The sequence below is a fragment of the Dinoroseobacter sp. PD6 genome (assembly GCF_028807315.1).
Taxonomy (GTDB): Bacteria; Pseudomonadota; Alphaproteobacteria; order Rhodobacterales; family Rhodobacteraceae; genus Dinoroseobacter; species Dinoroseobacter shibae.
In genome coordinates this window covers 230,687-286,663 of record NZ_JARAMN010000001.1, presented here as the reverse complement: position 1 = coordinate 286,663, position 55,977 = coordinate 230,687, and the positions used below count along the sequence as shown (strand labels likewise).

The following is a 55,977-nucleotide window of genomic DNA, read 5'->3' as shown; positions in this document are numbered from 1 at the left end:
ACCTGCATATTGGCGGGGCGCGCACGGCGTTGTTCAACTGGCTCTATGCGCGCGGCCGCGGCGGCAAGTTCCTCTTGCGGATCGAGGATACGGACAAGGCCCGCTCGACGGCGGAGGCGACGGAGGCGATCTTCGCCGGGCTGCGCTGGCTCGGGCTCGACTGGGACGGCGACGCGGTCAGCCAGGCCGAGGGCGCCGCGCGTCATGCGGAGGTCGCCCGGGCGCTGCTGGAGGCGGGCAAGGCCTACAAGTGCTTCGCCACCCAGGACGAGATTGCGGCGTTTCGCGAGGCCGCCCGCGCCGAGGGCCGGTCGACCCTCTTTCGCTCGCCCTGGCGCGACGCGGACCCCGCCAGCCATCCGGACGCGCCCTATGTCATCCGGATCAAGGCCCCGCAGGAGGGCACAACGGTGATCGCCGACCAGGTGCAGGGGGATGTGCGCATCCGCAACGACCAGCTCGACGACATGATCCTGCTGCGCTCCGACGGCTCGCCGGTCTACATGCTGGCGGTGGTGGTGGACGATCACGACATGGGGGTGACCCACGTGATCCGGGGCGACGACCATCTCAACAACGCCGCGCGCCAGATGATGATCTACGACGCGATGGGCTGGGACATGCCGGTCTTCGCCCATATCCCGCTGATCCACGGGCCCGACGGCAAGAAGCTCAGCAAGCGCCACGGCGCGCTGGGGGTCGAGGAATACCAGGCGATGGGCTATCCGGCGCAAGCCATGCGCAACTACCTCGCCCGGCTCGGCTGGTCCCATGGCGACGACGAGTTTTTCGACGACGGCCAGGCGCAGGCCTGGTTCGACCTGGATGGAATCGGTAAATCGCCGGCGCGGCTGGACCTGAAAAAGCTCGACAACCTGTCCGGGCAACACCTGGGCGTCATGGCGGATGAGGCGATTGTCGCAGGTGCACAAGGATACCTCGCCGCCACCGGGGCACCGCCCCTCACCGAAGCCCAGGAGACGGGTTTGTCGCGTGCGATGTATTGCCTCAAGGACCGGGCCAAGAAATTTCCCGACCTGCTTGAAAAGGCTCACTTTATCCTGGCGTCGCGACCAATCGACCCGGACCCGAAAGCCGCGAAATCCCTCGACACTGTATCCCGTGGTATACTGGCTGAATTGACGCCGCAGCTGCAAAATGCTAGCTGGACGCGCGACACGCTTGAAGGCGTTGTGGGCGGTCTGGCAGAGGCCCATGGGTTGGGCCTGGGCAAGCTCGCTGCCCCGTTGCGCGCTGCTCTGGCCGGGCGTTCCGCGACGCCCAGCGTTTTTGACATGATGCTCGTTCTGGGCCGCGACGAGACGCTCGCGCGCCTGTCCGACGCCACATCCGCGTGAGGGGGACGCCGGTCGACCGGCCCCCCGACACGCCAAGACACAACCGGTCACAAGACCGACCATGCCAAGATCGCCGCATCCCCCCGGGGCGAGGGCGTTACAAAAAGGGACAGACATGGCCGAACAGAAAACCGCGACCCTGCACATAGGCGACAAGTCCATCGAGTTGCCGATCTACTCGCCCACGGCGGGGCCGGACGTGCTGGATATCCGCAAACTCTACGCCCAGGGCAACGTGTTCACCTACGATCCGGGCTTCACCTCCACCGCCTCCTGCGACAGCACGATCACCTTCATCGACGGGGACAAGGGCGAGCTGCTGCATCGCGGCTATCCGATCGACCAGCTGGCGGAGAAGTCCCACTACCTGGAGGTCTGCTACCTGCTGCTCTATGGCGAGCTGCCGACGGCCGCGGAGCTGGAGGATTTCGAGAGCCGTGTGACCAACCACACGATGCTGCACGAGCAGATGATGAACTTCTTCCGGGGCTTCCGTCGGGACGCGCACCCGATGGCGGTCATGGTGGGCGTGGTCGGCGCGATGTCGGCCTTCTACCACGACAGCACCGACATCGCCGATCCGTGGCAGCGCGAGGTCGCCTCGATCCGGCTGATCGCCAAGATGCCGACCATCGCCGCCTGGGCATTCAAGTATTCCATCGGCCAGCCCTTCGTCTATCCGCGCAACGATCTGGACTACGCGTCCAACTTCCTGCGCATGTGCTTTGCCGTGCCGACCGAGGATTACGTGGTCGACCCGATCCTGAGCCGCGCGATGGACCGGATCTTCACCCTGCACGCGGATCACGAGCAGAACGCCTCGACATCGACCGTGCGGCTGGCCTCGTCCTCGGGCGCCAACCCGTTTGCCTGCATCGCCGCCGGCATCGCCTGCCTCTGGGGTCCGGCCCATGGCGGCGCGAACCAGGCGTGCCTGGAGATGCTGCAAGAGATCGGCAGCGTCGACCGCATCCCCGAGTATATCGCCCGCGCCAAGGACAAGGACGACCCCTTCCGCCTGATGGGGTTCGGCCACCGGGTCTACAAGAACTTCGATCCGCGCGCCAAGGTGATGAAGCAATCGGCCGACGAGGTTCTCGAACTGCTGGGGGTCGAGAACAACCCGATCCTGCAGGTCGCCAAGGAGCTGGAGGCCGCCGCACTGGCCGACCCCTATTTCGCCGACAAGAAGCTCTTCCCGAACGTGGATTTCTACTCGGGCATCATCCTCGAGGCGATGGGCTTCCCCACGGCGATGTTCACCCCGATCTTCGCGGTGTCGCGGACCGTGGGCTGGATCAGCCAGTGGAAAGAACAGCTGGAGGATCCGAATCTGAAAATCGGGCGTCCGCGGCAGCTCTACCAGGGCGTGACCCTGCGCGACTACGTGGATGTAGAGAAGCGCTGAGCACCCCACACCCCCTGCCCCCACATCAAGGGCCGTCCTTCGGGGCGGCCTTTTTCTTTGAGCAGAACACCCTCTGCTGTGCATCTGCGCAGAAATTCGACCATAACCTTCGGTTTTGGTGCTACAATGGAAAAGGTCTGCTGCTCTGCGCGGATTTGCGCGGCACTGCGTGACCCAGGCTCCGGTCCCGGCCGGGGTGGACGACACAGGCGGGTTTGTCCCGTCTCAGGCCCCCAAGAGCACAAGAAACGGAGATTTAGGGATTAACCATGACAAGCAAAATCGTTGTCGGATTGGACGGCAGCCAATCCGGGGAGCGCGCGCTGACCTACGCACAAGGGTTGGCGCAGCGTCTTGAAAGTTGTGAAATCATCGTCGCGTTCATCATCGAATGGTCGCCATACACCTTCCAGACCGCCGAAGAGAACGCACAGCGCCACAAGCGCCGCGAGGAAGAGATCTCAACCGCCCGCGCGCGGGTGGTGGACCCGGCGGTCAAGGCCCTGAGCGCGGCGGGATTTGCCGCCACGGGCGTGGTGCGCCACGGGGATGTGGCCGATCTTCTGGACAAGATCGCCAAGAAGGACGGCGCGGAACAGATTGTCGTGGCCCGAAGTTCCGAGGGCGGTTTCGTCAACCGCGTCTTCGGCACCTCGACCGTCAATCTCGTGCTGCATGCCAGCGTCCCCGTCACCGTCGTCCCGTGAGGAACCCCGATATGAAAACCCCGATCTCTGCCGCGCTCGCCCTCGCGCTGAGCGCGACGGCCTTGCGTGCCCAGGAAGCCCGCACCATCGACCAGGCCGTCAACGAAACCTTCGCCGCCGTGACCGGGCCCTTCGTCGGCCTGATCTTCGCGCCCCTGCCGGGCACGTCCTTTCCGTGGATCGTGCTTTGGCTGGTGGTCGCCGCCAGTATCTTCACGGTCTATTTCGGTTTCATCCAGCTGCGCGGCTTCGTGCACTCGATCAAGCTGGTCAAGGGCGACTATGCCGACCCGGATGACGCCGGCGAGGTCAGCCATTTCCAGGCGCTGGCCACCGCGCTCTCGGGCACCGTGGGGCTTGGCAACATCGCCGGGGTCGCGGTCGCCGTGGGCATCGGCGGGCCCGGCGCGACCTTCTGGATGATCTTCGCGGGTCTTCTGGGCATGGCGTCGAAATTCACCGAATGCACGCTCGGCGTGAAATACCGAAACGAGTATCCGGACGGCACCGTCTCGGGCGGCCCGATGTACTACATCTCCAAGGGTTTCGCCGAGAAGGGCATGCCCGGCGGCAAGTTCATGGCGGTGCTGTTCTCGATCTTCTGTATCCTCGGGGCGCTGGGGGGCGGGAACATGTTCCAGGCCAACCAGGCCCATGCGCAGATCTCGGGCATCGTCGGGGACTATCCCGGCTGGATCACGGGCATCATCTTCGCGGCGGTCGTCTTCGCGGTGATCGTGGGCGGGATCAAATCCATCGCCAAGGTCACCGAGAAGGTCGTGCCCTTCATGGGCATCCTCTATGTCGCGGCGGCGCTGGTCATCCTGCTGGTCAATATCGACCAGATCGGCTGGGCCTTCGGGCAGATCTTCGAAGGGGCCTTCACTGGGCTCGGCGTGGCGGGCGGTTTCGTCGGCGCGCTGATCCAGGGCTTCAAGCGGGCTGCGTTCTCCAACGAGGCGGGCGTCGGCTCGGCGGCCATCGCCCACTCGGCGGTCAAGACCAAGGAGCCGGTGACCGAAGGCTATGTCTCGCTGCTCGAGCCGTTCATCGACACGGTGGTGATCTGCACCATGACCGCGCTGGTGATCACCATCTCGGGCCAGCTGATGATCAACCCCGATACCGGCCTCTACATGGTCGAGAACGGCGCGATCATGACCGTGGACGGCAATTCCGGCGTGGCGCTGACCTCGGCGGCCTTCGCGACCGGGTTCTCCTGGTTTCCCTACGTGCTCGCCATCGCGGTGGTGCTCTTCGCCTTCTCGACCATGATCTCTTGGTCTTATTACGGGCTGAAGGCCTGGACCTACCTCTTCGGGGAGGGCAGGACCAAGGAGCTGGTCTTCAAGGTCATCTTCTGCGTTTTCGTGGTGATCGGCGCGGCCGCCAGCCTCGGCCCGGTGATCGACTTCTCCGACGCGGCGATCTTCGCCATGGCGGTGGTCAACATCGCGGCCCTCTACGTGCTGATGCCCGTGGTCAAGGCGGAGCTTGCCTCCTACCGCGCAAGGCTGGACTCCGGCGAGATCCGCGAGTTCAAGGAATAATCGCACCGGGGCCGCCTGTCCGGGCGGCCCCGCCCCGTCTTCTTTTGTGCCGAAATACTCCGGGGGAGTCGCCCACAGGGCGACGGGGGCAGCGCCCCCCTTCTCTGCAAAAGACATGCGCCGTCAGGCGCACCTTTCCGCAACCGCGGGTGACGCGCCCTATTCCGCCGCCACCCGCTTGGCGCCCGCGAGCATGGGCTTGAGGTAGCGGCCCGTGTGGCTTTCGGCGACCTCGGCCACCTGCTCCGGCGTGCCGGTTGCGACCAGCGTGCCGCCCCCGTCCCCGCCTTCGGGGCCGATATCGATCAGCCAGTCGGCGGTCTTGATGACGTCGAGATTGTGCTCGATCACCACCACGGTGTTGCCCTGCTCCACCAACTCGTGCAGCACCTCCAGCAGCTTGCGCACATCCTCGAAATGCAGCCCCGTGGTCGGCTCGTCCAGGATATAGAGCGTCCGGCCCGTGGACCGCTTGGCCAACTCCTTGCTGAGCTTGACGCGCTGCGCCTCGCCGCCCGAGAGGGTCGTCGCCTGCTGACCCACCTTGATATAGCCGAGCCCCACCCGCATCAGCGCATCCATCTTCTCGCGGATCGACGGGACCGCCTTGAAGAACTCCTGCGCGTCCTCGACCGTCATGTCCAGCACATCGGCGATGGACTTGCCCTTGAACGTCACCTCCAGGGTCTCGCGGTTGTACCGCTTGCCCTTGCAGGTCTCGCATTCGACATAGACATCCGGCAAAAAGTGCATCTCGATCTTGATGACCCCGTCGCCCTGGCACGCCTCGCAGCGTCCGCCCTTCACGTTGAAGGAAAACCGCCCCGGCTTGTAGCCGCGCGTCCTGGCCTCGGGGAGCCCGGCAAACCAGTCGCGGATCGGCGTGAACGCGCCCGTGTAGGTCGCCGGGTTCGACCGCGGCGTGCGCCCGATGGGCCGCTGGTCGATGTCGATGACCTTGTCGAGATGCTCCAACCCCTTGATGGTCTCGCAGGGTGCCGGCGTCTGGCGCGCCCCGTTCAGCCGCATGGACGCGGTCTTGAACAGGGTCTCGATGGTCAGGGTGGACTTGCCGCCCCCCGACACGCCGGTCACGCAGACGAATGTGCCCAGGGGGAAATCCACCGTCAGGTCCTGCAGGTTGTTGCCCGTGGCTTTGCGCACCGTGACCTTTTTCTTGTTGCCCTTGCGCCGTGTCGCGGGCACCGGGATCTCGCGCCGCCCGGCGAGGTAATCGCCGGTGATCGAGGCCGGGTTGGCCATGATCTGGGCCGGCGTGCCATGGGCCACCACCTGGCCGCCATGCACCCCCGCGCCGGGGCCGATGTCGAAAACGTAATCGGCCTCCCGCACGGCCTCCTCGTCATGCTCGACCACGATCACCGTGTTGCCCTGGTCGCGCAGGTTCTTCAGCGTCGTGAGCAGCCGGTCATTGTCGCGCTGATGCAGCCCGATGGACGGCTCGTCGAGCACGTAGAGCACCCCGGTCAGCCCCGATCCGATCTGGCTCGCCAGCCGGATCCGCTGGCTTTCACCGCCCGAGAGCGTGCCGGCATTGCGGCTGAGCGTGAGGTATTCGAGACCCACATTGTTGAGAAAGCCGAGCCGTTCGCGGATCTCCTTGAGGATAGCGCGGGCGATCTCGTTCTTCTGCACGCTCAGGTGCTCCGGCACGGTCCGGCACCAGTCATGCGCCTCCCGGATCGACATCTGCACCACCTCGCCCACATGGAGCCCGGCGATCTTCACCGCCAGCGCCTCGGCCCGCAGGCGGTAACCACCGCAGGTCCCGCAGGAGCGGTTGTTCTGATAGCGCTCGAATTCCTCCCGGATCCAGCTGCTGTCGGTCTCGCGGTAGCGTCGCTCCATGTTGGGGATCACCCCCTCGAAGGCGCGGCTGACCTGGTAGACCCGGCCGCCCTCGTCGTAGCGGAAGGTGATCTCTTCCTCGCCGGAGCCGCGCAGGAACACCTCCTGCACCTTTTCGGGCAGGGCCTTCCACGGGGTCTTGGGGTCGAATTCGTAATGCTTGGCGATGGCGTTGATGGTCTGCAGGAAATAGGGCGACTTGCCCTTGCGCCAGGGCGCCAGCGCCCCGTTGGCCAGCGTCAGCGTGGCATCCGGCACCACGAGGCGCTCGTCGAAGAACAGCTCGACGCCCAACCCGTCGCAGGCCGGACAGGCCCCGAAGGGCGCGTTGAACGAAAACAACCGCGGCTCGATTTCCGGAATGGTGAAGCCCGACACCGGGCAGGCGAATTTTTCCGAGAACGTGTGCCGCTCCGGCTCCCCCTCCGTCGGGGCGGTCTCCAGGATCGCGATCCCGTCGGCGAGGTCGAGTGCGGTGCGGAAGCTGTCGGCCAGCCGGGTCTCGATCCCCTCCTTCACAACGATCCGGTCCACCACCACGTCGATATCGTGGCGGAATTTCTTGTCCAGCGTGGGCGGGCTGTCGAGGTCGTGGAATGCGCCGTCGACCTTCACCCGCTGGAACCCCTGCTTGCGCAGCTCCAGGAATTCCTTGCGGTATTCGCCCTTGCGGTCGCGGATGATCGGGGCCAGCAGGTAGGCGCGCGTCCCCTCCTCCATCGCCATCACCCGGTCCACCATGTCCTGCACCTGCTGTGCTTCGATGGGCAGACCGGTGGCGGGGCTGTAGGGCGTGCCGACCCGCGCGAAGAGCAGCCGCATGTAGTCGTAGATTTCCGTCACCGTACCGACGGTGGAGCGCGGGTTCTTCGAGGTCGTCTTCTGCTCGATCGAGATCGCCGGGCTCAGGCCCGAGATGTGATCCACATCGGGCTTCTGCATCATGTCGAGGAACTGGCGCGCATAGGCGCTGAGACTCTCGACATAGCGGCGCTGGCCCTCGGCATAGATCGTGTCGAAGGCAAGCGACGACTTGCCCGAGCCCGACAGCCCGGTGATCACCACCAGCTGGTCGCGGGGAATGTCCACGTCGATGGATTTGAGGTTGTGCTCGCGCGCGCCGCGCACCTCGATCTTCTTCAACTCCGGCATGGGGGCCTCATGTTAACGGTTCCCTCACACATAGGGGTTGGCGTGCGAGTCTCCAATCGAAAAACGCGAACGAAGGGGGAACGGACGCACAGCGCTGCGCCTCAGGCGGCGCGTCGCGCCAGGTGCAGCCCCCAATGGGCCGCCGCCCCCGCCAGCAACAGCGCGCAGAGCGTCGCCATCATCACCCCGTGCCCGCCCAGGCTCGCCAGCGCGAACAGGACCGGCGTGCCCAGCGTGTTGCCGATATTGCCGGTCTGGGCCATGGCCCCATTGGCCAGCGCGCGGTCCTGCGCCCCGGGGTTCAGGTCCGGCACGGCGGCAAAGCTCGCCCCCTGCACCAGCCCGAGCGCGGCCGCGAACGCAAGGCAGATCGCGGGCGATCCGGGCAAGGCCAGCAGGGCCAGCGCGCAAGCTGCCGAGGCCAGGAACCCGATCTGTATCACCGCGATGGACGACATCCGCCGCAGCATCCACACCCCCAGGGTCATCGAGGTGGCAATGCTCAGCAGCGGCATCGCCCCGATCAGGAAGGCGCGCTGGCCCGGGTCCAGGTAAGGCGGCAGCAGCGTCAGCAGCGACACGAAACAGAAGGTATAGAACAGCCACCCCGCCGCCGGGGCCGACAGCCGCGGGGAGCGGTAGATCGCCAAATGCTGCCGCGCCAGCGCGCCCAGTCCCGGCAGGGGCGGCACCGGCCCGGTGGGCACCTCCGGCAAGGACCGCGACAGCGCCAGCGCGGCAGCGGACATGAACAGCGCATGGGCCAGAAACAGCGCGGGCGCCCCGGCCCGGTCCACCAGTGGCAGGCCCGCCCAGCTGAGAATGGCAAAGGCCACGCCGAAAAACGTCCCCCACAGGGTCAGGGTCAGCCCCCGGTCGCGCTCCGCGCTGAGGCTGGCGATCAGGGTCGGAGCCGCGACCACGATCGCCAGATGCGACGCCCCCTCCACCAGGCGCGAGGCGAGAAACAGCCACAGCGGCGGCGCCAGCCCCTGCAGCAGCGACATCGCCGCCCCAAGCCACAGCGCCCAGATCAGCGCGCGCCGCAGGGTCAGGCGCGCCACAACGATCCCCGCGGTGATGCCCAGCACGATCCCCACCCCGCCGACCAGCGAGACCGCCCAACCCAGAAGCGCCCCGGCCTCCGGGTAAAGCGCGGGCAGGCGGTCGAAGATCACCGACACCTTGCCGTATTGCGCCGCCGCCCCCAGCCCCGCGCCCCACAGAAGGAGAACGCGCGGCCAGTCGGTCACGGAGGGGACGGCATGGGTCATGGCTCTGCGCTAGCGCGCCCGGCGGGGCCGCGCAAGGGCGCACCATGCGCGATCCGCGAGGCGATCAGAAATGCAGGGCGCGGCCGTAGGCGTCGAGCACCGACTCGTGCATCATCTCGCTGAGCGTGGGGTGCGGGAAGACCGTGTTCATCAGGTCCTCCTCGGTGGTCTCCAGCTGCCGACCCACCACATAGCCCTGGATCAGCTCGGTGACTTCGGCGCCCACCATATGCGCGCCCAGCAACTCGCCCGTGCCCGCGTCGAACACGGTCTTGATCATGCCCTCCGGCTCGCCCAGGGCGATGGCCTTGCCGTTGCCGATGAACGGAAAGCGGCCGACCTTGATCTTGTGCCCGGCCTCTTTCGCCTGGGCCTCGGTCATGCCGACGCTGGCGATCTGGGGCTGGCAATAGGTGCAGCCCGCAATGCTGTCCGGGGTGACCGGATGCACGTCGTTCCTGCCGGCGATCAGTTCGGCCACCATCACGCCCTCGTGGCTGGCCTTGTGTGCCAGCCAGGGCGCACCGGCCAGATCGCCGATGGCATAGAGCCCCTCGACGCCCGTCCGGCAATAGGCATCCGTGACCACATGGGTTTTCTCGACCCGCACGCCGAGCGCCTCCAGCCCCAGCCCTTCGGTATTGCCGACGATCCCCACGGCGGAAATCACGGTGTCGAATGTCTCGGCGGTGGTCTTGCCGCCCTGCTCGATCTGCGCGGTCACCGTGCCCTTGCCGCGCTCGAGGCTCTTGACCATGGCCTTCTCGCGGATGGTCATGCCCTGCTTCTCGAACTGCTTCTTGGCAAAGCCGCTGATCTCGGCATCCTCGACCGGCAGGATCCGGTCCATCACCTCGACCACGGTCGTCTCGGTCCCCAAGGTATTGTAGAAGCTGGCGAATTCGATCCCGATGGCCCCCGATCCGATCACCAGCAGCTTCTTCGGCATCCGCTTGGGCGTCAGCGCGTGCTTGTAGGTCCAGACCAGATCGCCATCGGCCTCCAGCCCCGGCAGCTCGCGGGCCCGCGCGCCGGTGGCCAGCACCACATGGGGCGCGCGCAGGGTCTCGGTGCCCTTGTCGGTCTTGACGGCAACCGTGCCCTTGGCGGGCAGACTGGCCTCGCCCATGACCACGGTGACCTTGTTCTTCTTCATCAGGTGCGAGACACCGGAATTGAGCTGCTTGGCAATCGCCCGGCTGCGCGCGACCACGGCGTCGAGGTCGTAGTCGACCCCGTCCGCCTTCAGCCCGAACTCCTTGGCGCGGTGCATCAGGTGAAACACCTCGGAGCTGCGCAGCATCGCCTTGGTCGGAATGCAGCCCCAGTTGAGGCAGATCCCGCCCATATGCTCGCGCTCGACGATCGCGACCTTGAGCCCGAGCTGGGCCGCCCGGATCGCGGCCACGTAGCCGCCCGGCCCGGCCCCGACCACCACCACGTCAAAGGATGTCTCAGCCATTTTCGGTCCTCCCGATCACCTGCGCGGCCATGCCCTAAATTGGTTTAGCCTTAAACCAAATCGCTCAAGCCCGCAAGGAAGCGTCCTCGGCCTCGATCGCGCGGACCACCGCGCCGTATCCGCCGCCGTCGAGAAACCGGGCCTCCTTCGGGGTCGTGTCCCGCCCCAGGGCGGTGTTGCGATGGGGAAAGCGGCCGAATTGCCGGATCACCCGGCGATGGGCCCGGGCATGGAGCAGATTGGACGCCCCGGTCTCGGGCATCCGCTCGGCGATCAGGCGCACGCAGCGTTCCTGGTCCGGCAGGGATTCGGCATGCATCATCGGCAGGTAGAAGAACTGCCGCTCCGGCTCGGCCACGCGCAGGTCCCAGCCGCGCTCCACCGCCTTCTTGGCCGCATGGACCGCGATCCCGTCGGTGGCAAAGGCCCGCCCGTCCTCGCGGAACATGTTGCGCGGGAACTGGTCGGTCAGGATCAGGTAGGCCAGCGTGCCCCGCGGGGTGACGCACCAGTCGGTCAGGGCCCCGCCCGCGGCGCGCTGCCACAGGTTGAGATACCGCTTGCGGATATCCGCATCGACGGACGCGTCCTGTTTGTACCACCCGGCCTCGCCCACCGTGTGAAGCCAGAAATCGAGAACTCCCTTGGGCGTGTGCATGCCAACCTCCCTGCGCCGCGCTCGCCCCATACTTGCGGGCAAAGCGGGCGCTGTTCAACACGGGAGTGACCGATCAGGCTGCGGTTTGTGTCCCGCTCGCCTCCTCGGCCGCCTCTTCGGCGGCCTCCTCGGCGGCTTCGACGGCGGCCTCCTGGGCCACGGCGACAGAAACCGGCGAGGCGCCCGGCGTGATCGGCTGGTAGGCGCCGCTGTCTTCGACCGAGACACTCGCCCGCCGCGTCATCCGGTAGAGCGCATAGGCGCACAGGCTCGCCATCAATCCGAAGACGAAGAGGAAAAAGCCCGCAGGCCCCACCTGCGACATCAGCCAGCCGGTAAAGACCGGCCCGGCCACGGCCCCCAGCCCGTTGGAGAACACCAGCCGCCCGGCGGCCGCGGACATGTCCGACGGTTCGAGATAGTCGTTGGTATAGGCGATCAGAAGACCATAGAGCGGGTTCGCCGCCCCGCCGATCAGGAAGCTGCTCGCGATCAGGCCGGGATACCCGCCCAGGCCGAACCCCGCCAGGATCGCCCCCACCGCCCCCATCCCCGCCAGTAGGCAGATCAGCAGGCGCCGGTCCATCCGGTCCGAGATCCAGCCCACGGGAAACTGCAGCACCAGCCCCCCGAGATAGAGCGTGGCGATGAAGGTCGACAGCTGCCCGATGCTCAGCCCGACCTCGGTGCCATAGACCGACGCCATCCCGAACAGCGCCGAGTAGACGCCCCCCATCAGGGTCATCCCCACCAGCCCCAGCGGCGAGACGTTGAACACCTGCCGGAAGCTCATGGGCGCCCCCGCCTCGTAGGGCGGTGCCGGGCTGATCGACAGCAGGATCGGCGCAAAGGAGATCGAGATCAGGATCGACGGCAGGATGAACATGATGTAGCCGGACGCGTCGCCCTGGCTGACCATCCACTGGGCGACCACGATCCCGCCGGTCAGAACCACGCCGTAGATCGCCATGGCGCTGCCGCGGTTCTCGTTGGTCGACGCGTTGTTGAGCCAGCTTTCGGCGGTGACGTAGACCCCTGCGAAACAGAAGCCCACGAGGATCCGCAACAGGCTCCAGATATAGGGGTCGGTGAAGACCGGAAACAGGATCAGCGCCGCCGAGATGAACGAACCGAGCGCCGCGAAGACCCGCACATGGCCGACCCGGCGGATCATCTCCGGCGCGGCACTGGACCCGCCCAGGAAACCCACGAAATAGCCGGTCATCACCAGCGACATCTCGAAGGTCGAGAACCCCTCGATCGCGCCGCGCACCCCGAGGATGGTGGCCAGAATGCCGTTGCCCGTCATCAGCAGCAGCACGCCGAGAAGCAGGGCCCAGGAGGAGCGGAAAACAGACAGCATACCAGTACCCTAGCGACGTATCGTGAGACCGTGTCAGAGCGGCCATGGCGGTGCAAGTCCATGACCGACGTGCCATGTCGAAAACGGGACATGACGCAAGCGGCTGAACTCGGGGGAAAAAATGGCGCGGTTGACGGGGCTCGAACCCGCGACCCCCGGCGTGACAGGCCGGTACTCTAACCAACTGAGCTACAACCGCGCGTGGGGGGCGGGATAGGCCAAGCGCCAGGGCGCGTCAATCGTAAAAACACGCGAAACGGTAACCCGGGTGTTTCCGGGGATCCGGCAAGTATGGCAGGGAAAAATGGCGCGGTTGACGGGGCTCGAACCCGCGACCCCCGGCGTGACAGGCCGGTACTCTAACCAACTGAGCTACAACCGCGCGTGGAGGGTGGATTAGGGGGTTTGGCGCGCAGCGTCAATCACAAAACGACGAAATGCGCGCGGAATTCGCCCCCCGACCCGGGGCGCGGAACGGGCCGGAATACCGCGTCGGATCGCCGTCGGGCCGGCGTCGGACATCTGTCGGGCAAGTGTCGGGCACCTCCGCGCGCAGGCAACGCCGAAACCGCAACGCTTGCCGCCCCGCCCGGTGGAGCGGCTTGCCCGGCCCTGCGAAGGCCTTGGTTGACTTGGCCGCGCCGGAAAGGTTAACGGAGAAGCGCGAGCACGCGCCAGCATTCCCCAAAATCAGATATCTCAATACCCTATGGAGGTGACCTCATGGGCAAATCGACTTTGGCGGTTCTGGCCGCCACAACAGCGCTCGCAACCCCGATACACGCTGCGACCTTCAAGGCCCTGTTTTCGGATCAGACCACAGACCAGGTGGTGTTTGCGGCGGACCTGAACAATGATGGCGATGCCAATGACGCCGGAGAGACCAGGGTCTTTTTCGACGCGACCAATGCCAGTGGACTTGCCGCACCGACGGGAAATGTCTTCCAACTGACGCAGTCACAAAACGGCGATGTTTTCGTCGGCGACGGCGACACCGACACGGTCTACCGGCTGCGGGATCTCAACGGAAATGACACCGCCCAGGACGCGGGCGAAGCCTCGGTGTGGTTCTCGTCGCACAACGCGAACGGCTTCGCCTTGCAGACGGCCAATGGCGTGGCCGTGGGCGGGGACGGCGCGATCTATATCGTCGAGGCCGACACGCTGGGCAATCCGGCCGGAGACGTGGTCTACCGCACCGAGGACCTCAATGGCGACGGCGATGCCAACGATATCGGCGAAAGCGCGATCTGGCTGGATCTGGGCGCGCTTGACCCGTCATCCTCGCCCTTCGAGATCACCTTCGACGGCAACGCGGCGTTCATAGCCGACACGGCGGGCGGCACCCCGCGCATCTACCGCGCCGAAGACAGCGATGGCAGCGGCAGTGTCGACATGACGGAAGTCGTCGAATACGTGCCGCAAGGCGATGCGCCTTTTGCGCTGGCCCTGTCGGCGAGCGACGGCGATCTGTTCGCACAGGACCTGTTTACCGACGGATTGATCAAGTTCACCGACCTCGACGGCAACGGTCTGATCGACGTCACGAGCGAAGCCTTCGACATCTGGAGCCCGGTCGGCATTCTGGATGGCGCGATTTTCGATTTCGTCATCGATGGGGATCGCGGGCTCGTGCCCAGCAACGAGTTCAATGACAACGATCAGATCGTGGCGCTTTTCGACCTGAACGGCGATGGCGATTTCTTCGACGCGGGCGAAACCCAAACATTCCTGTCCTTTGCCGACCAGGGCACGTTTCCACAGCGGCCGCGGTCGGTGACCTTCTATAGCAGCGTGGCCCCCATTCCCCTGCCCGCATCCGCCCTGTTGTTGATCGGGGCGTTGGGCGGCCTCGGCGTCTGGCGCAAGCGGTCCGGGGTCTGAGGCGCGCATCGCTTCGGCCCGCACCCCGGACCGCGGCAGACGGGCGGCGGCACCCGGCCCTTGAACATGTATCCGCCGCTAGGGGTCGGCGCGGCGGCAGCGCTTCGCCGACCGCCGACGCCCGGAAGACATGAAGCACCGCTCGGCTTGACCGCCGAGCGGTGCGGTAGGTGAAAGACATGCTTGCGCATCTGTTCGCGCCGAGGCGGCTTTGATCGCGGGCCACGGAGAGGGGCGGTGACCGAGGGCTGTCGCGGCCTCGGGGCGGGCAGGTGTCGCCCGGAGGGGTTGCCCTCGGGTCGGGACGGGTAGCGGAGATGGGGGGCGAGGCCCCCGGACCGGTGCGTGCCCGGCCCGGACGCGGGGGGGCGCGCGCTGCCCCGTGCTCAGTCGCCCACGGTGGACATGGCCGGCACCAGGCCGAGGTTGATCGCCTTGAGGATGGCGGCGGTGCGGTCGAAGACCTCCAGCTTGCGGAAGATCCGCCGCACCAGCGTGTCGACGGTATGGGGCGAGAGGCCGAGGATGTCGGCGATCACGGTCTTGCTCTTGCCGCGGGCCATCCAGCCGAGCACTTCGGTCTCCCGCGCGCTCAGGGCGATCTCGCTGCGGTTGCGCTCTTCGATCAGGCGGCAGGCGCGCAGGTGCATCAGTTGCGAGACCAGCTGGTACTCGGCCAGTTGCGGCGCGGTCACGTCGCGCGGCCGGTCGCCGAAGCCCATCCCGACATAGCCGTGGCGCATGTTGGGCCCGAAGACCTGGATCGCCACCCCGTCGCCCACCCGCGCCGGCATGGAGCGTTCGAGGAAGGCCGCCTGTTCCTCGGCCAGCCGGGTCAGCTCGGCGATCTCGCTCCACAGGAAGGGGACGGCGCGGCGCTGGGCGAGGGCCGGGATCGGGTCGATCTCGTAGAGGTGGTCATCGACATAGATATCCACCCATTCCCTGGGAAACCCGTGGGCGATGATGTGAAACCGCGGCGTGGCCGAGACGATCACGTCGTCCATCGCGCGGCGCAGGGTGGTCGGGTTGGCCGCCGCCGCGCCCCATTTCTCGTCGAAGCCGTGGTGGTGGTAGCTGACACGGGCGATCCGCTGGGTCTCGGCATAGTCCAGCATCAGCGTCCACAGCTCGGAGACCTGTGTCGCGCTGGTGGCTGCCGCCAGGAGTTCGTCCTTCGTCATGCACGCGTCCTTTCGGGTTGCGCGCACTAGAGCAAAGCTGCGGCCCCGTGGCAATCGCCCCGCGGGCCTGTCGGTGCCTGGCCGGGCTCAGGGCGGGGTGTCGAGGCGGACCGGGCCGCGCAGGGTGACGTCGCGCTGGGGGAAGGGCACCTCGATGCCGTGGGCCTGGAATTTCTCCCAGATCAGCAGGAGCACGTCGGAGGTGACGTTGGCCACGCCGTTTTCGGGATCGTTGATCCAGAAGCGCAGCTCCAGGTCGATGGCACTGTCGCCGAAGCCGCGCATCAGGCAGCGCGGCTCGGGATGGGCCAGCACCCGCAGGACCTCGCCCGCGGCCTCGACGCAGAGCCGTTGGGCGAGCGGGATGTCGGCGGAATAGGCGACCCCGACGGGAACGCGGCGTCGGATCGGCTTGGCGGTGTGGGACCAGTTGGTGAGCGGGCTGGACATCAGCAGCTCGTTGGGGATCAGGGTCTCGGTCCCGTCGCGGGTCATCACCGCCACGTAGCGGGTCGTCATCTTGCGCACCTGGCCGTAGGTCGGGCCGCTGACGGTTTCGATCTCGATCACGTCGCCGGGCTTGATCGACTCGTCGGCCAGCAGGGAGTAGCTGGCGATCAGGTTCTCGAAGGTGCGGCGCAGGGCGAGGCCGACGCCGACACCCAGCGCCCCCGAGAAGATCGCGAAGGCGGTCAGGTCGATCCCCACGGCGGCGATGGCCACGATCACCGCGAGCGTCAGCAGCACCAGCCGCAAGAGCCGCACCACCAGCAGGCGCAGGGCCGAGCTCATCTTGCCGGTATGCTCAAGGCGCCGCTCCACCGTGCCGGTAACCGCGTTCGCCCCCCACAGCAGGAGCGCGGCGAGGATCAGGGCCTTGACGATGCTCCAGGCGCTGATCTCGACCGCGCCCACGGTCAGGGCGGTGGCCTGGAGCCACTCGATCACCACGTCGAGCAGGCCGACCGCGTTCAGCGCCGCCGCCCCCCAGGCGACCCAGGAGAACACCCGGCTCCAATAGGTCGAGGCGATGAAGATCGAGATGATGTTGATGACGATGAAGGCCAGAAGCAGGCTGGAGACCAGCCGCAGGAAGGGAATCGGCATGCCCGCGCTCTCGAACCCGGTGCGCGCGAGCGCCAGGAAGATCACCCAGACCACGGGCATCGAGATCGACGCGACGGTGCGCAGCAGGCGCTGCACCGCGGGGGCGAGCTTGCGCCCCTGGCCGAGCTCCTGCAGCAGGCGCTTGAACCGGCTGTGCAGCAGCCAGGCCAGCGCCAGCGTGACGGCGATCGCCACCAGCTGGTAAGCCGAGGCGAGGGTCAGCAGGTTGGCGTCGAACCAGGCCACCACCTGTTGCAGCCGCAGCCATGCGGCCTGGGCAAAACTCTCGAACTCCTGCTCGATGATCGTCTGTTCGGTGCCGTCCATGGGCCTCCGGTCCCAAAGCTCGCCCAAGCTTTGATCGCAGATGCGCGAAAGTCCACCGCTATCGCCGCGAGCCCCCCGCAGGCAGCGGCGGGCACGCCCCCCTCTTCATTTGTGTGAAAATACTCCGGGGGGCGCGCCGCAGGCGCGTGGGGGCAGCGCCCCCCTTCCCGGCATCGGCCCGGCACGGGCCGCGGGCATGCGCGCGCAGCGCGCGCCGCTGGATCACCGCTCGGGGGCGGGGATGAACTCCTGGTCGTCGCCGGGCGGCAGCTGGAAGCGGCCGTGTTCCCAGTCGCCCGCGCGCCAGGCCTCCTTGGCCTCCTCGATCCGCTCCTTCGACGACGCCACGAAGTTCCACCAGATATAGCGCGACCCCTCCAGGGTCTCGCCGCCCAGCAGCATCAGCCGCGCGCCCTGCCCGCCCGCGGTCACCGAGATCCGGTCGCCGGGGCGGAAGACCATCATCCGGCCCGCCGCGTAGGTCTCGCCCGCCACTGCGATCGACCCTTCGACCACGTAGATGCCGCGATCCTCGTGATCGTCCGGCAGGGGCAGTTTCGCGCCCGGCTGCAGCACCGCATCGGCATAGAACATCTCCGAGGCGGTCTTGACCGGGGCGCGCTCGCCATAGGCATTCCCGAGGATCAGGCGGACCTGCTTGCCCTCGCCTTCCATGAAGGGGAGCGCCTCTGCGGGCGCGTGCTGGAATTCGGGGGCGCGATCCTCGTGATCCTTGGGCAGCGCGACCCAGGTCTGGATGCCGAAAAACGGCATCGGCTCGGATTGGGTTTCGTCATCGGTGCGCTCGGAATGGGTGATGCCGTGGCCCGCCACCATCCAGTTCACCGCCCCCGGTTCGATCCAGGCATCGGTGCCGAGGCTGTCGCGGTGGTGCATCCGGCCGCGGTAGAGATAACTGATGGTCGCGAGCCCGATATGGGGGTGCGGGCGCACGTCGAGCCCCTTGGTGGGCAGGAACTCCGCCGGGCCCATCTGGTCGAAGAAGATGAACGGGCCGACCATCTGGCGCTTGGGCGCGGGCAGCGCACGGCGCACCTCCAGCGCGCCGAGATCGCGGGCGCGGGGAATGATCAGGGTGTCGATGGCGTCCACCTCGTCGCCGAGGGGGCAATGGGGGTCGAGGGCGGGGTTCCAGCTCATGGTGGCCTCCTGGCATCTGCGGTGTACCAGATCTAGCCGCCCGCGCGGCGCGGCGCATCCCCCATGGAGCCTCAGCCTTTGTGCATTTGCGCACCGATCTCCATGGATTCCCGGCGGTTGCGCTCGGATATGCAGCCGGCGCGCAGTTCTTCGGCGGCGACCAGCAGGCGCAGGCTTGTCTGCGGGTCGAGAGACCGCGCGAGACTGCGATGGGCCATTTCCGCCAGCGAGGCGGCGACTTCCAACGCGATCTCGGCCCGTTCGCTCTCGCTCAGCAGGCCCAGCGCGTCAAGAGAGGCGTCGATATGGAAGCGCACGAGGTCGCGCGTTGTTTGTTTCTTCATGGTTAACAGTCCTGAAAACTCGTTAGCATCGTCGATACGAGTGGCGTGCTTGCCATAGCATATCAGGCGGTGCTGTCACGGGATTACGGGACAAACCGGTTTACGTAGCGTAATTTCCGGGCTGTATCAGGCCTGCGCCGATACCGCGGATCGCCGCCGTGGTCCGGTCGGCCACCTCGAGCTTGCCGTATATCCGGCGCACCAGCGTGTCGACAGTGTGCGGGGAGACCCCGAGGATCTCGGCGATCACGGAGTTGCTCTTGCCCCGGGCGATCCAGCCCAGCACCTCGCGCTCGCGCGGGGTCAGCGCCTCGGGGGTCGCCACGGGTACCAGGGTGCAGTAGCGCAGGTGTGCAGCCTGGGCGGCGGCCTGCAATTCGCGGATATCGCCGCCCGACAGGTCCGGGTCGGAACTGGCGAACCCGACGCCCACATAGCCGTTGCGCATGTTCGGTCCAAAGACCTGCAGGGCGAGCCCGTCGCCCAGACCCTGCTGCAACAGCCGCTTGAGAAAATCGGTCTCGGGCGCGGTCAGGGGGGTGAGCTTGGCGATATCGCTCCAGCGGAAGGGTTCGGTGGCATGGGCGGCGTAGGCGGGGATCGGATCGACCTCGTAAAGCCGTTCGTTGACATAGTCGCACAGCCAGGATTCCGGGAAGCCACGGGCGAAGACCGCGGTTTCGGACCCGGGCACGGCCCCGAAAGCCGGGGTGTTGTGGTAGCTGACCTTGTCGATCCCGAAGCTGTGCGCGAAGGGCAGAACGGCATCCCAGATCTGCGCCGGCGTTTCCGCGCGCGACACGCCATCCATGAATGTCTCGAGACGTGTCACTGGCAGACCCTGTCAAAAACGAAATCAAACGAGATGAAGCTATGACGGCATGCAACCCGATAGGTGACGCTGGGTCAACCCGTAGCGGAACGCGGTTGGACGACCCGGGGCCGATACGATGCGCGCGACGCGGCGCGCAGGGCTGTTGGCGGAGGACTTGGTGGGTGATGAGAGACTCGAACTCCCGACATCTTCGGTGTAAGCGAAGCGCTCTACCAACTGAGCTAATCACCCGGTGGCGGGGTCGTATCCCAGATGCCGGGGCCATGGCAAGAGGGGCTGTGCGGCGGGCCGGGCCGCTTGGCAGCGTCCGGTGCACGCGCTAGGCAAGGGCATGAGCGCTGCGCCCTCCTTGCTGGTTTTCACCGATCTCGATGGCACCTTGCTGGACCATGACAGCTATGGCTACGGGCCTGCCCTGCCCGCGCTGGACGCGCTGAAGGCGCGGGGGATCCCCCTGGTGCTGGCCAGCTCCAAGACCGCCGCGGAAATCGCACCCTTGCGGGCGAAGCTGGGCCGAGAGGACTGCCCGGCGATTGTCGAGAACGGGGCCGGGATCCTGCCGGCCCATGCCGCGCCGGAGGCGGGGGCGGCGGATTACGCCCGGCTGCGCGCGGTGCTGGATGGGTTGGCGTCCGGGATGCGGGCGCGGTTTTGCGGCTTCGGGGACATGGATGCCGCCGGGGTGGCGGCGATCACCGGGCTGCCCGACGCGCAGGCGGCCCTGGCCCGGCGGCGCGCGTTTTCCGAGCCGGGGGTCTGGGACGGCACGCCCGCGCAGGAGGCGGATTTTGTCGCCGCCCTGGCCGCGCGGGGCGTGCAGGCCCGGCGGGGGGGGCGGTTTCTGACCCTGTCCTTCGGCGGCACCAAGGCCGACCGGATGGCCGAGATCGTCGCGCAGTACCGGCCCCGGCGGACGCTGGCGTTAGGGGATGCGCCCAACGATATCGAGATGCTGGAGGCCGCGGACCGGGGCGTGATCGTGGCCAACCCCCATGGCACGCCACTGCCCCCCCTGCCCGGAGAGGCGGACGGGCGTATCCGCCGCACCGAAAAACCCGGGCCGGACGGTTGGAACGCCGCCGTGTGCGCCGTACTGTCGGGGCTGGGTGCATGAAGCAGGAGCGACCGGCGTGGCGGATTTTCATCAGAACGGGAACATCACGACGCTGCACAATCTGCGGACGCGTTCGGTCGAGGAGCTGACGCAGGAGCTCAAGGCCTATTCCGTCAGCCGCAAGATCAGCCTGATCCTGCCCTCGCTCTACTCGGAGTTGGAAGGGCCCGCCCTGCCCCGGATCCTGGATGAGCTGAGCGAGGTGCCCTATCTGCACCGGATCATCATCGGGCTCGACCGGGCCGACGAGGCCCAGTACCGCCATGCGCGCGACTTCTTCGGGCGGCTGCCGCAGGACCATATCGTCATCTGGAACGACAGCCCCCGGATGACGGGGCTGGGCCGGCGGCTGGAGACCATGGGGCTGGCGCCGCAGGAGGCCGGCAAGGGCAAGAACGTCTGGTCCTGCCTGGGCTACCTGATGGCGTGTCAGGACAGCGCGGTCATGGCGATCCACGATTGCGATATCCTGACCTATGACCGGGACATGCTGGCGCGGCTGGTCTATCCGGTGGTGAACCCGAACTTCCCCTACCAGGTCGCCAAGGGCTACTACCCGCGGATCGGCGAGAACAGGATCAACGGGCGGGTCACGCGGCTGCTGGTCAGCCCGCTGCTGATCGCGCTGAAACGGGTGATCGGGGATCGCGACTATATCGATTACCTGCGCAGCTTCCGCTATCCCCTGTCGGGGGAGTTCGCCATGCGCACGGGCATCCTGCCGGACCTGCGCATCCCGTCGGACTGGGGGCTGGAGATCGGGGTTCTGTCGGAGGCCTGGCGCAACCTCGCGCCCAAGGCGGTCTGCCAGGTGGAGATCAGCGACGCCTACGACCACAAGCACCAGGATCTGAGCGAGGATGACGCCTCGGCGGGGCTGAGCCGGATGTCCACGGATATCTGCAAGTCGATCTTCCGCAAGCTGGCGATGGATGGCACGGTGTTCACCACCCATGTGTTCCGCACCCTGAAGGCGACCTATTACCGCTCGGCGCTCGACCTTTTGGAGGCGTATTACTCGGACGCGATGATGAACGGGCTGGCCATCGACCGGCACCGGGAGGAGCAGTCGATCGAGCTCTTTGCGGAGAACATCATGCGGGCGGGACAGATCTTCCTCGACAACCCGTCGGAGACGCCGTTCATCCCGACCTGGAACCGGGTGCATGCGGCGGATCCGGATTTCCTGAGCGATTTCCGCAGGGCCGCCGCCGAGGACGTGGCGGAATACGGGGCGGGCTGAGCTCATGGGGCGGTTCGAGCGGTATCTGTCGGTCTGGGTGGCGCTGGCCATCGGCGCGGGGCTGGTTTTGGGCAGCGTGGTGCCGGGGGTGTTCGCGGGGCTTGCGGCGCTGGAGGTGGCGTCGGTCAACCTGCCGGTGGCTGTGCTGATCTGGGCAATGGTGTTCCCGATGATGGTGGGCGTGGATTTCGGCGCGCTCGGGGGCGTGGCGACCCGGCCCAAGGGGCTGGTGATCACGCTGGTGGTGAACTGGCTGGTCAAGCCGTTCACCATGGCCGCGTTGGGCGTGCTGTTTTTCAACCACGTCTTCGCGCCCTTCATCCCGCCGGAGGATGCGCAGATGTACCTGGCGGGCGTGATCCTGCTGGGGGCCGCGCCCTGCACGGCGATGGTGTTCGTGTGGTCGAACATGACCAAGGGCGATCCGAATTACACGCTGGTGCAGGTGAGCGTGAACGACGTGGTGCTGGTCTTTGCCTTCGCGCCCATCGTGGCGCTCTTGCTGGGGGTGACGGATATCGTGGTGCCGTGGGAGACGCTGCTGTTGTCCGTGGCGCTTTACGTGGTGATCCCGCTGGCCGTGGGCGTGGTGGTGCGCAAACGGCTGCTGGACGGCGGAGGGGCGGAGGCGCTGGCCGCGTTCCAGGCGCGGGTAAAGCCCGCCTCGGTAGCGGGGCTTTTGCTGACCGTGGTGCTCCTGTTCGGGTTCCAGGGGCGCGTGATCCTGGAGACGCCTTTGGTGATCGCGATGATCGCCGTGCCGCTGCTGATCCAGAGCTACGGGGTGTTCTTCGTGGCCTATTACGCCGCCAAGGCCTGGCGCGTGCCGCACGAGGTCGCCGCCCCCTGCGCCCTGATCGGGACGTCGAATTTCTTCGAGCTAGCCGTGGCGGTGGCAATCAGCGTGTTCGGCCTCGGCTCCGGCGCGGCGCTGGCCACGGTGGTCGGCGTGCTGGTGGAGGTGCCGGTGATGCTGTCGCTGGTGGCGTTCGCCAACCGGACGCGGGGGTGGTTTCCTAAGTCCACGTGATTACGCCATCGCCGGACTTCCAAGGCGCACGTGATTATCGCCACGGAGACTTGTTCTCAAGACAAAAGGGCGTTTGCAGTGCAGAGAAGGTCTAGTTCGAGCCCAACTTGCTCTTTGTTCAGAGTGCAGCGAACGACCGCTCACCATTGACTTAGGGGTTTTCCTTACTGTCTTGATCGGACCTGCCACTTTTGTTACTTAGGTATATGTCTAAGTATTATCTGAACCTCGATCTCTGCTTTTCAGCCCTTGGTGATCCGACACGGCGTATGATCCTTCAACGTCTTGCTTGGGGCGAGGCAACCGTGAGCGAATTGGCCCAGCACCATGACATGGCGCTACCGTCGTTCATGGAGCATCTGAAGAAGCTAGAAGCTGCCAACCTCGTCAAATCGAAGAAGGAAGGGCGGACGCGGATATGCGAGTTGGCTCCGGATGCCTTCACGCCCGCAAAAGACTGGTTGAGCGAGCAGAGTGCGATCTGGGAAGGACGGCTCGACCGCTCTGACGATTACATCAAGAACCTCATGCAGGAGCGTAGCAAATGAAACTCGACCCCGAAACCGACCTGACTTTCACCCGCACGATCAATGCTCCGCGCGCCCTGCTCTGGGAATGCTGGACCACGCCGAAACACATCAAGCATTTCTTTGTGCCCAAACCCCATGGCATCGACGCCTGCGAAATTGACCTTCGGGTCGGCGGCAAGTTCAACACGGTGATGAACGTTGAAGGCAACCTCATGGACAACGAAGGTGTGTACCTCGAAGTCGTGGATGGCGAAAGATTGGTGTTCACCGACACCTACAGCGAAGGATGGAAGCCTGCCGCTGATCCCTTCATGACGGCGATCATCGAGTTTGCCGATGATAGAAACGGTGGCACGACGTACACCGTGACGGCGAGACATCGTTCGCCCGAAGCCCGTCAAAGCCATGAAGAGATGGGGTTCTATGATGGTTGGGGCAAGGTCGCTACCCAGCTTGAGGAATACGCGCAATCACTTAAATAAACGGAAAGCGGACATTACGCCGACGTCGGCTTCGACCGCATAGCTGACTTTCGGCTGGTCCAACTAAGAAGCTGGCCGGGTCGAACGCGACTTCGGCGCCGAAACATGAACAAGCCGACACGTCAGCCCCGGTTCGAGATCCAGCGGCACTGGTAGGGGGCGAGCACGATTTCGGCGCCGCCGTTGCGGATCGCTTCACCGCTCAGCAGGTCGCGCCAGCCCTCGCCTTCGATCAGGTTGATCGCGGCGGGGGAGACCACGACGGTCTCGTCGCTGACATTGTGCAGGGCGAAGATGGATTGTGCGCGGTCGAGGCTCTGGCGCCAGACACCGAAGATGCGCGGGTCCAGTTGCAGGGTGAATTGCGTGGCGTTGGGGTGGAAGGCCGATTGGCGCGCCCGCAGCCGCAGCCGGTCCGACAGCGCGCCCAGCACTTGCGCGTGGACCGTGTCGGGATCGTGCAGCAGCGCCTTGAGCGACGGGTAGTCCCAGTTGTGCCGGTTGATCGCCCGGTTCATGCCGCGCCGCGTGACCTGATCGTGGTCGTTGGGCGTGGCCAGCATCGAATGGATGTAGAAGGCCGGGATGCCTTCGAGGGACATCACGATGGTCTGGGAGCACAGGAAGCGCGCGACCTGGTAGTCGTCGCGGCCCTTGTAGGTGGCGCCCATCGCCTCGAAGAAGGTGATGTTGAGCTCGTAAGGGCTCTCGCCGCCGCCCGGCAGCGCGCGCATGGACACCAGCCCGCCGAGATCGCGCACGGTGTCGATCACGCGGGCCTTCTCGTCCTCGGGCAGCACGCCCTCGGCCGGGCGCATCCCGATCCCGTCATGGGAGGCGGTAAAGTTCAGATAGGCACAGCCCAGCTGCGCGGGCGGCATTCCCGTGCTCCAGCGGTTGAGATAGGTCGCCGTGCCCGACATCATCGCATGCAGCACCAGGGGCGGCAGGGTGAAGTTGTAGACCGCGTGCGCCTCGTTGCGGTTGCCGAAATAGCTCAGGTTCTCGGCATTGGGCACGTTGGTCTCAGTGAGCAGGATCACCGGCTCCTGGGCGAAGTCGCACAGCAGGCGCATCAGCCGGACGATGGCATGGGTTTGCGGCAGGTGGATCGAGGGGGTGCCGATCACCTTCCAGATGAAGGCCACCGCGTCGAGCCGGATGATCCGCACGCCATTGTCGATATGCAGCCGCATGATGCGCAGGAATTCCAGCAGCACCTCGGGGTTGCGGAAATCCAGGTCGATCTGGTCATGGCTGAAGGTGCACCAGACATGGCGCGGGCCGTTGGCGGTCTCGACCTGTTGCAGCAGCGGCGTGGTGCGCGGACGGACCACGTCCGACAGGTCGTCCTCGGGCGAGGCTTCGAAGAAGAACCGGTCATAGGGCGCGTGCCCCTGGCGGTAGGCGTTGAACCATGCCCCCTGGCTGGAGACATGATTCAGCACCAGGTCCGACATCAGCAGGAATTCGTCGGCGATGCGGTTGATGTCGGGCCAGTCCCCGAGCGTCGGGTTGACCGCGCGGTAGTCGGTGACCGCGAACCCGTCATCGGAAGTGAACGGGAAGAACGGCAGGATATGCACGCCGTTGACCACGCCCTTGAGGTACTCCACCAGGAAGTCGTGCAGCAGGTCGAGCGGCTTGTGCACCCCGTCCATCAGCGAGTTGCCATAGGTGATCAGCACCGCGTCGTGTTCCGACCACAGGTTGTTTCCCGGCGTGCGCGCCCGTTTGCGCCGCCCGGTGCCTTCGGGGAAGAAGGCGTCGAGCACCTGGCTGCTCAGGATATCGGTGTTCAGGTCCGGGTAGATCTGCCGGAGCAGTGCGGAAAGACGGACGCTGAGGGTCTGGGTCGGTTTGCGGAGCGGCTTCAATTCGGTCATGGGCGGTCGTACTGCTGGAACTGGGGCAAAGGGGCGACCCCATCGGGATACGAAGGCCGCGCCGGTTTGGAAAGCAAACAATGTGCCGCCGCCCCGCGTTTGCCCGTTTGCCGGTCGGATGCCCAAGAACCGGGCACAGGCGCGCGGCGCAAGGGACCGCCGGTCCGCGCATCGCTCGGGCGTCGGGCCCCGCCCGCATTCGGGTGAGTCTCGGATTAAACCCGTCATCTTGCGCGCCTTGTGTGCGCGGGACGGGCCGCAGGACTGGATCGGGTTGATCCGCAGGCAGAGCACGGGCGTGCCGTTTCAACCGGCTGCGGCGTGCCGCGCCCGCCCTGCCCTCGGCCCTCGGGGCGATTGTTCAGCGCGCGACCGCCATATTGCGATCCCATCGGCCGGGCGCGGGCCTGCCCCGCCCGCCGCGCAGACCGACCGGGCGGAGCGGCGGGCGGGCCGGGCCTGACGCCGTGCTACCGGGCGGCGGCGTGATGCGGCGCGACGTCCTGGCATTGCGCGGCGGTGGTGGCGATCATGTGCAGCACGTCTTCGGCCGAGCAGCCGCGGGACAGGTCGTTCGCCGGGAGCGCGAGCCCCTGCAGGATCGGTCCGATCGCCACGGCCCCCCCGATACGCTGCGCGATCTTGTAGGCGATGTTGCCGGTGTCGAGGTTGGGGAAGACGAAGACATTGGCGCTGCCGCCGATGGCGGAATCCGGCGCCTTGGCTGTGGCCACTTCGGGCACGAAGGCGGCGTCGAACTGCAACTCGCCATCGACGGTGACCTCCGGGGCCAGCTGGCGAAAGATCTCGGTGGCTTCGACGACCTTGGAGACCTTGTCGCCGCTGGCACTGCCGCGGGTAGAGAAGGACAGCATCGCCACCCGCGGTGTCTCGCCGGTCAGCTGGACCAGCGAGGCCGCCGAGGCCCGGCCGATCTCGGCCATCTCCGCCGCGGTCGGGTCGATCACCAGCCCCGCATCCGCGAACACAAGCCCGCCCTTCTTCTCGTGGTGGTCCTTGCACAGCAGCATCAGGAAGAAGCTCGACACCATCTTCGCGCCCGGCGCGGTGCCGATCACCTGGATCGCGGTGCGCACGATTTCGGCGGTGGTGGCCGTGGCCCCGCCGAGGGTGCCGTCCGCATGGCCCAGCCTGACCAGCAGCGCAGCATAGACATGGGGGTTGAGGATCGCGGCCTCGGCGTCGGCTTCGGTGACGCCCTTGTGCTTGCGCAGCTGGTGATAGGTGGCGGCCATCTCGGCGCGGTGCAGATCCTCGCGCGGGTCGTGCACGTCGATCCCGTCCAGCTCGGCCCCGCCCGCCTCCGCGAGACGGGCGACAATGGTGGCGCGGTCCCCGACCAGCACGACCCGCGCCACGCGCTGCTTGCGGGCCTGCACGGCGGCCGCGACGACGCGCGGGTCCTCCCCTTCGCTCAGGGCGATCTTGCGGTCCGAGCGCGCCGCGTTGGCCAGGATCATTTGAAGTGGTTTCATGGCGTCAGTCCTTGGAATGAAGGCAGGGGGACAAAGGAGGCGGGCGTGCCGGTCAGGCGGGTTCGTGGACCCGGATGACGAAATGCTTGGTCGTCGGCTCCAGCACGTGCCAGAACCCGCGAAACCCGTTCGGGATCAGGAAGCTGTCACCGGCGCGGAATTCCTGTTCGGTGCCGTCCTCGCCCACCAGCTTGATATGGCCCGTCAGCAGCACGCAGAATTCGTCGCGGTCGGTGAAGGCGACCCATTTGCCCGGTGTGCTGGTCCAGGTTCCGGCCAGAAGCGCGCCATCGGGACTGGTGAAGCGGACCTGGGTTTCGTGGTGCGGATCGCCCTCGACCACGCGGTCGGGCAGATCCGCGAGGCGGCGTTTGGCGGGGGGGACGGCGTCCTTGAAATCGACAACGCGCATGGTCGCTCCTTTCGGGTCAGCTGGCGAAATGGGTGATGCCATAGAGGATGAAGGCCGCGATGAAGACGGTCTGGGCGACGATGAGGATGATCGCCTGCCCGCCCACATCGAAGATCGTGCGCAGCGAGGTCTTCATGCCGACCGCGGCGATCGACACCAGCAGCGCCCATTTCGACAGATCCGCGAGGAAGGTCTGCAGCACAGCCGGGATCAGGCCGAAGGAATTGATCGCCGCCAGCACCAGGAACATGATCACGAAGAACGGCATCAGCGGCGGGCGCTTGCCGCCCTGCCCGGGCGCGTCCTCGGCAAAGGCGCGGATCGCCAGCGCGAAGACCAGCACCACCGGGGCCAGCATGGTCACACGGATCAGCTTGACCAGGGTCGCGGTCTCGCCGGTTTCGTTGCTGACCGAGAAGCCCGCGCCGACCACCTGGGCCACGTCGTGGATGGTCCCGCCCAGGAACACCCCGGCGGCGAGATCGTCGAGATCGAGCCAGGCGGTGATGACCGGGTAGGCGATCATCGCGATGGTGGACAGGATCGTGACACTCAGCACCGTGAAGATCAGGTTGCGCTCGGAATGCTCGTTCTTGGGCAGCACCGCCGCAATGGCCATGGCGGCCGAGGCGCCGCAGATCGCCACCGCCCCACCGGTCAGCAGCGCGAAACGCCAGCCGCGGCCCAAGAGCTTGGCGCCCAGAAGTCCGAACAGGATCGTCAGGATGACCCCCGCCACCACCAGCCCGATCAGCTTCGGCCCCAGCCCGATCAGCAACTCGACACTGATCCGCGCGCCCAGCAGCGCCACGCCGATGCGCAGCACGGTCTTGGAGGTGAACGCGATGCCGGGGACGCAGCGCCCTTCCTCGGCCAGAAAGTGAAACGCGATCCCGAGCAGCAGCGCCATCAGCATCGCCGGGGCACCGTAGTGATCCGACAGGAACTGCGCGCAGACCGCGATGACCACGGAGACCGCGAAACCCGGCCCGTTCTCGGTCAGAAAGCCGGTGGTCCGCCCGGCCAGGGTCGGGGAGGATTCCGAAGTTGTGGACATGGGACAGGATCTCCTCGCGGCACCGGTTCGGGGTCGGCGCGCCACTACGATTGGCAGGGGCCGCAAGGCATGGCTGCGCCTTGCGGGCCCGGGATTGGGGAGGGCGCCGCCTGGGGGCGCCCTCCCGGGTTTTCAGGCTCAGAGGGCCTGCTGCTCGCGCATGTCCTCGCGCTTGATCCCGGCGACCGAGACCGGCTTTTTCATCGCGTCGCGACGGAAAGGCTCGCCCAGTTCCTGGTTCAGCACGACTTCGATGAAGGTGGTCACGCCATCGTTCATCTGCTCGCGCACGGCGGTGTTGAGGGCATCGGTCAGCTCTTCCATGCCGGTGCATTGCACGCCCTTGAGGCCGCAGCCCTTGGCGATCTCGGCATAGTTGACGCCCTCGTTCAGCTCGGTGCCGACGAAGTTGTCCTCGAACCACAGGGTCGTGTTGCGCTTTTCCGCGCCCCACTGGTAGTTGCGGAACACCACCATGGTGATCGCCGGCCAGTCGCCGCGCCCGCAGGCGGTCATCTCGTTCATCGAGATGCCGAAGGCGCCGTCCCCGGCAAAGCCCACCACGGGAACGTCCGGGCAGCCGATCTTGGCGCCGAGGATCGCCGGCAGGCCGTAGCCGCAGGGTCCGAAGAGGCCGGGCGCGAGGTACTTGCGGCCCTTCTCGAAGGACGGATAGGCGTTGCCGATGGCGCAGTTGTTGCCAATGTCGGAGCTGATGATCGCGTCCTTGGGCAGCGCGGACATGATCGCACGCCAGGCCTGGCGCGGCGACATGTGATCGGGCTTGGCCTTGCGGGCGCGCTCGTTCCAGTCGATGCCCTCGTCGGAATCGTCCTCGTGATCCATCGAAGACAGTTCCTGCGCCCAGCGGGATTTGGTCAGCGCGATCAGTTCCTTGCGCGCCTTGCGGCCCTTGTCGCCCGCCCCGTCGGAGAGGTTCTCCAGAAGCTGCTCGGCCACGCGCTTGGCGTCGCCCTGGATGGCCACGTCGACCTTCTTGGTCAGACCGATGCGGTCGGAGTTGATGTCGACCTGGATGATCTTGGCGTCCTTGGGCCAGTAATCGATGCCGTAGCCGGGCAGCGTGCTGAACGGGTTCAGACGGTTACCGAGGGCCAGGACCACGTCGGCCTTCTGGATGATCTCCATCGCCGCCTTGGAGCCGTTATAGCCCAGCGGGCCAACGCCCAGCGGGTGCGAGCCGGGGAAGGCATCGTTGTGCTGGTAGTTGCAGGCCACGGGCGCATCCAGCGCTTCGGCCAGTTTGGCGGACGCCTCGATCCCGCCGGACAGGACCACGCCCGCGCCGTTCAGGATCACCGGGAACTCGGCTTCGGAGAGCAGCTTGGCGGCGTCCTTGACGGCCTGCTCGCCACCCTGCGGGCGCTCCAGACGGATGATCTGGGGCAGCTCGATGTCGATCACCTGGGTCCAGTAGTCGCGCGGGATGTTGATCTGCGCCGGGGCGGAGCCGCGCCAGGCTTTCTCGATCACCCGGTTCAGGACTTCGGCCATGCGCGAGGGGTCGCGGACCTCTTCCTGGTAGCACACCATGTCCTCGAACAGTTTCATCTGCTCGATTTCCTGGAAGCCGCCCTGGCCGATGGTCTTGTTGGCCGCCTGGGGCGTGACCAGCAGAAGCGGCGTGTGGTTCCAGTAGGCGGTCTTCACGGGCGTCACGAAGTTGGTGATGCCGGGGCCGTTCTGGGCGATCATCATCGACATCTTGCCCGTGGCGCGGGTGTAGCCGTCGGCGATCATGCCGCCGGAGGTTTCATGGGCACAGTCCCAAAACTTGATGCCCGCCTGCGGGAACAGGTCGGAGATCGGCATCATGGCGGAACCGATAATGCCGAAGGCGTTGTCGATACCGTGCATCTGCAGAACCTTCACGAAGGCCTCTTCGGTCGTCATTTTCATCGGTCTTGTCCTTTCTTCAGGAATTCAGAGAATTTCGTCGCGCACGTAGTAGTAGGGATAGGCGATCCGCTGGCCCAACCTGCGGAAGGGGGTGAGGATGCCGTGGCTCGGCAGTTGCGAGGTGAAGATCGGCAGCTTCAGCTCCCGGCCCTGCCCCGCCACCATCTGCGCCATGCGCTTGCCGGCCTGTGCGGAGTACATGACCCCGTTGCCGCCATAGCCCATCGCGTAGAAGATCGTCTGCTTCGGGTCGGGCTGGAAGATGCGGGGCATCATGTCGTGGCTGACATCCACCCATCCCCACCAGGAGTAATCCAGCTCGATGCCTTCGAGCGCCGGGAACTTGCGGTAGAGCCCTTTTTGCAGCAGATCCAGGTGCTTGGGGTTCTCCGCATCCGGGCCCGTGATGGCGCTGCGGCTGCCGATCTGGACGCGGCCATCGGGCAGGAAGCGATAGTAATGCCGCAAGGTCCGGGTGTCGGTCAGCGGCGATTTCACCTGGAAGCCGCATTCGGCCTTCTCGTCATCGGTCAGCGGACGCGTCACGATGGAGTTGGACAGGATCGGCATCAGCCGGTGCTTGGTCTTCTCGTTCAGCCCCGGCGGAGTGTAGCCGGCCGTGGCCAGCGCCACCGCACGCGCGCGCACGGTCCCGCCCGGTGTGGTCAGGTGATGCACGCCGTCGACGATCTTCCAGCCCATGACCGGGCTGGCGGTATGGATCTTGGCCCCGAGCTTGCGCGCCAGCCGGACATAGCTGAAGGCCAGCTTGGCGGCGTGCACCGAGGTGCCATCGGGCTCCCAGAGGGCGCCGTGGGCCTCCTGGTCGCGCACGTATCTCTCGTGCAGCTCCGCGCGGGACACCATGCGCGCGCCGTAGCCGAACACGTCGTTGAGCACGGCGCATTCCTTGGCCAGCTTCGGCATGACCTTGTCGCGGTGGGCGGTGTAGAAATGGCCCCCCGTCTGCGGATCGCAGTCGATGTCGTCGGACCCGATCAGGTCGTTGAACAGCTCGAACGCCTCGCAGACTTCGGCGTGCATGTCCTTGGCGACCTCGACGCCCCAGCGCTTGATCCACTCGGACCGCTTGAGGCGGCCGGACGAGATCTGCGCCTGCCCGCCATTGCGGGTGGAGCAGCCCCAGGCAACGGTGTTGGCTTCGAGAACATGGGCCTTGATGCCATGCTCCTTGGCCAGGTGGATCGCCGTGGATAGCCCGGTATAGCCGGAGCCCACGACCACCACGTCGGCGTCGATATCCCCCGTGATCGGGCCGTCATCCTCGGGCGGGGTGCCCGCGGTGTCGATCCAGTAGGTCGGCGCGTGGTCCCGGTTATGCCCCGGGCCCGCGTCGATGATCGGATCGTAGCGTGGATCGTAGCTGGCCTTGGGCCAGTGCTTCGGTCTGTGTGGCATTTTGGTGCTCCATCAAGGAGATGAAAGTTAGGCTTTGAACGGGGGCCGGGATTTGCGCAGGGCCTGTTTGACGACGATCTTGCCGTCGCGCAGGGTGAAGAGGTCCGCACCCTGTGCCTCGACGCGCATGCCCTCGGCATCGGTCCCCGAGAAGGTCCATTCCGACACCGCGCGGTCGCCATGCACGAAATGGCTGTGGTGGTCCCAATGGGCGTCCGACATGGAGCCCCAGACCCCGGAGAAGGCCTTGGCGATCGCCTCGGCGCCGTCGATGCGGGTGCCGTGGGCCTCGTTGCCGCCGACGGTGTAGAACACGCAATCGTCGGCGAAATGGGTCATCACGCCGTCGATGTCATGCCGGTTGAAGGCATCGAAGGTCTCGGACAGGTCCTGGGCGGTCAGTGTCTTGGTCATCGGTGATACTCCTGTTCTTGGGGGCTAGGCGCTCGGGGTGGTATCGCGATACGGGACCACGAGCGTCGGAATGGTGGATCGGCGCAGAACGCGTTTCGCGACGGTGCCGAGGAAGGTGTGCGAGAAGCCGTGTTCATGGGCCCCCAGCACGATCAGGTCGCATTCCAGTTCGGTCGCCCGGCGCAGGATGACCTCGGCCGGGTGGCCATCGACCAGCTCGATCGACGCCACCTGGTTCTGGATGTCGCGGTCTTCCTCGCTGACATGGGCCCAGAATTCGCGCTGGCGCTCGGCCATGACGGTCTTGAGATGGGCATGCCGGGCCTTGTCGGCGGTTTCGCTGGACCCGGTGGTCTGCATGTAGAGTTGCAGCGCGATCCGGGTCTCGTCGCTCATCGGCTGGACCGCGTGCACCAGGTGCAGCTTGGCGCCGGTCACCGCCGCCAGGTTGGCCGCGTGGCACATGGTATAGGCCGAGTGCTTCGACAGGTCGGTCGCGCACAGGATGTGGGTGATCATCTGTTTCATGGGAAACTCCAATTCCGACCGGGGTCAGTAGCCGAGAAGCCGCGGTAGCCAGAGCGTGATTTCGGGGACGAAGGCGATGATGAAGATCGCGACCGTGTTGATGAAGGCGAAGGGCAGTGCCGCGACGGAGATCCGCTCGATCGAGATGTTCGAGATGCCCGAGGCGATGAACAGGTTCTCCCCCAGGGGCGGGGTCTGGAACCCGATCCCGAGACAGCACACCATGACCACACCGAAATGGATCGGGTCGATGCCGACGCTGTAGGCCACCGGCAGCATCACCGGCACCAGGATCAGGATGGTGGCCAGCGTTTCCATGAACATACCGACAAACAGCAGGAACAGGATCACCAGCGTCCAGATGATGTAGATGTTGTCGGTGATCGACAGCATGCCGTTGGCGATCACGGCAGGGATCTGGTTTTCCACCAGCAGCCGCCCGAAAACGGTCGCGGTGAACATGATCAGCAGCACCCGCCCGGTCAGCCAGGTCGTGGTCTCCAGCGCGGTGAAGAGCTTCTGCCAGCTCAGTTCGCGGTAGATGACCGTGCCCACCACCAGCGTGTAGAAGATCGCCACGATGGCCGCCTCGGTCGGCGTGAAGAAGCCCGAATAGATACCGCCCAGGATCACCAGCGGCGCCATGAGCGCCCAGAAGCCGCGATACATCTCGCACCAGATCTGGCGCGCGGACCAGCCCTCGGCGGAGCCCTTGTAGCCGTGCTTCTTGGCCAGGATGTAGTTCATCAGCAGCAGGCTGCCGGCGATCAGGAAGGCAGGCATGAAGCCGGCGATGAACAGTTTCGGGATCGACACGGTCTGGAAGGTGCCGAATTTCTCCACCGCTTCGGGCGGCGCGGGCATGCCGAGCGCGGCGATGCCGAAGATGATGAGCGGGATCGAGGGCGGGATCACGATGCCCAGGCCACCCGACGACGCGGTGATGGCCGAGGAATAGCTGCGCCCGTAGCCGCGCTGGATCATCGCCGGGATCATCAGCATGCCGACGGCCGCCGTCGTCGCGGGCCCGGAGCCCGAGATCGCGCCGAAGAACAGGCAGGCGAACACGGTTGCCGCGGACATGCCGCCGGTGAAGGGCCCCGCGAAGCTCTCGGCCACGTTGATCAGCCGCCGCGACAGTCCGGATGCCTCCATCAGGGCGCCCGCCAGGATGAAGGCCGGCAGGGCCATCAGCGGGAAGGAGCCCACCGAGGTGAAGGCGATCTGCACGAACTTGATCGGGTTCTCGCCGAGATAGAGGAAGGAGATCAGCGTGGAGACCCCGAGCGCGACCGTGATCGGTGCGCCGATCAGCAACAGCGTGAGGAACCCGCCGAACAGGATCAGGATGATTTCGCTTTCCATTAGTTCTGCTCCTCATCGTGGCGCGGCTTGCGTGCGGCGTCGTCGGTTCCAGCGCGGACTTCGTCGAGGTCGATGGCGTCGGGATCGCGCAAATCCTCGCCCAGAACGATCTTGCGGTAATTCACCTGCAGAACCCGGAACGTCATCAGCGAGAACGCGATGGGCAGCACGATGTAGACCCAGCTGAGGTGGAACCCCATGGTCTGGGACGACTGGAACCGGTTCATCTTGTTGAAGATGAAATCGATCGCCAGGTAGACGAAATAGACGTTGAAGAAGATCCAGAAGAGATCGGCAAACGCCTCGATATACTTGATTTTGCGCGGTGGCAGGAACTTGAACTGAAAGGTGACGCGGTTATGCGCGCCCATCTTGGCGGCATAGCTGGCCCCGAAGAACACGAACCAGACGAACATGTAGATCGACAGCTCTTCGACCCACGAGAACGAGAAGTCGAACAGTGTCCGGACGATCACCTGCAGGAACAGCAGGCAAACGAAGATCGCCAGCAAGGTCCGACAGATGTAGCTCTCGATATTGTCGACGATGTGCCAGAATTTGGTCATGGTCCCCTCCCACTCGGCTGAGACAGGCGCCCGGGGGCGCCTGTCATGCTTTCGGCGTCCGACTTATTCGGTGACGGGATCGCGACCGATCTCGGCCAGGACGGCATTCATCTTCTCGATGCCGCCGATGCTGTCGTAGAACTTCGGCCAGACGGCCTCGGTCGCGAGCGTGATGAACTCTTCCTCGTTGTTCACCGGATCCATGATCTCCATGCCCTTTTCGACGAGCAGTTCCTTGATCTCGGCTTCCTTCTCGCGGAGGAACTGGGACGAGGCGGCCGTGGCGCGCTTGCCGGCTTCGAGAACGATCTCCTGGTCTTCGGCGGAGAGTTCCTGGAACACCTGCTCGGAGATGATCAGCGGCTCGATGGAGAAGATGTAGCGCAGGTTCGTGACGTACTTCTGTACCTCGTAGAACTTCATCGCGTTGATGGTGATGTAGGGATTGTCCTGGCCATCGACGACCTGGGTCTGCAGGCCGGCGAAGGTCTCGGACCATGCCATCGGCGTCGGGCTGATGCCCCAGGCCTTGTAGGTGTCGATCATGATCTCGTTCTTGGGAACGCGGATCACCAGCCCCTGCAGGTCGGCGACCGAGGTGACCGGCTGCTTGGAGTTGGTCAGGCGCCGGAAGCCGGTGTAGGTCCAGGCAATGATACGCACGCCTGCGTCGTTGATGGTGTTCTCGGTCAGCTCTGCGCCGATCGGACCCTGGGTCAGCTTCTCGGCATCTTCGAGGCTGAGGATGACATAGGGCAGCGAGAACACGCCCACGGTGGGCGAGAAGGGCGTGACGTTGTTGATGGCCAGGATCGACATGTCGAGCGTGCCGATGGCGGCCTCGTTGACGGTGTCCTGCTCGGAGCCGAGCTGACCGTTCAGGAACAGGGTTCCGGTGTGCTCACCGCCCGAAAGTTCTTCGAGCGCTTCGACGAAGGCGAGACCGGTGGCCTCCTGGCTGCTGCCGCCGCTGTCACCGACGGCGATCTTGAAGTTCTTTGCATCGGCCACGCCCATGCTCATGATGGTCGCGGTCAGTGCAATTGCCGCACTGGACGTCATCCGGGAAAGAAATGTCATATGGTCCTCCATTTTTGGCTGCGCCTTGGCGCATCGCTTGCAGGAAATGCGTCATGTCCTCCCCCCAAGCTGTGGGCTGGTTAAGGCGAATCCCGGACTCGACGTTAGGGCCAGAAATTTTATTGACTTAGACCAGTTCGGTTAACATGCTGAACCATGGCCAAACCTCGTATCGCGGCGGATGTCTTCTTTCTCGACCGGACGACCAACAGACCGCTGCAAACCCAGATTCGCGAAACCGTCGTGGCGTCGATCCTGTCCAAGCAGGCGTTGCCGGGGGCGCTGATGCCGTCCTCGCGCAAGCTGGCCGCGCATCTCGGGGTCGCGCGGATGACCGTCACCCTGGCCTTTCAGGAGCTGGTCTCGCAGGGCTATCTCGAAGCCCACAGCCGCAGCGGCTACCGTGTGGCCGACACCGAGACCCTGTCGCTGCTGCCCGTGGGGACCGAGGCCGAACCGGTCGACAACAGTGCGCTTTGGCGCAACGTGCTGTCGGAGAACCTGCGCGCCCGGCGCCGGGTGATCAAGCCGAAGGACTGGCGCGCCCTGCCCTACCCGTTCGTTTTCGGCGAGATGGACACCAGCCTGTTCAATCACACCGCCTGGCGCGAATGCGTCCGGCAGGCGATGGGCACGCGGGATTTCGACCTGATGGCCAGCAACGAGGCCACCGACGACCCGCTCCTGGTCGACTACATCCTGTCGCGGATGTTGCCGCGGCGGGGGATCACGGCCACGCGCGACCAGGTGCTGATCACCGTTGGGGCGCAGAATGCCCTGTGGCTGGCGATCGAGCTTCTGACCCGCGCGCCGCTGAAGGCGATCTGCGAGAACCCGTGCTATCCCGACACGCTGCAGGCGCTGCGCTGGTGCGGGGCGGAGGTCACGACGGTGGATGTGGACCGCGACGGGCTGGTGCCGCAGGACATTCCCGCGGGCACCCAGGCGGTGTTCGTCACCCCCAGCCACCATGCCCCCACGGGCGCCACGCTGACGCGGGCACGGCGCGAACGGCTGCTGGAGATGGCGCAGGCGCGGGATTTCATCGTCGTGGAGGACGATTACGAGTTCGAGATGAGCTTTCTCGAACCGCCGAGCCCGGCGCTGAAGGCGATGGACCGGCATCAGCGCGTGCTCTATGCGGGCAGCTTTTCCAAGGCGATGTTTCCGGGGCTGCGGCTGGGCTACCTGGTTGGTCCGGCGCCGGTGATCGCCGAGGCGAAGGAGTTGCGCACGATGATGCTGCGCCATCCGCCCGGGCATCTGCAGCGCACGGCGGCCTATTTCCTGGCGCAGGGTCACTACGATCTGCTCATGCGCGACATGCGGCGGGAGTTCGCCAAGCGCCGCATGGCCGCGGTGGAGGCGTTGGACGGAACCGCCCTGGAGATGGTGGGTGCGGCCCGGTTCGGGGGCACGAGCCTGTGGATCAAGGCGCCGGACGGGGTCGATACCGTGGCGCTGGGTCAAGCGCTGCTGCGCGACGGCGTGGTGATCGAGCCCGGCGCGCCGTTCTTCAGCGGCCCGGACCAACCGACGGAATTCTTCCGGCTGGGCTATTCCTCGATCCCGGCGGACCGGATCGCAGAAGGGATCCGCCGGATCGACGCCAGGGTTGCGGAGTTCTGCTAGGCTGCGGACGCATGGATTTCCGCGTGGCAGCGCGAGGCGCGTTTCGAGAACGAGCGGTGAGCATGTGGACCCTTCGGGCCGACGCAGGTGCGTCTGCTCCCCTTGCGCCCGAAGTCCCACGGCCATCCTCCCGGTGATGAGGGGTATGTGCGTTCGGGCATTTTTCAGCCGCGAAGGCTTGGGGCGGCGGGACGCGCCCGGAGGATCGATTGCCGCCTCTGGAAAACGGGGCGCCGGAGAGACACGTTCTGGCACAGACCGGAGGGCATAGACGGGACGGATGCGCCGCCCGACGGCCACGCCGCCTCGCGCCGCTGGTTTTCGCCCCCTGCGCAGGGATGCCCCGCGCACAAATCCAGGGCCAGCCTGCGCGACGGATCCGCCCGCCCCAGCGAGGAGTGTTGAGCCGGGGAACGTATCAGGTGTGGATGGTGCGGGTGAAGGGACTCGAACCCCCACGCCTTGCGGCGCCAGAACCTAAATCTGGTGCGTCTACCAGTTCCGCCACACCCGCGATGGGCGGCTCTTAGCAAACCGCGGCCGCCTTTCAAAGGGGCATTTGCAGCCGTCCGGGTTTCGTGCCAGTAACAAATTAAGAATTGTGATGTATCCCTCGAAACAGATGCTTGTATGCGCGTCCGCAGCGGGAAACAGCGCCGTGTGTCAGTGAGAGTAGCAAGATGGAAACCTACCAGATCTGGGCGCTGGCCGCCGATCAGGTCCTCGTGCAAGAGGGGGTGACCGGCAGCGATGGTGTGCCTGTCCCCGGGACCGCGGTGCCCGACGGGTTGTCGGGCGGTAACCAGGGCGCGGGACGCCATCTGCCGGACCGGTTCATCACGCTGCAGAGCAACGGCTGGGTGCCGATCTCGATCCGCGATAACGAGGGGGACGTGAACTTCGCCGACAATGACGGCACGCAGGCCCTTGCCGGGACCACCCAGTTCGGCGGTACGCAGTACGCCCCCGGGCGGCGGGTGGAGGCCGAGTATACCCTGCAGGTCACTGACGGTACCGACACCTACACCATCATCGGCTTCAACATTCGCGAGCCGGATTCCGAGTTCAACAACTCCTTCGGCAGCACCGAAGGGCTGGCCTTCATCGGGACTTTTCCACCCGTGGGCGTGCCGCTGCGGGTGATCAGCGCCTCCGAAGGTCCGGGCAGGACCGCGACACCGGCTGCCACCTACGCCACCCCGCCTTGCTTCACCCCGGGGACCCTGATCGAGGTGCCCGGTGGCACCTGCCCGGTGGAGGCATTGCAGGTGGGCGATCTGGTGCTGACCCGCGATGATGGGGCGCAGCCGGTGCGCTGGGTCGGGTCCGCGCGGATCGACAGCGCGAAGCTTGCCGGCAACCCACGTTTCCGGCCCATCCTGCTGCGCGCGGGCGCGCTGGGGCCGGGGCGGCCGGCGCAGGACATGCGCGTGTCGCGGCAGCACCGGGTGCTGCTGGAGGATTGGCGCGCGGACCTGCTGTTTGGCAGCGCGCAGGTGCTGGCGGCGGCGGCGCATCTGGTGAACGACGACACCATCGTGCAGGTCTACGACCTGGAGCCGGTCACCTATCATCATTTCATGTTCGATCGGCACCAGATCGTGCGCGCGGACGGGATCTGGGCCGAGAGCCTGCGCCCCGGCCCCGCGATCCTGTCGACCCTGGGCCGCGCCGCCCAAGAGGAGCTGTTCGAGATCTTCCCGGAACTGCGCGAGGCCGAGGATGCCCCCTTCCCCGCTGCAAGGCCGCTCCTGCGGGATTGGGAAACCGAGGTGCTGCGCAAACCCTGAGCTACGGCGTATCGAGGGTGCGGATCACCTGCGGCAGCATCTCCGGCAGGTCCTTGGCGATCAGGCCCGGACCGAAGGCGCGGGCGGCCTCGACATGAAGCCAGGCGCCGGTCTCGGCAGCCTCCTGGGGGGGAAGCCCGCGCGCCAGAAGCCCCGTGATCATCCCGGCCAGCACATCGCCGGACCCGGCGGTCGCCAGCCAGGGGGCTGCCCGTGCATAGGCCGCCGCGTTGACCGCACAGCGCCCGTCCGGCGACGCGATGACCGTATCGGGCCCCTTGTAGAGTACCGTACAGCCCGCCCGCGCCGCCGCCGCCCGGGTGGCGTCGACCTTGGAGTAGGCCGGACCCCAGGTGGCGGGGGCGGCGAGTTTCTCGGCGATATCCGGAAAGAGCCGCGCGAACTCGCCGCCATGGGGGGTCAGCACCGTGTGCGGATGCAGGTCGCGGAACAGGGCATCGGGCGCCTCGGCAAACGCGCTGAGCGCGTCCGCGTCCAGCACGGTCGCACGCCCCGCAGCCAGCGCGCTCGCCACCAGCGCCCGGGTCTCCGCCCCGATGCCCAGACCAGGCCCGAGGCACAGGGTGGTCAGCCGCACATCCTCCAGCGCCGCGGCCAGCCCCTCGGCACCGTCGCAGCGCCGCAGCATGATCGCGGTCAGTTGCGTGGCGCATTCCATCATCGCCGCGCCCGGCGCGCCCACGGTCACCAGCCCCGCGCCGACCCGCAACGCCCCCCGCGCCGCAAGACGCGCGGCCCCCGAACGCCCCATCGGCCCGGACAGTACCAGCGCATGCCCATGGCCGTATTTGTGATCCTCCGCACCCTTGGACAGCGCCCGCGCCGAGGGGGCTCCGACCGCATGGACGCCGTCCTCCGCCCGCGCGGGCGGCGTCCGGTCGAGGCCGATACCCGCCACGACGGTCTTGCCGCAGAGCGCCGGCCCATCGCCGAGCCAATGGCCGCATTTGCAGGCATGAAATGTCACGGTCAGGTCGGCAGGCAGCGCGGTCCCGAGAATGCGGCCGCTGTCCGAACAGAGCCCGCTGGGCAGATCGACCGCCACCGCACGGGTTGCATCCGCCCGCAACTGTGCGCGCACCGCGGGCGCGGCGAAGACCGTGAAAGGCCCGGTGAAGGGCCGCCCCAGCCCCGTCCCGAAAAGCGCATCGACCAGCAGGTCGACCCGTTCGGGCACGGCGAGGCTGTCGTCCTGCGGCGGCGCAGGGTCGATCGCATGCACCGTCACCGGGCCGAGCGCGCACCACCGGTCGTGATTTGCCCGCGCGTCGGGCGGCAGCTTCTCGGGATCGCCGTAGAGACACACCTCCACCGCCCAGCCCCAGCCGTGCAACAAGCGCGCGATCACGAACCCGTCGCCGCCATTGTTGCCCGGCCCGCAGAGCACCAGCGCGCGGCGCGGGGCCGCCGCCAGATCCGGCCATTGGGCAAAGACCGCCTCGACCACGCCGCGCCCGGCGCGCTCCATCAACTCCAGCCCGGTGACCGCGCCACTGTCCATCGCGGCCTGCTCGATGGCCCGCATCCGGGCCGCTGTCAGGAGTTCCGTCATCTTGCCTCACCCAGGAGTTTTCGCCTTGCCCAATTCTTGGGCATACCGCACAAATCGCAGACAGCGCCCTGCTTTTCAGCGAACGCCACCGGACGGGGACACGCTACCGAATTGTGGAGGAGATTTGAAAGTGTTCTCCACGAAGCCACGGAACGAGAGGGAGTCGGAGGATGAAGAAGATCGAGGCCGTCATCAAGCCATTCAAACTCGATGAAGTGAAGGAAGCCCTCCAAGAGATTGGCGTGCAGGGACTTTCGGTCGTCGAGGTCAAGGGCTTCGGACGCCAGAAGGGACATACCGAGCTCTACCGGGGCGCTGAGTATGTCGTGGACTTCCTCCCGAAGGTGAAAATCGAGGTCGTCCTGCCGGACGATCAGGCGGACGCGGCCATCGAGGCCATCGTCGAGGCCGCCAAGACCGACAAGATCGGCGATGGCAAGATTTTCGTTTCCTCGGTCGAGCAGGCCATCCGTATCCGCACCGGGGAAACCGGCGAAGACGCACTCTGACCGCGGGCGTCAGCCGGGTCCGGGACACAATCACAACACATACAATCGACTGAAAAGGAAAGGTCACATGAGCAAGGACGCTGTTCTCAAGACCATCGCAGACGAGGAAATCGAATATGTCGATATCCGCTTCACGGACCCGCGCGGCAAGCTGCAGCACGTGACGGTGATCGCCGACCAGGTGGATGCCGACTTCCTCGAAGAGGGCTTCATGTTCGACGGCTCCTCGATCGCAGGATGGAAGTCCATCGACCAGTCCGACATGAAACTCATGCCGGACACCAACAGCGCCTATGTCGACCCGTTCTACGCGGAAAAGACCCTGTGCCTGCACTGTTCCATCGTCGAGCCCGACACCGGCGAGGCCTACGACCGCGACCCCCGCGGCACCGCCGAGAAGGCCGAGGCCTATCTGAAATCCTCGGGCATCGGCGATGTGGCCTATTTCGGGCCGGAAGCGGAATTCTTCCTGTTCGACGACGTGCGCTTCTCGGTCGAGATGAACAAGGTCTCCTTCGAGGTGGACGCACAGGATGCGGCCTGGAACTCGGATGCCGAGTACGAGATGGGCAACATGGGGCATCGGCCCGGCATCAAGGGCGGCTATTTCCCGGTCAACCCGATCGACGCGGCGCAGGATCTGCGCTCGGAAATGCTGTCGACCATGAAGCGCATGGGGATGAAGGTCGACAAGCACCACCACGAGGTGGCGTCCTGCCAGCACGAGCTGGGCCTGATCTTCGGCTCGCTCACCCACCAGGCCGATGAGCTGCAGAAGTACAAGTACGTGATCCACAACGTCGCGCACGCCTATGGCAAGTCGGCGACCTTCATGCCCAAGCCCATCGCGGGCGATAACGGGACCGGCATGCATGTGAACATGTCGATCTGGAAGGACGGCAAGCCGCTCTTTGCGGGCGACAAGTATGCCGACCTGAGCCAGGAGGCGCTGTATTTCATCGGCGGCATCCTGAAACACGCCAAGGCACTGAATGCCTTCACCAACCCCTCGACCAACTCCTACAAGCGCCTGATCCCGGGCTTCGAGGCGCCGGTGCTGCGGGCCTATTCCGCGCGCAACCGCTCCGGCTGCGTCCGGATCCCGTGGGCCGAGAGCCCCAAGGCCAAGCGCGTCGAGGCCCGCTTCCCGGACCCGGCGGCCAACCCCTATCTGTGCTTCGCCGCGCTGCTGATGGCCGGTCTCGACGGGATCAAGAACAAGATCGACCCGGGCGAGGCGTCCGACAAGGACCTCTACGACCTGCCCCCCGAGGAGCTGGCCGAGATCCCGACCGTCTGCGCCTCCCTGCGCGAAGCGCTCGATGCGCTGGAGGCGGATCACGAGTTCCTGCTGGCGGGCGACGTGTTCACCAAGGACCAGATCGACGGCTATTGCGAGCTGAAATGGGAAGAGGTGTATGCCTACGAGCACACGCCGCACCCGGTGGAATACAAGCTCTATTACAGCTGCTGATCCCGCGGGATCGGAAAGAAAGGGCGCCTTCGGGCGCCCTTTTTGCGTGGCGCACCGATTGTTTCATCGTGCCCGCGCGTCGTCACCCTTGCGTGACGGGGCTGACACATGGGTTGTTCGCGGCACGGCCCGCGCCCATTCTCTGGCTCCAACCACGGAGCTGCCCCATGCCTACCGAAAAGCTGACCTTCACCGGCCATTCCGGCGACACCCTTGCCGCGCGTCTCGACCTGCCCGAGGGCCCGCACCTGGCCACCGCGCTCTTTGCCCATTGCTTCACCTGCTCCAAGGACATCCCCGCCGCGCGCCGGATCGCGCAGCGGCTCGCGGCCATGGGGATCGCGGTTTTGCGGTTCGATTTCACCGGGCTGGGGCATTCGGCAGGCGAGTTCAGGAACACCACGTTTTCGTCCAACGTCGCCGACCTGCGGCTGGCGGCAGAGGCGCTGGCGGCGCGCGGCATGGCGCCCAGCCTGTTGATCGGGCACAGCCTGGGCGGGGCGGCCGTGCTGAAAGCGGTGCGCAGCATACCGGGGGTCAAGGCGGTGGCGACGATCGGCGCGCCCTTCGATCCCGGGCATGTCACCCATAATTTCGCCGAGGCGCTGGAGACGATCGCGGCGCAGGGCGAGGCCGAGGTGCAGCTGGGCGGGCGGCCCTTCCGGATCCGCAAGGCGTTCGTCGAGGATGTGACGGCCGAGAAACTGGCCCCCGAGATCGCCGCGATGAAGGCCGCCCTTCTAGTGCTGCACGCGCCGCTGGACGCGCAGGTGGGGATCGAGAACGCCACGCAGATCTTCGCGGCCGCGAAACATCCCAAGAGCTTCGTCACCCTCGACGATGCGGACCACCTGATCACCCGCGCTGCGGATGCGGATTACGCCGCCGAAGTGATCGCCGCTTGGGTCGGGCGATACCTGGACCTGCGCCCGCCCGCCCCGCCCCCGGGCGTGCCCGAGGGGATCACCCGGGTGTCGGAGGCCGATCCCGCCGGGTTCCTGCAGGACGTGAGCGCGGGCCCCTCCCATCACATCCAGGCCGATGAGCCGCTGGCCTATGGCGGCACCAATCGCGGGCTGACACCCTACCAGTTGCTGGCCGCCGGGCTGGGCGCCTGCACCTCGATGACCCTGCGGATGTATGCCCGCCAGAAGGGCTGGCCCCTGACCCATGTCTCGGTCGACGTGATGCACGACAAGGTGCACGGCCAGGACGCCAAGGGCGCTCATGACCGCATCGACAGTTTCGTGCGCCGCATCCACCTGGAGGGCGATCTGGACACGGCGCAGCAGGAGCGGCTGCTGGAGATCGCGGACAAGTGCCCGGTGCATCGCACGCTCGAGACCGGCGCACGCATCGTCACCGAACTGGCCGTGCCCGCCTGAGAGAGGTCCTACCGACGCGCGCAGAACCCCAAGGTTCGACATGCGTATTCGCACAAAGCCGAAGACCGCCAAGCGACCGGGCGGTCAAGGTTAACGACCCGGGCTTGGCGCACGCATCCTCTTTCATCTTTGCAAAAATACTCATGGCACGCCGCTGGCCCGGGGTGCCGCGCCGGGATGGTGCGGCCCCGTCAGTCCGCGCGCCGGTAGCGGCTGGTCATTTCGTAATCCTTGCGCGGGCCGCGGACGGTCCAGCGGCTCGTCCAGTCCGGCCAGGCGGAGAAATCGTAGGCAACGTCGTACTGGTCCGGCGCGCAGAAATGGGCCGCCTCCGGCCGTTCGCTCAGCGCGAAGCGGTGAAAGAACGCGCCATCGGCGAAATGCACCGCCACCGTCCCGCCCTCATCGCGCCAATCATAGCTGCGCTGCGCCGCGAAGGCGCCGCCGCGGGCCAGGGTCAAGCTCCCCTCTTCCTCATACAGCAACCCGTCCGGGCTGGGGCTGAACACCGCCGCCCCGTCAAACCGCCCGGACCCGCCCAGCCGGTCCGCGATCTCGCGCGACAGGGACCAGCAGCCCGTGAACTCCGCCAGGCTCAGCACCGCCTGCGACCCCTCTGATCCTTGTTCGTCCTGCCCATGCCCCGTATGACGCCCGCAAACTGTGTCAAACGCAAGGCTCCGCCCATGATCCCCCGCTATTCCCGCCCCGATATGGTCGCCATCTGGTCGCCCGAGACCAAGTTCCGCATCTGGTTCGAGATCGAGGCCCATGCCTGCGACGCCATGGCGGATCTCGGGGTGATCCCGCGCGAGAATGCCGAGGCCGTGTGGAAGGCCCGGGATGTGGAGTTCGACGTGGCCCGCATCGACGAGATCGAAGCGGTGACAAAGCATGACGTGATCGCGTTCCTGACCCATCTGGCCGAACATGTCGGCGCCGAAGAGGCGCGCTTCGTGCACCAGGGCATGACCTCGTCCGATGTGCTCGACACCTGTTTCAACGTGCAGCTGACCCGCGCGGCAGATATTCTTATCAAGGACTTGGAAGACCTTCTTGAAGCTTTGAAGCGCCGCGCGCTGGAACACAAGGACACCGTCCGCATCGGCCGGTCCCACGGCATCCATGCCGAGCCGACCACGATGGGCCTGACCTTCGCGCGGTTCTACGCGGAAATGGACCGCAATCTCAGCCGGATGCGCGACGCCCGGGCCGAGATCGCCACGGGCGCGATTTCGGGCGCGGTCGGCACATTCGCCAATATCGACCCGCGCGTGGAAGAGCATGTCTGCGACAAGCTCGGCCTGGTGCCCGAGCCGATCTCCACCCAGGTGATTCCGCGCGACCGGCACGCGGCCTTCTTCGCCACGCTCGGCGTCGTGGCGTCGTCCATCGAGAATATCGCGGTGGAAATCCGCCACATGCAGCGCACCGAAGTGCTGGAGGGGGCGGAGTTCTTCTCCATGGGGCAGAAGGGCTCCTCGGCCATGCCCCACAAGAAGAACCCGGTGCTGACCGAGAACCTGACGGGGCTGGCGCGCATGGTCCGCTCGGCGGTGATCCCGGCGATGGAGAACGTGGCACTGTGGCACGAGCGGGATATCTCCCACTCTTCGGTGGAGCGGATGATCGGCCCGGATGCGACCATCACCCTGGATTTCGCGCTGGCGCGGCTGACCTCGGTTGTCGACAAGATGTTGATCTTCCCGGAGAACATGCTGGAAAACATGAACAAGTTCCCCGGGCTGGTGATGAGCCAGCGCGTGCTGCTGGCCCTGACCCAGGCCGGCGTGAGCCGCGAGGACGCCTACACCTACGTGCAGCGCAACGCGCTCAAGGTCTGGGAGCATCGGACCGATTTCAAGGCCGAACTGCTGGCCGACCCGGATGTCACAGCTGCGCTCAGCCCCGCCGAGATCGAGGAGAAATTCGACCTCGGCTATCATACCAAGCATGTGGACACGATATTCGCCCGGGTTTTCGGCGACTGAGCGCAAAACGCGCCGCCCTGAAACCGGCACCACAGAAAAGGCTTTGCAGGCGCGATTTCCGTGCTACCGTTACTGCGTTCAAAAACACGGAGAGACGATATGCGCCTACCCGCGATTTTTACTGCCGCGATCCTGGCCTTCACGCCGGGCCTTGCCCTGGCCGAGTGCAACTGGGGCAAGAAGATGGAACAGACCGTCGCCAGCTGTGCCGAAGGCACGACCTGGGACGCGGCCAGCCAGACCTGCGTGACCGCGATCACCGGCTGAGCCTTGTTGTTTTGGAATTCCGGAAACGGTCCGTTACGGCGGGCCGTTTTCATTTGCAGCCTGCGTCCGGGCGCGGCCCGCAGGCAAGGACGGGGGGATGCGCCATGCGTCTGATATGGATCGCCGCGCTGGCGGCCCTGCCCCTCTCGGCCTTCGCGGCCGGAGGCGAGATTTTCGCACCTCCGGTCAAGACCGACACCACCACCATCTGCACGGGTCCGATGATCTGGGACGCTGCGCTGGAGCGGTGCGTGCGCGCGGACCAGAGCCACCTGTCCGATGACGACCGGCACGACGCCGTGCGCGAGCTGGCCTATGCCGGGGCCTATGACCGGGCGCTTGCGGTTCTGGCGCGCTTTGACGATCCGGGCGACGTGCGGGCGCTGACCTACCGGGGGTTCGTAGCGCGCATGACCGGGGACATGCCCGCTGCGATGGACTATTACCGTGCCGCTCTGGCCGCGGATCCCGACTATCACCCGGCGCGGTCCTACATGGCGCAAGGCCTTCTGGCCGCGGGGGACCGCGCCGGGGCGCGGACCGAACTGCGCGAAATCAGGGCCCGTGGCGGGCGGGAGACCTGGGCGGCGTTCTCCCTCGCACAGGCATTGCGCAGCAACAGCGGCTATGCCTACTGAAAAACGCCGCGCCCTAACCGGGCATTAAGGTTCACCTGCCACACCTGACCGGGTGAATGCAGGCGGAGAACCGGGTGAGCACGGCAACAGTTTCAAAACCCGCGGGCGCGGGCCTTGCGCTGACGCGACGGCAGAAGGCGGCCGTGGTGCTGCGGCTCCTGCTCGAAGACGGTCTGGCGCCCGACCTGACCGGGCTGACCGCGCACCAGCAGGCGACCCTTGCGCAGGAGATGGGGCAGCTGAAGCCGATCTCGCGGGACCAGTTGCAGGCCGTGGTGGCGGAATTTGTGAGCGAGCTGGACGACTTGGGCCTGTCCTTCCCCAAGGGGCTCAACGACGCGCTGGAAAAACTCTCGGGCCATATCTCCGAAGACGTCGCGCTGGCCTTGCGAAGGGAGGCCGGGCTGACCGCGCAACGCTCGATCTGGGATATCCTGTCGGAGATGGAGGCCGAGGCGATCGTGCCCCTGATCGACGGCGAAAGCGCCGAGATCTGCGCCGTGATCCTGTCGAAGATCAAGGTCGGCAAGGCCGCTGATGTGCTCGGGCTGTTGCCCGGGGCGCGCGCCCGGCGGATCACCTTTGCGATTTCCCAGACCAGCGGGATCAACCCGATGTTGGTGGACCAGATCGGTGACAGCCTGCGCGTGCGGATCGAAGCGGCCCCGGCGCAGGCCTTCGCCAAGGATCCGGTGGCCCGCCTGGGCGATATCCTGAATTCCTCGGCGGCCGCCACCCGCGACGAGTTGCTGACCGGGCTGGACGAATCCGACGAGGGGTTCGCCAGCAAGGTGCGCAAGGCGATCTTCACCTTCGCCCATATCACCGACCGGGTCAGCGCCAAGGACATTCCGGCGATCACCCGGGAGGTGGATGGCGATGTGCTGGTCCGCGCCCTCGCCGCGGGCGCGGAAGCCTATCCGCAGGTGGTGGAGTTCATCCTCGAGAACATGTCCAAGCGCATGGCCGACCAGTTGCGCGACGAGATGGCGGAAATCGGGACCGTGCCCGCCAGGGAAGGCGAGACGGCAATGACCGACGTGGTCATGGCGATCCGCAAACTGGAAGCGGATGGCGAGATCGCCCTGATCGTCGAAGAGGCCTGAGCGGCCCGTTGCACCCCGCGGCGACCGGTCCCAAGGCCCCGCACCCTCTGCCGGAGCAGACGACATTCCACCTCACTCCGGCAGCGCCCGCCGGCGTCCTGGGCGACGGCCGCGCCGTGATATAGCCACCCTCGCAGCGCGCCGTCTTGCGCCCGCGTAGCGGTCGGTCGCCGTCTTTGCCCGAATGACAAACACATTCCGCCGCGCCGAGAACCGCACATCACCGGCGCGCGCGGGAAAAATCCCGGACACAGCCGGGCCAAGGTGACTTTGTCACCGTGCAACCCGGCCCGGAGATGGCAAGAGCGGTGCGAGACCACCGGCACGGTGCCGCGGTCCGGACCCCTCCGGCCAGCCCGTCCCAATCACAAGGAGCCATCCATGCCTTTCCTGAAATCCGTCGCCCTCGCCGCCCTGATCGGCCTCACCTCGACCGTCTCGGCCCTGGCCGAAGGCCCCTCGAAAGTGGTGACCGTGGTGACCTCGCCCGAGCCGCAAACCCAGCTGATGGCCATGGTGCTGACCATGCAGGCTGCACAGCAGGGTGCCGAGGCCCATATCCTGCTCTGCGGCCCGGCGGGCGATCTTGGCCTGCGCGACGCGCCGGCCGGTGCCACCGCCGGCCAGCCGCCCAAGGACATGAGCCCCCAGGGGCTGATGAAGGCGATTCAGGCCAATACGGGCGCCACGGTGGAGGTCTGCGCGATCTATCTGCCCGGGCGCGGTGAAGATGCTTCGGTGCTCCTGGAGGGTGTTGGTGTGGCCAAGCCCGAAGAGATGGCCGCGAAGTTGATGGCGCCCGAGGCGCGTGTTCTCAGCTTCTGAGCCTGGGCCGCCGCGCGGGTCCTCCCAGCGCGCGGCGGCTTTTTTTGCCGGGCACGCCCCCCGTTGCCCACACCCCCGATCCGGCCTAGGCTCGGGCCATGAGCGATACATCTGACCCCCCTTCCCCGCCGCCCCTGACCGCCAAGAGCTGGTTCGACATGGGCGGTGATGCGGCGGGCCCTGTCCTGCCCTCCGAACACGATTTCGCCCTGTGGGAGAAGCGCGTCGATGCGCTGGTCATCCTGTGCCAGGGCAAGGGTTTGTTTTCCGTGGACGGGTTGCGCCGCGCGCTGGAAGACATGGGGCCCGAGGCCTTCGAGAGCCTGAGTTATTACGAACGCTGGGTGATGGCCCTGCGCCGCAACCTCGTCGAGGCTGGCGCCGTCACCCCGGCGGAGATCGCCGCCCGGATCGAAGAGATCCGCGCCCGCGGCGAGACCTATGGCACGGTCACGGGCGGTGACTGAGCGCGCCCCCCTGCCCGACCGCGTGCGGGTCAAGACCTGGATGCCGCCGGGCCATATTCGCACCCCGGCCTATCTGCGCGGCAAGACCGGCGTGATCGAACGCCGCCTGCCCGCCTTTCCCAATCCCGAACTGCTGGCATATCGCCTGCCCGCGCCGGAGGTGCCGCTTTACCGGGTGCGCTTCACCATGGCCGAGGTCTGGGGCGCGCAAGCCCCCCATCCCGAGGACACGCTGGACGCGGAGATCTACGAACACTGGCTGGAGCCCGCCGATGCCCCATGATCACGCCGCCCCGCACCCGCACCGCCCCGACCAGGACGGCCCCCTGACCGAAGCGCAGCTGACCGAGATCGCCCTGCGCGAGTTGCTGATCGAAAAGGGCGTTCTGACCCCGGCGGAGGTCACCGCCCAGGTCACGCAGATGGACGCCCGCAGCCCGGCCAACGGCGCGGCGGTGGTGGCACGGGCCTGGACCGACCCGGCCTTTCGGGCGCGGCTGCTGGCCGACGGCTCCGAGGCCTGCCGCGAAATGGGGTATGATATCGGCACGCTGAACCTGATCGCGGTGGAGAACACGCCAGAGGTCCACAACGTGATCGTCTGCACGCTCTGCTCGTGCTATCCGCGCAACCTGCTGGGCCTGCCGCCCGACTGGTACAAGAGCCGCGCCTACCGGTCCCGCACGGTGAAGGACCCGCGCGGGGTGCTGGCGGAATTCGGCACCGAACTGCCCCGGGGGATGACCGTGCGGGTGCACGATTCGACCGCCGACATGCGCTATATCGTGATCCCGCAGCGGCCCGCAGGCACCGAAACCCTGTCGCCGGAAGCCCTTGCCGCCCTAGTCACACGGGACGGCATGATCGGGGTGACCCGGCTCTGAGCGCGCAGATCACTCGACCCGCGCAGCGGCCACCATCGGCCCGTGGGAGGCCTTCTGCACCAACACCACCGCCGCCTCTCCCGCGGGTTTGGGATGACGCAGATCCTTCTGCGCCCGTCCGTCCCAGGTGCCCAGGGAGACGAATTCCCGCACCGTGTTGGTATAGGTGATGGTCTTGCCCGCGTTCTCGCCGCGCTTGATCTTCACCGTCTCCTTCGGGACATAGCCGACCAGGCTCACGACCATGGCGCCCCGCGCGTCGCCGGGGCTCAGGCGGATGATCACCGTATCGCCATTCAGCCGGGCCGACACCGTGGCGCCGTCGGGCGCGGCGCGATGCTTCTGCACGGTATTGGCCACATCCATCGGCTTGTACCCGATCACGTGATCGACGCCGCCGATCACCATTTGCGGGGTAAAGATGCTGCGCGCCTTGGCGGCCCGGGCATAGCCGCGCTGCCGCTCGGTGTTCTCGGGGTCGGCGAAGCTGTCCTTCCAGCCGATATAGTCCCAGTAATCCACGTGCAGCGCGAGCGCGATCACGTCCGCGGACTTGTCGAGTTCTGCCAGCAGAGCATCCGCCGGTGGACAGGAGGAACACCCCTGGGAGGTGAACAACTCCACCACCACGGTCTTTTCGTCAGCCGAAGCGGCGGGGGCTGTGACCACGGATGCCGCGGCCCAGAGGGCGAATAGCGTGCCAAGGATGCGCATGTCTGTCCTTCTCTTCCTGCAGCTTATCTAGCCCACGGGGACTGCAACAACCAATCAACGAATTGCGAGGGGGCCGTGCGCGCGGGCCAGACCGGAACCGGCTTGGAGGTCAGGGCGTTGGTCCTCCTGTACACTGTGGAATACCCACCGCTTGATCCGTTCCGGCAACTGGGTCTATAGCGCAAATAGCGACACCCTTTAACCAGATTGGGGAGCCATCTCATGCCCATCACAGTCGGTCAGGACACCGCCAAGACCCGCAAGACCCTGCGCGTCGGCGACCAGTCCCTTGCGTATTATTCCATCCCGGCGGCGGAGGCCGCGGGACTCGGCGATTTCTCGAAACTGCCCGCGGCCCTGAAGGTCGTGCTGGAGAACATGCTGCGGTTCGAGGATGGCGGCCGCACGGTCTCGGTGGACGACATCCGGGCCTTCGCGGACTGGGCCGACAAGGGCGGCAAGAACCCGCGCGAGATCGCCTATCGCCCGGCCCGGGTGTTGATGCAGGATTTCACCGGCGTGCCGGCGGTCGTGGATCTCGCGGCCATGCGCGACGGGATCGTGGGGCTCGGTGGCGACGCCGAGAAGATCAATCCGCTGAACCCCGTGGATCTGGTGATCGACCACTCGGTGATGATCGACGAGTTCGGCAATCCGCGCGCCTTCCAGATGAACGTGGACCGCGAATACGAGCGCAACATCGAACGCTACACGTTCCTCAAATGGGGCCAGTCGGCCTTCGCCAATTTCCGCGTGGTCCCGCCGGGCACCGGCATCTGCCACCAGGTGAACCTGGAATACCTGGCACAAGCGGTCTGGACCGACACCGACCAGAGCGGGCAAGAGGTCGCCTATCCCGACACGCTCGTGGGCACCGACAGCCACACCACCATGGTCAACGGCATGGCCGTGCTCGGCTGGGGCGTCGGCGGGATCGAGGCCGAGGCGGCCATGCTCGGCCAGCCGATTTCCATGCTGATCCCCGAGGTCGTGGGCTTCGAGCTGACCGGCGAGATGATGGAAGGCACCACCGGCACGGACCTGGTGCTGAAAGTGGTCGAGATGCTGCGCGCCAAGGGCGTGGTCGGCAAGTTCGTCGAGTTCTATGGCGCGGGCCTCGACCACCTGCCGCTCGCGGACCGGGCCACCATCGCCAACATGGCGCCCGAATACGGCGCGACCTGCGGCTTTTTCCCGATCGACGGCGAAACCCTGCGCTACATGCGCACCACGGGCCGGGACGAGGCGCGCATCGCGCTGGTCGAAGCCTATGCCAAGGAAAACGGCCTTTGGCGCGGCGACGATTACGCGCCGGTCTATACCGACACGCTCAGCCTCGACATGGGGACGATCGTGCCGGCGATCTCGGGGCCCAAGCGGCCGCAGGATTACGTGGCCCTCGACAAGGCGGCCGAGACGTTCCGCGACTATGTCACCGGACAGCGCCCGGATTGGAGCGCCGACGAAGAGGACAAGGCCGAATGGACCGACGAGGGCGGCGCCGTGGCCCCTCGCGACATTCCCGGCGACCGGGGCAAGCACAAGCGCGCCCGGGTGCGGGGCGCGGACTATACCATCCATGACGGCACCATCGTGATCGCCTCGATCACCTCCTGCACCAACACCTCGAACCCCTACGTGATGATCGGCGCGGGGCTCGTGGCGCGCAAGGCCCGCGCGCTCGGCCTGACCCGGAAGCCCTGGGTCAAGACCTCCCTCGCGCCGGGCTCGCAGGTGGTCTCGGCCTACCTGGAGGCCGCGGGGCTGCAAGAGGATCTCGATGCCATCGGCTTCAACCTAGTGGGCTATGGTTGCACCACCTGCATCGGCAATTCCGGCCCGATCCAGGAAGAGCTGTCCGAGGCGATCAACGACGGCGACATCATCGCGACCTCGGTCCTGTCGGGCAACCGCAACTTCGAGGGCCGGATCAGCCCCGATGTGCGCGCGAACTACCTCGCCTCCCCGCCCCTGGTGGTGGCCTATGCGCTGGCGGGCGACATGAACGTGGACCTCACGCGCGACCCGCTCGGCCAGGACCGCGACGGCAACGATGTGTACCTCAAGGACATCTGGCCCAGCACCAAGGAGATTGCCGAACTGGTCGAACAGACCGTCACCCGCGAGGCGTTCCAGGCCAAGTATGCGGATGTCTTCAAGGGCGACGAGAAATGGCAGAGCGTCGAGACCACCGACAGCCTGACCTATGACTGGCCGCCGAGCTCGACCTATGTGCAGAACCCGCCCTATTTCCAGGGCATGTCGGCCGAGCCGGGCACGATCAGCAATATCGAAGGCGCCAAGATCCTCGCCATCCTTGGGGACATGATCACCACCGACCACATATCCCCCGCGGGCTCGTTCAAGGAAAGCACCCCCGCAGGCCGCTACCTGACCGAACGGCAGGTGCAACCGCGGGAGTTCAACTCCTACGGGTCGCGCCGGGGCAATCACGAGGTGATGATGCGCGGCACCTTCGCCAATATCCGCATCCGCAACGAGATGCTCGACGGGGTCGAGGGCGGCTATACGCTGGGGCCCGACGGGCAACAGACCTCGATCTTCGAGGCGGCCATGGCCTATCAGGAAATGGGCACGCCCCTGGTGATCTTCGGCGGCGAGCAATACGGCGCAGGCTCCAGCCGTGACTGGGCCGCCAAGGGCACCAGCCTTCTGGGCGTCAAGGCGGTGATCGCCGAGAGCTTCGAGCGGATCCACCGCTCCAACCTGGTGGGCATGGGCGTGATCCCGTTCGAGTTCACCGGCGGCGACACCCGCAAGACGCTGGGCCTAAAAGGGGACGAAACGGTTTCGATCACCGGGCTCGACGGCAAGATCGTGCCCCTGTCGGAAATGCCCTGCACCATCACCTACGGCGACGGCACCACACGGGAGATCACCCTCAAGTGCCGGATCGATACGGAGGTCGAGATCGAATATATCGAGAACGGCGGCGTGCTGCATTATGTGCTGCGCAACCTGGCAAAAGCCCCCGTCGCGGCGGAATGATCCGCGCGGCACCGACCCGGACAGGGCGCCTTCGGGCGCCCTTTTCCTGCGCGGTCAGACCCGGCCCATAGGCCACCGCCGAAGCTGGCCTAGACCGCCGCAAGGGCGGGCCGGATATAATCCCGCACGATGTTCGACAGCACCGGCCCGGCATGGCGCAGAACCACCCGCCCCTCTCCGTTCAGGACATAGGTCTCCGGCAGGCCCGTGAGGTTCCAGTCGCGATAGGTCGCAAGCGTCGTGTCCGCGCCGAGCTTGGCGAAGGGGGAGCCGAGCTCCGCGAGAAAGCCGAGGCTGTCGGCCTCGGTGTCGCGATGGGTGATCCCGTGGATCGGCACACCCTCGGCGGCGAGCGCCATCAGGCTGGGATGCTCCGCCCGGCAGGGCGCGCACCAGCTGGCCCACCAGTTGACCAGTTTCGGCCCCGGCACGGTCAGGTCGGCATAGGTCAGGAACGGCTGATCGCGCAGCGGCCCGAGGGTCAGCGGCGGCGCGGGCCGGCCTGCGCGCGCGCCGGGCTCGGGCGGTGGGGGGGCGTCGTCGCGCAGAAAGACGGTCGAGGCGATGTAGCCCGCTCCGGCGCTGGCGAGGACCGCACCGCCCGTGAGCAGCGCCTCACGCCTTCTCATTCGCCTCTTTGCGGGCCGCCTCGAAGGCGCGCAGCTCGGCGCGCACCTTGCGATTGCGCGCCAGCGTCCACAGCACCAGAAGCCCCATCAGGGCGAGCGAGACCACGTAGGCCAGCGACACCTCCAGCGCGTATTTGCCCAGGTCCGGCATCATGCGGCTTGCCGCTCCCGCAGGCGCAGGGCCGACAGGCGCCGCGCGCGGATTTCCGTCCGCGTCCGCACCAGAAGCAGCGTCACGAACAGCAGCACGAAGCCCGCAAGGCAGAACAGCAACGGGAAGTAGAACACATCCGAGATGTTCTCTTCCTTGTCGAGCGACAGGGTCGCGCCCTGGTGCAGCCCCTGGTTCCAGAAATTCGCCGCATAGCGGCTGAGCACCGCAAAGACCGAGCCCACGAGACACAGGATCGAGGTCAGATCGGCGGCGGTGTCGGCGTTTTCGATCGCCGACCACAGCGCCATATAGCCGAGATAGAACAGGAACAGGATCAGGAATGAGGTCAGGCGCGGGTCCCATTCCCACCAGGTGCCCCACATGGGCTGGCCCCAGATGGCACCGGTAAAGAGCGCCATCAGGGTCATCACCACGCCGATGGGGGCCGCGGCCTTGGCCGCCAGCACCGAAACATGGTGGCGCCGGATCAGCCAGATCAGGGAGGTGACCAGCATCATCACCCAGATATTGATCGCCATCATCGCCGAGGGGACGTGCAGGTAGATGATCTTCACCGTCGATCCCTGCCGGAAATCGTCAGGCGTGAAGAAAAAACCCCATGTCAGCCCCACGGTCAGGCACACCACCGTCAGCACCGCCACGAATGGCAGCACCGCAGACGAGGTCTGCATGAATTTCTTCGGATTGGCGTATTCCCACAATGACATGGCAGGAAAGTAGGACG

Annotated in this window: 51 protein-coding genes and 4 tRNA genes (1 of these 55 running past the window's edge); 24 read left to right on the top strand and 31 right to left on the bottom strand. The window is 66.3% G+C overall.

From position 1 onward, the window contains the following. From gltX to PVW48_RS01220, 4 genes are all read left to right on the top strand, one after another. Positions 1-1,358 carry the 3' portion of a glutamate--tRNA ligase gene (gene gltX, locus PVW48_RS01235; RefSeq protein ID WP_274579916.1) on the top strand. It extends 58 nt beyond the left edge of the window, so the window shows 1,358 of its 1,416 coding nt (coding positions 59-1,416); its start codon lies beyond the left edge, outside the window; the stop codon is at positions 1,356-1,358. Positions 1,359-1,473: 115 nt separating this feature from the next. After that, positions 1,474-2,766: a citrate synthase gene (gltA, locus tag PVW48_RS01230; RefSeq protein ID WP_012178478.1), complete on the top strand. Its 1,293-nt coding sequence runs from the start codon at positions 1,474-1,476 to the stop codon at positions 2,764-2,766. 269 nt (positions 2,767-3,035) lie between these two features. Next, a complete protein-coding gene (locus PVW48_RS01225) occupies positions 3,036-3,473 on the top strand; it encodes a universal stress protein (protein WP_012178479.1) in 438 nt (145 codons plus the stop codon). Positions 3,474-3,484: 11 nt separating this feature from the next. Next, the gene (locus tag PVW48_RS01220) at positions 3,485-5,023 is read left to right on the top strand and encodes an alanine/glycine:cation symporter family protein (RefSeq protein WP_012178480.1); all 1,539 of its coding nucleotides are present in this window, start codon (positions 3,485-3,487) and stop codon (positions 5,021-5,023) included. Positions 5,024-5,182: 159 nt separating this feature from the next. Here PVW48_RS01220 and uvrA read toward each other — a convergent pair whose 3' ends face one another. The 7 genes from uvrA to PVW48_RS01185 all read right to left on the bottom strand — a co-directional run bounded on the left by uvrA (position 5,183) and on the right by PVW48_RS01185 (position 13,183). Next, complete coding sequence (gene uvrA / locus PVW48_RS01215) at positions 5,183-8,044, bottom strand: excinuclease ABC subunit UvrA (protein ID WP_274579915.1); 2,862 nt, start codon at positions 8,042-8,044, stop codon at positions 5,183-5,185. A 101-nt stretch (positions 8,045-8,145) separates the two neighbouring features. Further along, positions 8,146-9,318 carry an MFS transporter gene (locus PVW48_RS01210; RefSeq protein WP_274579914.1) on the bottom strand — a complete coding sequence of 391 codons (1,173 nt, stop codon included), beginning with the start codon at positions 9,316-9,318 and terminating at the stop codon, positions 8,146-8,148. A gap of 64 nt (positions 9,319-9,382) precedes the next feature. Next, a complete protein-coding gene (lpdA, locus tag PVW48_RS01205) occupies positions 9,383-10,780 on the bottom strand; it encodes a dihydrolipoyl dehydrogenase (RefSeq protein WP_274579913.1) in 1,398 nt (465 codons plus the stop codon). Between the two features lie 64 nt (positions 10,781-10,844). Continuing rightward, entirely contained in the window at positions 10,845-11,438 is a 594-nt protein-coding gene (locus PVW48_RS01200) for a DUF924 family protein (RefSeq protein WP_012178484.1), read from the bottom strand. A gap of 73 nt (positions 11,439-11,511) precedes the next feature. Beyond that, a complete protein-coding gene (locus PVW48_RS01195; RefSeq protein WP_274579912.1) occupies positions 11,512-12,801 on the bottom strand; it encodes an MFS transporter in 1,290 nt (429 codons plus the stop codon). A gap of 122 nt (positions 12,802-12,923) precedes the next feature. Continuing rightward, a tRNA-Asp gene (locus tag PVW48_RS01190) sits at positions 12,924-13,000 on the bottom strand. Positions 13,001-13,106: 106 nt separating this feature from the next. After that, positions 13,107-13,183 (bottom strand) — tRNA-Asp (locus tag PVW48_RS01185). A 341-nt stretch (positions 13,184-13,524) separates the two neighbouring features. Here PVW48_RS01185 and PVW48_RS01180 point away from each other — a divergent pair. Further along, the gene (locus PVW48_RS01180) at positions 13,525-14,685 is read left to right on the top strand and encodes a VPLPA-CTERM sorting domain-containing protein (RefSeq protein ID WP_274579911.1); all 1,161 of its coding nucleotides are present in this window, start codon (positions 13,525-13,527) and stop codon (positions 14,683-14,685) included. Positions 14,686-15,071: 386 nt separating this feature from the next. Here the strand turns inward: PVW48_RS01180 and PVW48_RS01175 are convergent, their stop codons facing one another. From PVW48_RS01175 to PVW48_RS01150, 6 genes are all read right to left on the bottom strand, one after another. Next, positions 15,072-15,869 (bottom strand): helix-turn-helix transcriptional regulator, encoded by a 798-nt coding sequence (locus PVW48_RS01175; RefSeq protein ID WP_274579910.1) that lies wholly within the window; start codon positions 15,867-15,869, stop codon positions 15,072-15,074. 87 nt (positions 15,870-15,956) lie between these two features. Further along, positions 15,957-17,303 (bottom strand): mechanosensitive ion channel family protein, encoded by a 1,347-nt coding sequence (locus PVW48_RS01170; protein WP_274579908.1) that lies wholly within the window; start codon positions 17,301-17,303, stop codon positions 15,957-15,959. Positions 17,304-17,525: 222 nt separating this feature from the next. Then, positions 17,526-18,464 (bottom strand): pirin family protein, encoded by a 939-nt coding sequence (locus PVW48_RS01165; protein WP_012178489.1) that lies wholly within the window; start codon positions 18,462-18,464, stop codon positions 17,526-17,528. A 71-nt stretch (positions 18,465-18,535) separates the two neighbouring features. Continuing rightward, entirely contained in the window at positions 18,536-18,808 is a 273-nt protein-coding gene (locus PVW48_RS01160) for a hypothetical protein (protein ID WP_012178490.1), read from the bottom strand. Positions 18,809-18,908: 100 nt separating this feature from the next. Then, on the bottom strand, positions 18,909-19,640 hold the full coding sequence (locus tag PVW48_RS01155; protein ID WP_012178491.1) for a helix-turn-helix transcriptional regulator: 732 nt from the start codon (positions 19,638-19,640) through the stop codon (positions 18,909-18,911). 158 nt (positions 19,641-19,798) lie between these two features. Next, positions 19,799-19,874: transfer RNA gene (locus PVW48_RS01150), tRNA-Val, on the bottom strand. 100 nt (positions 19,875-19,974) lie between these two features. On the opposite strand from PVW48_RS01150, the gene PVW48_RS01145 reads away from it, so the two are divergent. The 5 genes from PVW48_RS01145 (at position 19,975) to PVW48_RS01125 (ending at position 24,042) form a co-directional block, all read left to right on the top strand. Continuing rightward, a complete protein-coding gene (locus PVW48_RS01145; RefSeq protein WP_274579906.1) occupies positions 19,975-20,757 on the top strand; it encodes an HAD-IIB family hydrolase in 783 nt (260 codons plus the stop codon). 16 nt (positions 20,758-20,773) lie between these two features. After that, positions 20,774-22,000, top strand: coding sequence for a glycosyl transferase (locus PVW48_RS01140; RefSeq protein WP_044027722.1), 1,227 nt, complete (start codon positions 20,774-20,776; stop codon positions 21,998-22,000). Positions 22,001-22,004: 4 nt separating this feature from the next. Then, on the top strand, positions 22,005-23,030 hold the full coding sequence (arsB, locus tag PVW48_RS01135) for an ACR3 family arsenite efflux transporter (RefSeq protein ID WP_274579905.1): 1,026 nt from the start codon (positions 22,005-22,007) through the stop codon (positions 23,028-23,030). A 206-nt stretch (positions 23,031-23,236) separates the two neighbouring features. Next, positions 23,237-23,578 carry an ArsR/SmtB family transcription factor gene (locus PVW48_RS01130; RefSeq protein WP_274579904.1) on the top strand — a complete coding sequence of 114 codons (342 nt, stop codon included), beginning with the start codon at positions 23,237-23,239 and terminating at the stop codon, positions 23,576-23,578. Next, positions 23,575-24,042, top strand: a complete 468-nt coding sequence (locus PVW48_RS01125) for an SRPBCC family protein (RefSeq protein WP_274579903.1) — start codon at positions 23,575-23,577, stop codon at positions 24,040-24,042. Before PVW48_RS01130 ends, PVW48_RS01125 begins: the two co-directional genes overlap by 4 nt. A gap of 122 nt (positions 24,043-24,164) precedes the next feature. On the opposite strand, the gene PVW48_RS01120 is transcribed toward PVW48_RS01125, so the two are convergent. From PVW48_RS01120 to PVW48_RS01070, 11 genes are all read right to left on the bottom strand, one after another. Next, a complete protein-coding gene (locus PVW48_RS01120) occupies positions 24,165-25,928 on the bottom strand; it encodes a sugar phosphorylase (RefSeq protein ID WP_274579902.1) in 1,764 nt (587 codons plus the stop codon). A 470-nt stretch (positions 25,929-26,398) separates the two neighbouring features. Further along, positions 26,399-27,424 (bottom strand): phosphate acetyltransferase, encoded by a 1,026-nt coding sequence (pta, locus tag PVW48_RS01115; protein WP_012178497.1) that lies wholly within the window; start codon positions 27,422-27,424, stop codon positions 26,399-26,401. Positions 27,425-27,476: 52 nt separating this feature from the next. Continuing rightward, positions 27,477-27,836, bottom strand: a complete 360-nt coding sequence (locus PVW48_RS01110) for a cupin domain-containing protein (RefSeq protein ID WP_274579901.1) — start codon at positions 27,834-27,836, stop codon at positions 27,477-27,479. A 16-nt stretch (positions 27,837-27,852) separates the two neighbouring features. Further along, entirely contained in the window at positions 27,853-28,893 is a 1,041-nt protein-coding gene (locus PVW48_RS01105) for a YeiH family protein (RefSeq protein WP_012178499.1), read from the bottom strand. 138 nt (positions 28,894-29,031) lie between these two features. Then, a complete protein-coding gene (gene xsc, locus PVW48_RS01100) occupies positions 29,032-30,813 on the bottom strand; it encodes a sulfoacetaldehyde acetyltransferase (RefSeq protein WP_274579900.1) in 1,782 nt (593 codons plus the stop codon). 24 nt (positions 30,814-30,837) lie between these two features. Beyond that, positions 30,838-32,232 carry an NAD(P)/FAD-dependent oxidoreductase gene (locus tag PVW48_RS01095; protein WP_012178501.1) on the bottom strand — a complete coding sequence of 465 codons (1,395 nt, stop codon included), beginning with the start codon at positions 32,230-32,232 and terminating at the stop codon, positions 30,838-30,840. Positions 32,233-32,259: 27 nt separating this feature from the next. Next, positions 32,260-32,646, bottom strand: a complete 387-nt coding sequence (locus tag PVW48_RS01090) for a nuclear transport factor 2 family protein (protein ID WP_274579899.1) — start codon at positions 32,644-32,646, stop codon at positions 32,260-32,262. Between the two features lie 24 nt (positions 32,647-32,670). Next, entirely contained in the window at positions 32,671-33,174 is a 504-nt protein-coding gene (locus PVW48_RS01085) for a universal stress protein (RefSeq protein ID WP_274579897.1), read from the bottom strand. A gap of 24 nt (positions 33,175-33,198) precedes the next feature. After that, positions 33,199-34,539 (bottom strand): TRAP transporter large permease, encoded by a 1,341-nt coding sequence (locus PVW48_RS01080; protein ID WP_274579896.1) that lies wholly within the window; start codon positions 34,537-34,539, stop codon positions 33,199-33,201. Further along, positions 34,539-35,105: a TRAP transporter small permease gene (locus PVW48_RS01075; protein WP_274579895.1), complete on the bottom strand. Its 567-nt coding sequence runs from the start codon at positions 35,103-35,105 to the stop codon at positions 34,539-34,541. The genes PVW48_RS01080 and PVW48_RS01075 overlap by 1 nt, the downstream gene beginning before the upstream one ends. Before the next feature lie 63 nt (positions 35,106-35,168). Continuing rightward, positions 35,169-36,185, bottom strand: a complete 1,017-nt coding sequence (locus PVW48_RS01070; RefSeq protein ID WP_274579894.1) for a TRAP transporter substrate-binding protein — start codon at positions 36,183-36,185, stop codon at positions 35,169-35,171. A 156-nt stretch (positions 36,186-36,341) separates the two neighbouring features. Between PVW48_RS01070 and pdxR the strand changes: the two genes are divergently transcribed. After that, positions 36,342-37,817: a MocR-like pyridoxine biosynthesis transcription factor PdxR gene (pdxR, locus tag PVW48_RS01065; RefSeq protein WP_274579893.1), complete on the top strand. Its 1,476-nt coding sequence runs from the start codon at positions 36,342-36,344 to the stop codon at positions 37,815-37,817. 429 nt (positions 37,818-38,246) lie between these two features. Here the strand turns inward: pdxR and PVW48_RS01060 are convergent. Beyond that, positions 38,247-38,331, bottom strand: a tRNA-Leu gene (locus PVW48_RS01060). Between the two features lie 166 nt (positions 38,332-38,497). Here PVW48_RS01060 and PVW48_RS01055 point away from each other — a divergent pair. Continuing rightward, entirely contained in the window at positions 38,498-39,607 is a 1,110-nt protein-coding gene (locus tag PVW48_RS01055) for a Hint domain-containing protein (protein ID WP_274579892.1), read from the top strand. 1 nt (position 39,608) lies between these two features. On the opposite strand, the gene PVW48_RS01050 is transcribed toward PVW48_RS01055, so the two are convergent. After that, complete coding sequence (locus PVW48_RS01050; protein WP_274579891.1) at positions 39,609-41,180, bottom strand: NAD(P)H-hydrate dehydratase; 1,572 nt, start codon at positions 41,178-41,180, stop codon at positions 39,609-39,611. A 170-nt stretch (positions 41,181-41,350) separates the two neighbouring features. Between PVW48_RS01050 and PVW48_RS01045 the strand changes: the two genes are divergently transcribed. The 3 genes from PVW48_RS01045 to PVW48_RS01035 all read left to right on the top strand — a co-directional run bounded on the left by PVW48_RS01045 (position 41,351) and on the right by PVW48_RS01035 (position 44,548). Next, the gene (locus PVW48_RS01045; RefSeq protein ID WP_012178510.1) at positions 41,351-41,689 is read left to right on the top strand and encodes a P-II family nitrogen regulator; all 339 of its coding nucleotides are present in this window, start codon (positions 41,351-41,353) and stop codon (positions 41,687-41,689) included. Positions 41,690-41,756: 67 nt separating this feature from the next. Then, the gene (gene glnA / locus PVW48_RS01040; RefSeq protein WP_012178511.1) at positions 41,757-43,163 is read left to right on the top strand and encodes a type I glutamate--ammonia ligase; all 1,407 of its coding nucleotides are present in this window, start codon (positions 41,757-41,759) and stop codon (positions 43,161-43,163) included. 167 nt (positions 43,164-43,330) lie between these two features. Further along, entirely contained in the window at positions 43,331-44,548 is a 1,218-nt protein-coding gene (locus tag PVW48_RS01035) for a bifunctional alpha/beta hydrolase/OsmC family protein (protein WP_274579890.1), read from the top strand. A 191-nt stretch (positions 44,549-44,739) separates the two neighbouring features. Here PVW48_RS01035 and PVW48_RS01030 read toward each other — a convergent pair whose 3' ends face one another. Continuing rightward, positions 44,740-45,150 (bottom strand): DUF6314 family protein, encoded by a 411-nt coding sequence (locus PVW48_RS01030; RefSeq protein ID WP_274579889.1) that lies wholly within the window; start codon positions 45,148-45,150, stop codon positions 44,740-44,742. An 84-nt stretch (positions 45,151-45,234) separates the two neighbouring features. On the opposite strand from PVW48_RS01030, the gene purB reads away from it, so the two are divergent. The 8 genes from purB (at position 45,235) to nthA (ending at position 50,726) form a co-directional block, all read left to right on the top strand. After that, positions 45,235-46,539: an adenylosuccinate lyase gene (gene purB / locus PVW48_RS01025; protein ID WP_044027725.1), complete on the top strand. Its 1,305-nt coding sequence runs from the start codon at positions 45,235-45,237 to the stop codon at positions 46,537-46,539. Positions 46,540-46,638: 99 nt separating this feature from the next. Continuing rightward, the gene (locus tag PVW48_RS01020; RefSeq protein ID WP_012178515.1) at positions 46,639-46,806 is read left to right on the top strand and encodes a hypothetical protein; all 168 of its coding nucleotides are present in this window, start codon (positions 46,639-46,641) and stop codon (positions 46,804-46,806) included. Between the two features lie 104 nt (positions 46,807-46,910). After that, positions 46,911-47,444, top strand: coding sequence for a tetratricopeptide repeat protein (locus tag PVW48_RS01015; protein WP_274579888.1), 534 nt, complete (start codon positions 46,911-46,913; stop codon positions 47,442-47,444). Positions 47,445-47,518: 74 nt separating this feature from the next. Next, a complete protein-coding gene (locus PVW48_RS01010) occupies positions 47,519-48,550 on the top strand; it encodes a flagellar motor switch protein FliG (protein ID WP_274579887.1) in 1,032 nt (343 codons plus the stop codon). A 381-nt stretch (positions 48,551-48,931) separates the two neighbouring features. Continuing rightward, on the top strand, positions 48,932-49,375 hold the full coding sequence (locus PVW48_RS01005) for a hypothetical protein (RefSeq protein ID WP_012178518.1): 444 nt from the start codon (positions 48,932-48,934) through the stop codon (positions 49,373-49,375). Positions 49,376-49,473: 98 nt separating this feature from the next. Next, positions 49,474-49,842: an SH3-like domain-containing protein gene (locus PVW48_RS20075; protein ID WP_012178519.1), complete on the top strand. Its 369-nt coding sequence runs from the start codon at positions 49,474-49,476 to the stop codon at positions 49,840-49,842. After that, the gene (locus PVW48_RS20070) at positions 49,817-50,125 is read left to right on the top strand and encodes an SH3-like domain-containing protein (RefSeq protein ID WP_012178520.1); all 309 of its coding nucleotides are present in this window, start codon (positions 49,817-49,819) and stop codon (positions 50,123-50,125) included. Before PVW48_RS20075 ends, PVW48_RS20070 begins: the two co-directional genes overlap by 26 nt. Further along, positions 50,115-50,726, top strand: a complete 612-nt coding sequence (nthA, locus tag PVW48_RS00995; protein ID WP_274579886.1) for a nitrile hydratase subunit alpha — start codon at positions 50,115-50,117, stop codon at positions 50,724-50,726. The genes PVW48_RS20070 and nthA overlap by 11 nt, the downstream gene beginning before the upstream one ends. Positions 50,727-50,735: 9 nt before the next feature. Here nthA and PVW48_RS00990 read toward each other — a convergent pair whose 3' ends face one another. After that, positions 50,736-51,440, bottom strand: a complete 705-nt coding sequence (locus PVW48_RS00990) for a DUF1223 domain-containing protein (protein WP_274579885.1) — start codon at positions 51,438-51,440, stop codon at positions 50,736-50,738. 222 nt (positions 51,441-51,662) lie between these two features. Here PVW48_RS00990 and acnA point away from each other — a divergent pair, with 222 nt between their 5' ends. Then, the gene (acnA, locus tag PVW48_RS00985; protein WP_274579884.1) at positions 51,663-54,449 is read left to right on the top strand and encodes an aconitate hydratase AcnA; all 2,787 of its coding nucleotides are present in this window, start codon (positions 51,663-51,665) and stop codon (positions 54,447-54,449) included. 89 nt (positions 54,450-54,538) lie between these two features. Here acnA and PVW48_RS00980 read toward each other — a convergent pair whose 3' ends face one another. From PVW48_RS00980 to PVW48_RS00970, 3 genes are read right to left on the bottom strand one after another with little or no spacing between them, the layout of a single operon-like run. Beyond that, positions 54,539-55,078 (bottom strand): redoxin family protein, encoded by a 540-nt coding sequence (locus tag PVW48_RS00980; protein WP_012178524.1) that lies wholly within the window; start codon positions 55,076-55,078, stop codon positions 54,539-54,541. Continuing rightward, entirely contained in the window at positions 55,065-55,232 is a 168-nt protein-coding gene (gene ccmD / locus PVW48_RS00975) for a heme exporter protein CcmD (RefSeq protein ID WP_083768367.1), read from the bottom strand. The genes PVW48_RS00980 and ccmD overlap by 14 nt, the downstream gene beginning before the upstream one ends. Further along, a complete protein-coding gene (locus PVW48_RS00970; RefSeq protein WP_012178525.1) occupies positions 55,229-55,960 on the bottom strand; it encodes a heme ABC transporter permease in 732 nt (243 codons plus the stop codon). Before PVW48_RS00970 ends, ccmD begins: the two co-directional genes overlap by 4 nt. Positions 55,961-55,977: the final 17 nt, after the last annotated feature.

Bases quoted from the DNA above. Each gene is read 5' to 3' on its own strand.
- gltA (WP_012178478.1), top strand. From the start codon at position 1,474: ATGGCCGAACAGAAAACCGCGACCCTGCACATAGGCGACAAGTCCATC.
- PVW48_RS01225 (WP_012178479.1), top strand. From the start codon at position 3,036: ATGACAAGCAAAATCGTTGTCGGATTGGACGGCAGCCAATCCGGGGAG.
- PVW48_RS01220 (WP_012178480.1), top strand. From the start codon at position 3,485: ATGAAAACCCCGATCTCTGCCGCGCTCGCCCTCGCGCTGAGCGCGACG.
- uvrA (WP_274579915.1), bottom strand. From the start codon at position 8,044: ATGCCGGAGTTGAAGAAGATCGAGGTGCGCGGCGCGCGCGAGCACAAC.
- PVW48_RS01210 (WP_274579914.1), bottom strand. From the start codon at position 9,318: ATGACCCATGCCGTCCCCTCCGTGACCGACTGGCCGCGCGTTCTCCTT.
- lpdA (WP_274579913.1), bottom strand. From the start codon at position 10,780: ATGGCTGAGACATCCTTTGACGTGGTGGTGGTCGGGGCCGGGCCGGGC.
- PVW48_RS01200 (WP_012178484.1), bottom strand. From the start codon at position 11,438: ATGCACACGCCCAAGGGAGTTCTCGATTTCTGGCTTCACACGGTGGGC.
- PVW48_RS01195 (WP_274579912.1), bottom strand. From the start codon at position 12,801: ATGCTGTCTGTTTTCCGCTCCTCCTGGGCCCTGCTTCTCGGCGTGCTG.
- PVW48_RS01180 (WP_274579911.1), top strand. From the start codon at position 13,525: ATGGGCAAATCGACTTTGGCGGTTCTGGCCGCCACAACAGCGCTCGCA.
- PVW48_RS01175 (WP_274579910.1), bottom strand. From the start codon at position 15,869: ATGACGAAGGACGAACTCCTGGCGGCAGCCACCAGCGCGACACAGGTC.
- PVW48_RS01170 (WP_274579908.1), bottom strand. From the start codon at position 17,303: ATGGACGGCACCGAACAGACGATCATCGAGCAGGAGTTCGAGAGTTTT.
- PVW48_RS01165 (WP_012178489.1), bottom strand. From the start codon at position 18,464: ATGAGCTGGAACCCCGCCCTCGACCCCCATTGCCCCCTCGGCGACGAG.
- PVW48_RS01160 (WP_012178490.1), bottom strand. From the start codon at position 18,808: ATGAAGAAACAAACAACGCGCGACCTCGTGCGCTTCCATATCGACGCC.
- PVW48_RS01145 (WP_274579906.1), top strand. From the start codon at position 19,975: ATGAGCGCTGCGCCCTCCTTGCTGGTTTTCACCGATCTCGATGGCACC.
- arsB (WP_274579905.1), top strand. From the start codon at position 22,005: ATGGGGCGGTTCGAGCGGTATCTGTCGGTCTGGGTGGCGCTGGCCATC.
- PVW48_RS01130 (WP_274579904.1), top strand. From the start codon at position 23,237: ATGTCTAAGTATTATCTGAACCTCGATCTCTGCTTTTCAGCCCTTGGT.
- PVW48_RS01125 (WP_274579903.1), top strand. From the start codon at position 23,575: ATGAAACTCGACCCCGAAACCGACCTGACTTTCACCCGCACGATCAAT.
- PVW48_RS01120 (WP_274579902.1), bottom strand. From the start codon at position 25,928: ATGACCGAATTGAAGCCGCTCCGCAAACCGACCCAGACCCTCAGCGTC.
- pta (WP_012178497.1), bottom strand. From the start codon at position 27,424: ATGAAACCACTTCAAATGATCCTGGCCAACGCGGCGCGCTCGGACCGC.
- PVW48_RS01110 (WP_274579901.1), bottom strand. From the start codon at position 27,836: ATGCGCGTTGTCGATTTCAAGGACGCCGTCCCCCCCGCCAAACGCCGC.
- PVW48_RS01105 (WP_012178499.1), bottom strand. From the start codon at position 28,893: ATGTCCACAACTTCGGAATCCTCCCCGACCCTGGCCGGGCGGACCACC.
- xsc (WP_274579900.1), bottom strand. From the start codon at position 30,813: ATGAAAATGACGACCGAAGAGGCCTTCGTGAAGGTTCTGCAGATGCAC.
- PVW48_RS01095 (WP_012178501.1), bottom strand. From the start codon at position 32,232: ATGCCACACAGACCGAAGCACTGGCCCAAGGCCAGCTACGATCCACGC.
- PVW48_RS01090 (WP_274579899.1), bottom strand. From the start codon at position 32,646: ATGACCAAGACACTGACCGCCCAGGACCTGTCCGAGACCTTCGATGCC.
- PVW48_RS01085 (WP_274579897.1), bottom strand. From the start codon at position 33,174: ATGAAACAGATGATCACCCACATCCTGTGCGCGACCGACCTGTCGAAG.
- PVW48_RS01080 (WP_274579896.1), bottom strand. From the start codon at position 34,539: ATGGAAAGCGAAATCATCCTGATCCTGTTCGGCGGGTTCCTCACGCTG.
- PVW48_RS01075 (WP_274579895.1), bottom strand. From the start codon at position 35,105: ATGACCAAATTCTGGCACATCGTCGACAATATCGAGAGCTACATCTGT.
- PVW48_RS01070 (WP_274579894.1), bottom strand. From the start codon at position 36,185: ATGACATTTCTTTCCCGGATGACGTCCAGTGCGGCAATTGCACTGACC.
- pdxR (WP_274579893.1), top strand. From the start codon at position 36,342: ATGGCCAAACCTCGTATCGCGGCGGATGTCTTCTTTCTCGACCGGACG.
- PVW48_RS01055 (WP_274579892.1), top strand. From the start codon at position 38,498: ATGGAAACCTACCAGATCTGGGCGCTGGCCGCCGATCAGGTCCTCGTG.
- PVW48_RS01050 (WP_274579891.1), bottom strand. From the start codon at position 41,180: ATGACGGAACTCCTGACAGCGGCCCGGATGCGGGCCATCGAGCAGGCC.
- PVW48_RS01045 (WP_012178510.1), top strand. From the start codon at position 41,351: ATGAAGAAGATCGAGGCCGTCATCAAGCCATTCAAACTCGATGAAGTG.
- glnA (WP_012178511.1), top strand. From the start codon at position 41,757: ATGAGCAAGGACGCTGTTCTCAAGACCATCGCAGACGAGGAAATCGAA.
- PVW48_RS01035 (WP_274579890.1), top strand. From the start codon at position 43,331: ATGCCTACCGAAAAGCTGACCTTCACCGGCCATTCCGGCGACACCCTT.
- purB (WP_044027725.1), top strand. From the start codon at position 45,235: ATGATCCCCCGCTATTCCCGCCCCGATATGGTCGCCATCTGGTCGCCC.
- PVW48_RS01020 (WP_012178515.1), top strand. From the start codon at position 46,639: ATGCGCCTACCCGCGATTTTTACTGCCGCGATCCTGGCCTTCACGCCG.
- PVW48_RS01015 (WP_274579888.1), top strand. From the start codon at position 46,911: ATGCGTCTGATATGGATCGCCGCGCTGGCGGCCCTGCCCCTCTCGGCC.
- PVW48_RS01005 (WP_012178518.1), top strand. From the start codon at position 48,932: ATGCCTTTCCTGAAATCCGTCGCCCTCGCCGCCCTGATCGGCCTCACC.
- PVW48_RS20075 (WP_012178519.1), top strand. From the start codon at position 49,474: ATGAGCGATACATCTGACCCCCCTTCCCCGCCGCCCCTGACCGCCAAG.
- PVW48_RS20070 (WP_012178520.1), top strand. From the start codon at position 49,817: ATGGCACGGTCACGGGCGGTGACTGAGCGCGCCCCCCTGCCCGACCGC.
- nthA (WP_274579886.1), top strand. From the start codon at position 50,115: ATGCCCCATGATCACGCCGCCCCGCACCCGCACCGCCCCGACCAGGAC.
- PVW48_RS00990 (WP_274579885.1), bottom strand. From the start codon at position 51,440: ATGCGCATCCTTGGCACGCTATTCGCCCTCTGGGCCGCGGCATCCGTG.
- acnA (WP_274579884.1), top strand. From the start codon at position 51,663: ATGCCCATCACAGTCGGTCAGGACACCGCCAAGACCCGCAAGACCCTG.
- PVW48_RS00980 (WP_012178524.1), bottom strand. From the start codon at position 55,078: ATGAGAAGGCGTGAGGCGCTGCTCACGGGCGGTGCGGTCCTCGCCAGC.
- ccmD (WP_083768367.1), bottom strand. From the start codon at position 55,232: ATGATGCCGGACCTGGGCAAATACGCGCTGGAGGTGTCGCTGGCCTAC.
- PVW48_RS00970 (WP_012178525.1), bottom strand. From the start codon at position 55,960: ATGTCATTGTGGGAATACGCCAATCCGAAGAAATTCATGCAGACCTCG.